Here is a 57201-nt window from a genome sequence, read left to right as displayed (position 1 = left end):
CAGCGGAAAAACTTTGGTGACGCGCGCTGGCTTCGAAGGCGCGGAGAGCGTTGAGATGGACCGGGATCTTCATCAAGATAAAGTTTTTCTTTTAATGAGGAACATTTTATCTGGTTTGTTATTTAGCCGCCGCACGCCCAAACTTCAGTTCATCCAATCCACGAGGTTTTCATTAAAAGGGAAAAAGTAATGAGCAATCAATTCAAGGGCAAGAAGTTGTTAGTGGTCGGCGGTACCAGCGGCATGGGTTTCGAGTCGGCACGCAGCGTGCTGAAAGAAGGCGGCAGTGTGGTTATCGTGGGCAACCGGCCGCAAAAAACGGCTGACGCCAGTGCGGAGCTGGCTGCGCTGGGGCAGGTATGGGCACTGACTGCCGACCTGGCGAGCGAAGCCGGTCTGGCGCAATTACTCACGGCCATCGATGAACAGCACGCGGATATCGACCTGCTGGTCAACGCAGCCGGGGTGTTCTTCCCAAAACCGTTCCTGGAACACGCCGAGGCCGACTATGACATGTACATGCAGCTGAACAAGGCGGCGTTCTTCATCACGCAGAAAGTGGCGGCTAATCTGGTCGCCAGCAACAAGCCGGGCGCGATCGTCAATATCGGCTCGATGTGGGCCAAGCAAGCGATCGCTGCGACGCCTTCCTCCGCGTATTCGATGGCCAAGGCGGGCTTGCATTCGCTGACACAGCACGCGGCCATGGAGTTGGCGTCCAAGCATATCCGCGTCAACGCCGTGTCGCCGGCCGTGGTGCAAACGCCGATTTACGAGGGCTTTATCCCGAAGGCGGAAGTGCACGACGCGTTGCAAGGCTTTAACAGTTTCCACCCGATCGGCCGCGTCGGCACCCCACAAGATGTGGCTGAGGTGGTGGTTTTCCTGCTGTCGGACAAAGCTGGCTGGGTCACCGGCGCCAACTGGGACGTTGATGGCGGTGTGATGGCTGGCCGCAATTAATCGCCTAAGCAAACGAGGAGCATGCAAGATGATGCAAGATTGGAATACTTACCGTGACGCGCTGATGGAGCGCGTCGGCGACTTTGCCAGGCAAACCCCGGACGTGTTGCGCGGCCTGTCCATTATCGACGGTGCAGCGGCCAAGACCGGCCATCTGGATGCCAAGATGCATGAACTGATCGCGCTGGCGGTGGCGGTGACAACACGGTGCGACGGTTGCATCTCGGTGCACACCAGCAAGGCCGCGCAGGCCGGCGCCACCTTGGGCGAGATTTCCGAAGCACTCAGTGTCGCCGTGGCCTTGAACGCGGGGCGGCACTGGTGTACTCGTCGCGCGTGGTGGACGCCTTCCAGCAACTGCCTGCGCAGTAACTTTGTCTGCGCGAACTGACGGCCTGGCTAGGTCATCAATTCGTGCTGATCTAGCTCTTGAAACGCTCGACTGCCTTGAAAGCGGCGAGGGTGTTGGCGCGCGCCGCGTTAACGCGTGTGAAGAGGTCCACTGCGAGAAGTCCGTACTTTTCAATCTTGGCGCATTGCGCCAGTTCGTGCGCCATTGCGTGCTCTTCGGCCGCAGCCACGGCGTAGGCGCGAAACGCCTCGATGCCGTCGGGAGTGTAGGTATGCATGTTGGCCTCATGGTTTTGCACATCGCCTGGCATAAACCAAAGTGGCTACCGCATCAGCATGGGTGTACACGTGGTATATGAGGGCGATTAATTATTTTGCAAGACGGGTTACATTTTTTCGGCTGGCTTGACTAGACATCCCCTTGCGCTTATATTAATGACTTATAAGTAAGTTACGCTCACAACACCCATGCAAGCCCCTCAAGACACCAAGCCACGCTGGGAGCGCCGCAAGGATGCGCGGCCGCAGGAGTTGCTGGCGGCTGCGCTGAACCAGTTTGTCGAACGCGGTTATGCCGCCACCCGGCTGGAAGATGTCGCCCGCCATGCTGGCGTGTCCAAGGGCACGCTGTACCTGTATTTCGCCAACAAGGAAGAATTGTTCAAGGCGGTGGTGCGCGACAACATCGTGGTCACCATCGGCGCCGCCGAGCAGGACGCGGCCGCCTTCGACGGCCCCAGCGGCGAGCTGCTGGGCACCTTGCTGATGCGCTGGTGGACTGAAATCTGGGCCACGCCGCTGGGCGGCATCACTAAGCTGATGCTGGCCGAAGGCAATAACTTCCCCGAACTGGCGCAGTTTTACAACGATGAAGTGGTGGCGCGCGGCAGCCGGCTGATCACCCAGGTGCTGATGCGCGGCATCGAGCGCGGCGAGTTCCGCCCGGTCGATCCGGTGGTCATGACCCAGGTGCTGATCGCCCCGGTGCTGATGCTGATGATGTGGACCCACTCGTATATGCCCACCTGCGACATGCCGCCGATCACGCCGCAAGCCTTCATGGACACCTTCATCGCCACCACGGTGGCCGGCCTGCGGGCGCCCGCACCGTGACCGCGCCGCGCTCTTTTTCCGTCCAAGTTGCCGTTTTCGCAGGTTCATCCCCCGGAAAATGCAGACTGTCGCAATTTCCCGCGATCCCGCCGTCTAATCGTTAATATGTGCCTCCATGCCAGTTCAACGATAAAATGACGGATTATTTAATCCCGACATGAGTCAACAGATGAATATCGAACAAGCCCGCTTCAACATGATCGAACAGCAAATCCGTCCGTGGGACGTCCTGGACCCGGAAGTCCTGGAGCTGCTGCACGTAGTCAAACGCGAGAATTTCGTGCCGGTCGCGCACAAGGCGTTGGCGTTTGCCGACATCGAAATCCCGCTGCCGGGTGGCGAAGCGATGCTGGCGCCGAAGATCGAAGCCCGCCTGCTGCAGGACCTGGGCCTGAAGAAGCATGAGTCGGTACTGGAAATCGGCACCGGCTGTGGCTACCTGACCGCGCTGCTGGCGCATAAGGCACGCCATGTGACGTCGGTGGAGATTGCGCCGGAACTGAAGGCGCTGGCCGACAAGAACCTGGCCGACAACGGCGTCACCAACGCCACCGTCGAACTGGGCAATGGCGCCCAGGGCTGGACCAGCGGCGCGCCGTTCGACGTGATCGTGGTCGGTGGTTCGCTGCCGGTGCTGCCGGAAGCGTTGTTGCAACAATTGAAAGTCGGTGGCCGTCTGGCCGTCATCATCGGCCAGGCGCCGGCGATGAAGGCGCAGCTGATCACCCGTACCGGCGAAGCTGGCTACGACACCCGCACCCTGTTCGAGACCAACGTCAAGGCGTTGGAACTGGCAGTGGCGCCGTCGACGTTCCAGTTCTAAGGCGGCGACCATGCAGCAGATTACTGCGCTGGAGCTGGCCGACTGGCTGGCAGACGAAGCACGGCCCAGCCCGATGTTGCTGGACGTGCGCGAGAACTGGGAATTTGAAACCTGCCGCATTGACGGCTCGGTGCAGATTCCCATGAATACCATACCGGCGCGCATTGACGACCTGGATGAGGATGCGGCGATTGTCTGCATCTGTCACCACGGTGCGCGCAGTATGCAGGTGGCCGCCTTCCTGGAGCGTAACGGCTTCGGCAAGATGGTCAACCTGACCGGCGGCATCCACGCCTGGGCGCTGCAAGTCGATAGCACGATGGCCAAGTACTAACGTGGCCGGCGCTGTCGATGGCAGCGCCGCCAGCAGGGCGCCGAGGTAGCAGTGTTTTTGATTTGTTCAACTTTTTGATGACTCCAACGGAGATTGCAATGCAGAGACCCCTTATCGCCGTGCTGATCGCCAGCGCTTTCCTGACGCTCAACGCACAGGCGGCCGACCTGATCCAGGTGTACCAGCAGGCACTGGCCAATGATGCTACCTACGCCAGCGCCCGCTCTTCGCTGGTCGCCGGGGAAGAACGCATTATCCAGGGGCGCTCCGGCCTGCTGCCGAACATCTCGGCCAGCGGCAGCAATCTGCGCAACAACAGCTACAACTCGGGCCCGGACACGGTGTTCGGCATCGTTACCGACTCGCGTACCAAATACCATTCGAACGCCTACACCATTTCGCTGGCGCAGCCGCTGTACGACTGGAACGCCTGGCAGACCTACCAGCAAAGCAAGCTGGTGCAGGCGAACTCGGAAGCCACGTTCTCGCAAGCCCAGCAGGACCTGATCCTGCGCGTGGCGCAGGCGTATTTCGACGTGCTGACGGCGCAGGACAACCTGACCTCGACCCAGGCGCAGAAAGTCGCCACCACCGAGCAGCTGGCCTCGGCCAAGCGCAACTTCGAGGTCGGCACCCAGACCATCACCGATACCCATGAAGCCCAGGCCGCCTACGATCTGGTGGTGGCGCAGGAATTCGCCGCCATCAACGATCTGGACAACAAGCGCACCGCGCTGGCGGTGGTGATCGGCAAGAGTGCCGGCGAGCTGGCGCCGCTGCGCACCGGCGTGACCATCGAGCCGCCATCGCCGGCCGCCGTCGATCCATGGGTCAGCTCGGCTGAGAGCCAGAACTTTTCGGTGGTTGCCGCCGGCCTGAACCTGGAAATCGCCAAGCGCGAAATCTCGCGCAGCCGTGCCGGCCACATGCCGACGGTGAACCTGGTGGCCAACAAGACCCACCAGTACAACACCGGCGTCGGCCAGCCCGGCAATACCGGCAACAACACGGCGGTCGGCGTCAGCTGGAACATCCCGTTGTTCAGCGGTTTTGCCGTGACCAGCAAGGTGCGTGAAAACATCGCGCTGGAAGACAAGGCCCGCAACGACCTGGAAGCGACCAAGCGCCAGGCGGCGCAAATCGCACGCCAGTCCTTCCTCGGCATGACCAGCGGCCTGGCCCAGGTCAAGGCGCTGGAAGCGGCGGAAGTGTCGAGCAAATCGTCGCTCGATTCGAACAAGCTGGGCTATCAGGTCGGCGTGCGGATCAACATCGACGTGCTGAATGCGCAGAAGCTGCTGTACTCGACCCAGAAGGATTTGTCGAAGGCGCGCTATGACACCATCATGAACGGCCTGCGCCTGAAGTCGGCGGCCGGTTCGCTGCGGGAAGAGGACCTGCAGCCGATCAACGCGCTGCTGCAACACTAATCTGAATGCCGGCCTCAGCGCCGGCATTTTTTTAGCCTGCATTATTAGTAAAAACTGCATAGTAATAGCAATTTCAATGGATTTATTCTATTTGTTCAGAGGCGGATACTAGACACATCCCAACCAACGAAGGAGCAAGACCATGAAACATGTTGCTATCATCACCGGCTCATCCCGTGGCATCGGCGCCGCCGTGGCGCAACGCCTGGCCAAGGACGGCTTTGCCGTGGTCGTCAACTACGCCGGGAATGTGGTGGAGGCCGATAAGGTGGTGGCCGCCATCACGGCCGGCGGCGGCACCGCCATCGCGCTGCAAGCCGACGTGGCCGACTCCGCCGCCGTTCGCGGCCTGTTCGACCAGACTATCGCCCAGCTGGGCCGGGTGGACGTGCTGGTCAACAACGCCGGCATCATGCCGTCGCAGATGCCGCACCTGGCCGCCACCGACGACGACACCTTCGACCGCCTGGTGGCCGTCAACCTCAAAGGCAGCTTCAACACCATGCGCGAGGCCGCCACCCGCCTGGAACACGGCGGCCGCATCATCAACTTTTCGTCCAGCCTGGTCGGCACGCTGTTGCCCGGCTACGCGGCGTATGTGGCCACCAAGGCCGGCATCGAAGGCATGACCACCATCCTGGCCAAGGAACTGCGCGGCAAGAACATCACGGTCAACGCCGTCGCGCCGGGGCCAACCGCGACCGCGCTGTTCCTCGACGGTAAGACGCCGGAGCTGGTCGAGCGCCTGGCCAAGATGGCGCCGCTGGAACGCCTCGGCATGCCGGAAGACATCGCCAGCAGCGTGTCCTTCCTGGCCGGGCCCGATGGCGGCTGGGTCAACGGCCAGACGCTGCGCGCCAACGGTGGCATGGTGTAGGAGAGCGGTCATGAACAAGTCGATTGTGCTCGTCACCGGTGCGGGCACCGGTATCGGCCACCTGTCGGTCAAGGCGCTGGCGCTGGCCGGCCACACGGTGTACGCCTCCATGCGCGATATCGGCGGCCGCAACGCCGCCAAGGTGCGTGAGCTGCGCGACTGGGCGTTCGCCAACGGCGCCGACGTGCGGGCGGTGGAACTGAATGTGTTGTCGCAGGCGTCGGCCGACGCGGCGGTGGAGACCATCGTCGCCGAGCGCGGCCGGCTCGATGTGGTGGTGCATAACGCCGGCCACCTGGTGATCGGCCCGACCGAGGCCTTTACGCCGGAGGAAATCAGCAAGGTGTTCGACACCAATTTCCTCGGCGCGCAGCGGGTCAACAAGGCGGTGCTGCCGGTGTTGCGCCGGCAGCAGCAGGGGCTGGTGTTGTGGGTCAGCAGCACGACCACGCGCGGCGGCTTCCCGCCGTTCCTCGGCCCGTATGCGGCGGCCAAGGCGGCCATGGATTCGATGGCGGTGACGATGGCCTATGAGCTGGCGCGCTTCAACATCGAAACGGCGATTGTGGTGCCGGGTGCGTTCACCGCCGGCACCGACCACTTCGCCAACGCCGGCCACCCGGCCGACGCCGCGACCAGCGCCGCCTACGACGCCCGCTATGAAGGATTGATGGATCAGGTTGGCGCGCGGCTGACCGCGCTGATGCCGCCGGAAGCCGATCCGGCGGCGGTGGCGGCCGACATCGCCTACATCGTCGGCCTGCCGCACGGCACCCGGCCGTTCCGCTCGATCACCGACTTTGTCGACGACGGCGCCACGGCAGTGACCGAAGTGGCCGAGCGGGTACGCGCCGAGTTCGCCGAGCGCATCGGCATTGCCGACTTGCTCAAGCCCAGCCTGGTGTAATTACAGACCGGCGCCCTGGCCGTCGAAGCTGCGTTCGATCAATTCGATTTTGTAGCCGTCCGGGTCGGTGACGAAGGCGATCACGGTGTTGCCGCCCTTGACCGGGCCCGGTTCGCGGGTGACGTTGCCGCCATTGGCCTTTACCGCAGCGGCGGTGCTGTAGATGTCATCGGCCGAAATCGCGATGTGGCCGTAGGCGGTGCCCAGGTCATAGCTGGTGGTGCCGTAGTTGTAGGTCAGTTCCAGCTCGGCGTGGTCCGGGTTGGAGCCGTAGCCGAGGAAGGCCAGCGTGTACTGGTATTCCGGGTTGTCGCTGGTGCGCAGCAGCTTCATGCCCAGAACGTTGGTGTAAAAGTCGATGGAACGCTGCAGGTCGCCGACCCGCAGCATGGTGTGCAAAATGCGCATGGTAAATCCTTGTAGATAAAAGCCGAGTACGGATTTTATCAGCGGCTGGCGGTTTGCGCCGACGATGGCGCCACCCGCCAGATGATGTTGCCGACGTCATCGGCCACCAGCAGCGCGCCTTGCTTGTCGACCGCCACGCCGACCGGACGGCCGCGCGCTTTTTCATCCTTGTCGAGGAAGCCGGTCAGGAAATCCTGCGGCGGGCCGGACGGCTTGCCGTTGCTGAACGGGATGTACACCACCTTGTAGCCGCTCAGCGGCTTGCGGTTCCACGAGCCATGCTGGCCGATGAAGACACCGCCGCGATACGCTTGCGGGAAGGCCGTGCCTTCATAGAACGTCAAGCCCAGCGAGGCGGTATGGCCGCCCAGCGCGTAGTCCGGCACGATGGCCTTGGCCACCAGTTCCGGCTTTTGCGGCGACACCCGGGTATCCACATGCTGGCCGAAGTAGCTGTAAGGCCAACCGTAGAAGCCGCCTTCCTTCACCGAGGTCATGTAGTCGGGCACGAGGTCGTTGCCCAGTTCGTCGCGTTCGTTGACGGTGGTCCACAAGGTCTTGGTCTGCGGTTCCCAGCCCATGCCGTTGGCGTTGCGCAGGCCGGTGGCGAACAGCTTCGATTTGCTGGTGGCGATCTCCAGCTGCCAGATGGCGGCGCGGCCGGTCTCCGCATCAATGCCGTTTTCGGCCACGTTGCTGTTGGAGCCGACCGTGACGTACAGGAATTTGCCGTCCGGGCTGGCGATCAGGTTCTTGGTCCAGTGGTGGTTGATGGTGCCAGCCGGCAGGTCCATCACCTTGGTGCCGGCCGTGGTAATGCTGGTCGCGCCTTCCTGGTACGGGAAGCGCAGCACGGCGTCGGTATCGGCCACATACAGATCCTTGCCCACCAGCGCCATGCCGAACGGCGAATTCAGCCCCTTGATGAAGACGGTGCGGGTCTGCGCCACGCCCTTGGCGTCCAGTCCGCGCAGCAGCGTGATGCGGTTGGCCGATTCGGTGACGGCGCCGGCTTTCTTCTGCACCTGTTTCATCACCATGCCTTTGACGCCCTTGGCGTCGTCCGGCTTGGGCGGCGCGTTGGTCTCGGCCACCAGCACGTCGCCATTCGGCAGCACGTAGACCCAACGCGGGTGCTCAAGTCCGCGCGCGTAGGCCGTCACGTTGAAGCCGGCCGGCGCGGTCGGCTGTTCCTGCGCCGCCCACGACGACGCCGTGGCGATATTGACGGTAGGGACCAGCTTGCGGGCCGGCTCCGGCAACTGCGGGTTGGGACCGAAACCGACTGGATAGCTTTGGGCCAAGGCCCACAATGGTGCAAGCAGCAGGGGCAGGGCGGCGAGAACTGGACGCATGGGCGGTCACTCCTTGGTTAATCTTGTTTGGTATTGGCTTGCGGCTGGGCTTTGGCGTCCGGGCGCGGTTTTTGCAAGCCTGGCTGGTTGTGCAGGTCGGTGTCGACCATGCCGCTGTCGATGTCCTTGGCGGCCTGTTCGATGATGGTGTGCTGCTTGTTGCCTTGGCCCTCCGGTGATTCGTCGCGCTCGTGCGGCATGCGCTTGACGCCGTCGTTTTGTGTTTTGGCGTCGGTATTGACGTGTTGATCTTTCATGGCGACCTCCAGGACATTGTTGTAAGCCATCTTAACTAGTTGGTTTTGCATCAGTCGCCACCTTGAATTTCGACAACTACTGCGGGAAGTCGTTTATCATTTAGACCATATTTCTTGATCGGATACTTGGATGAGCACTGCTGTCACGCCGGAAAACTGTGCCAACTGCGAAACCCCGCTGAGCGGCCACTACTGTTCCAATTGCGGCCAGGAAGCGGTGCTGCACCACGCCAGCACGCGCGAGTTCCTGCATGAGTTCGTGGGGCACTACGTCGCGCTGGAAGGCAAGCTGTGGGGATCGCTGGCGCGGCTGCTGTTCCGGCCGGGCATGCTGACCAACGAATACATCCGTGGCCGCCGGGTGCGCTTCGTGCAGCCGCTGCGCCTGTATCTGTCGTTCAGCCTGCTCTTCTTCGCGCTGCTGAAGTTCGGCGGTCATGGCCTTGACAACGGCGAGGACGAGCATGACGAGGCGACCACCGCGCAAACCGCCATGGTCGAGCAGACCGTCAAGCAGGTGGGCAAGCTGGATAAGCTGACGCCGCGCGATCCGGCCGAGGCCGACGGCGCGGCAGCCGCCGAGGCCGCCATTGCCGAGATGGAGAAGGACCAGGGCGCCGAGTCCCGTGCGCGTGACAAGGCCGCCAGGATAGCGGCGCGCATTGCGGCCAGAGAGGCAGCCAAAGAGGCCGCCAAACCGGCGCCGGCCAGCCCGGCCAGCGTCAGCGAGCCGGGCGAACACGCCTCCTCGGCGCAGTCGAAGGCCAACGACGAGGTCGACCAATGGCTGGACGAAAAAGGCTGGCAGACGCTGCGCCACAAGTGGCAAGGGCTCCAGGGGATGTCGCGCGAGCAGCAGAAGGCCGCGTTGCAGGCCGGCTTTTACCACTATGCGCCGTATGCGATCTTCTGCCTGATGCCGGTGTTCGCGCTGTTCCTGAAAATCCTCTACATGGGTTCCGGCCGCCGCTTTGGCGAGCACGTGCTGTTCGCGTTGCACACCAACGCGTTTGCCTTCCTGATTTTCAGCCTGATGCTGGTGATCCGGGTCGGCGTGGTCGACTTTGCGCTGTGGTGCTGGCTGCTCGGCTACCTGCCGTGGGCGATGCGGCGCGTGTATCACAGCAGCCGCGCCGGCACGCTGCTGCGCTGGTCGGTGCTGATGTTCTGCTACTCGATCGCGGTCGGTCTGGCACTGGGCGCGGCGGGGGCGTTGGGAGCGTTGACGGCCCACTAAGTGTGATGCTTGCATTAAATACTGTTTAAATGTACAGTGGCGACGCTAGCGGTGATAGCCGAAGCAGGCGATATGGGTTACCCTCCTGCGTGTTCCTGCCCTAGCCTAAAGCCGAGATTTTTATGACCGCCACGCACGCCGTTTTTCACACTATCGCACTGGCCGTGCGCCCGAATACCGACGGCATCGCCGAGTCGGTATCCAGCGTGGTCGATTTCCTGCGCCAGGGCGGCTACCAGGTGGTGTTTGAAGAGCAGACCGCCGCCCACCTCGGTGCGCAATTTAACGACGTGCCGGTCATGGACGCGGCCGGCATCGGCGCCGGCTGCGACGCCGCCATCGTCGTGGGCGGCGACGGCACCATGCTGGGCATCGCGCGCCAGCTGGCGCCGTTCAATGTGCCGCTGATCGGCATCAATCAGGGCCGGCTCGGCTTCATGACCGATATTCCGCTCGACGGCATGCTGGACGTACTGGCGCGCATTCTCAGCGGCAGTTACCAGGCCGAGCGCCGCACGCTGCTGGAAGGCCACGTGCTGCGCGCCGGCGAGTCGATCCATGTCGGCATGGCGGTCAACGACGTGGTGGTGATGCGCGGCACCGGCGCCGGCATGGCCGAGCTGCGCGTCGACGTCGACGGCCAGTTCATGTACAACCAGCGCTCCGATGGCCTGATCATTTCCACCCCGACCGGTTCCACCGCCTACGCCTTGTCGGCCGGCGGCCCGCTGCTGCATCCGTCGCTGGGCGGCATCGTGCTGGTGCCGATTGCGCCGCATGCGCTGTCCAACCGGCCGATCGTGCTGCCGGAGTCGAGCCAGATCGTGGTGGAAATCGTGCGCGGCCGCGACATCAGCGTCAACTTCGACATGCAAACCTTCGCCAGCCTGCAAGCGCAGGACCAGATCGTGATCCGGCGCTCGCCGCATGCGATCACCTTCCTGCATCCGGAAGGCTGGAGCTACTACAACACCTTGCGCGAAAAGCTGCACTGGAATGAGTATCCGTCCGGTGAGGGAAAACTCGCTTAACTACACTAACGCCACACTAACGGTCTCCATGCTGCGTACCCTGTCCATCCGTGATTTCGTGATCGTTGAGTCGATCGAACTGGAATTCTCCGCCGGCTTTACGGTGTTCACCGGCGAGACCGGGGCCGGCAAATCGATCCTGATCGATGCATTGACGCTGGCGCTGGGCGGCCGCGGCGACGCCAGCGTGGTGCGCGAAGGCGCGGCCAAGGCCGACATCACGGCCGATTTCGCCGCCAGCGCGCAGGCGCGCGACTGGCTGGCGGCCAATGAATTTGCGGTGGAAGAGGGCGGCGCGCTGCTGCGCCGCGTGATCGACAACGCCGGCCGCAGCAAGGCTTACATCAACGGCATCGCGGCCACGGCGGCCCAGCTGCGCGAGCTGGGCGACATGCTGGTCGATATCCACGGCCAGCACGCGCACCAGTCGCTGATGAAGACCGAGGCGCAGCGCGTGCTGCTGGACGGCCAGGCCGGCGCCGACAGCGAAGCGCGCGCGGTGGCGGTGGCGTATCGGGCCTGGCGCGCGCTGGCCAAGCAGCTGGAGGAGTTCGAGACCAATGCCGCCAATGTGCTGTATGAGCGCGAGCGGCTGGAGTGGCAGGTCAACGAGCTGGAAAAGCTGGCGGTTAAGCCGGGCGAGTGGCTGGAGGTCAGCAATGAGCAGAGCCGCCTGTCGCACGCCGCCAGTTTGCTGGAAGGCGCGCAGGAGGCGCTGGAAGTGATCTCGGAAGCCGAGGAGCATCCGATTCTGTCGCAGCTGTCGTCGCTGAACCAGAAGCTGGGCAAGCTGGCCGATATCGACAGCGGCTTGCAGCCGATTGTCGACCTGATCGAGCCGGCGCGCATCCAGTTGCAGGAAGCGGTGTATGCGCTCAACGATTACCTGGACCGCGTGGATCTCGATCCGTCGCGCCTGCGCACGGTGGAAGCGCGCATGGATGCGATCCATTCGGCGGCGCGCAAGTTCCGCGTGCCGGAAGAGCAGCTGCCGGAGGAGCACACCAAGCTGGCCGGACGGCTGTTGCAGCTGGCCGACGCCAGCGATCTGGAAGGCTTGCGCAAGCAGGAGGAAAAGCTGAAGGCTACTTATATGGCCGAAGCGCACAAGCTGTCGGTCACGCGCGCCAAAGCTGCTGCGGCGCTGGGCGAGTCGGTCACGCGGGCAATGCAGGAATTGAATATGACCGGCGGCCGTTTCGAAGTGGCGCTGCATGCGGCCGAGCCTGCGGTATATGGGCTGGAGCAGGTGGAATTCCTGGTGGCCGGCCATGCCGGCGTGGCGGCGCGCTCGCTGGCCAAGGTGGCGTCGGGCGGTGAGCTGGCGCGGATTTCGCTGGCGATTTCGGTGATCACGTCCAACGCCACTACGGTGCCGACCTTGATCTTCGACGAGGTGGACAGCGGCATCGGCGGCGGCGTGGCGGAAGTGGTGGGGCGCTTGCTGCGTCGCCTGGGCCAGGAGCGCCAGGTGCTGTGCGTGACGCACTTGCCGCAGGTGGCCAGCCAGGCCGGCCAGCATTTCCAGGTGGCCAAGGGCACGCTGGACAACGGCAAGACCGCTTCGCGCATCGATGTGCTGGACGCCAAATCGCGGGTGGAGGAAATCGCCCGCATGCTGGGCGGACTGGAAATCACCGCCACCACCCGCAAGCACGCCCGCGAGCTGCTGGCCTCTTGATATAGCTCAGTCCAGCGCCGGCTAAACGCGCTAAGATTGATCATTGCCCTTTACAAGGAGGCAGTGATGGATCTGGAACTCAGAGTGGACCGGCTGGAAGCTTTCGCTGAGGACGCGAAAGTACGACTGGTTCGCATCGAAACGCGCCTTGACGCGATGGAAGCGCACATGGCCACCAAGGCCGACCTCGCGGGACTCGAAACCCGGCTGATCAAGTGGTTTATTGTCACCGCGTTCGCGATTACCACCGTCATGAGCGGTGTTGCCGTCGCGGTTGCCAAGCTTATCCATTAAAGGAGGCGATGGTGGAGATCGAAGAACGAGTGGGCCGGCTGGAACTGTTTGCCGAAGAGGTCAAGCAGCGGCTCTCGCGGATCGAGGCGCGGCTGGATGTGATTGACGCGCAGTTGACGCACATGGCCACCAAGGCCGACCTCGCAGCGCTGGAAACCCGGCTGATCAAGTGGTTTATTGTCACCGCGTTCGCGATTACCACGGTCATGAGTGGCGTTGCCGTCGCGGTTGCCAAGCTTATACATTAAGATACGGGCTGACGGTACTCAACCTTAAGCCTTTCATGACCTTCCAAACAGAACCTCCCCACAAGCATGGCACCACCGGCCGTAGCGCCATCGTCCTGGTCAACCTGGGCACGCCGGATGAGCCGACCCGCTCCGCCGTGCGCCGCTACCTGAAAGAATTCCTGTCCGACCCGCGCGTGGTCGAGATTCCCAAGGCGGTCTGGTGGTTCATCCTCAACCTGATCATCCTGCCGTTCCGCTCCGGCCAGTCGGCCAAGAAGTACGCCACCATCTGGACCCGCGAAGGTTCGCCGCTGCGCACCAACACCGCCGCCCAGGCGCTCGGCCTGCGCGCCGCCCTCGGCGAGCGCGGCCACGAAGACCTGACGGTCGCCATGGCGATGCGCTACGGCTCGCCGTCGCTACCGGAAGTGCTGACCAAGCTGAAAGCCGACGGCGCCGATCGCATCCTGGTGCTGCCCGCCTATCCGCAATACTCCGGCACCACCACCGGTTCGATCTACGACGCCGTGTTCCAGCATTACGGCAGCGTGCGCAACATCCCGGAGCTGCGCTTCATCCGCAACTACCACGACCACGACGGCTATATCCGCGCCTTGCAGCAGTCGGTGCTGAACCACTGGGACCAGCACGGCCAGCCGGACAAGTTGGTGATGAGCTTTCACGGCGTGCCGAAGCGCACGTTGATGTTGGGCGATCCGTATCACTGCGAATGCCTGAAGACCGCGCGCCTGCTGGCCGCCGCCCTCAAGCTGACGCCGGACCAGTACGTCGTCACCTTCCAGTCGCGCTTCGGCAAGGCCGAGTGGCTGCAGCCGTACACCGCGCCGACCGTGGCGCAGCTGGCGCGCGACGGCGTCAAGCGGCTGGACGTGATCTGCCCCGGCTTCATCAGCGACTGCCTGGAAACGCTGGAGGAAATCTCGATGGAAGTGCGGCACGACTTCGAATCGAACGGCGGCCGTGAATTCCACTACATTCCGTGCCTGAACGACTCGCCGGCGTGGATCGCCGCGCTGGCCGAAATCGCCGAGCAGCACATCATCGGCTGGCCGACCAAACTGGCGCCGGCCGAGCGCGAGCTGCTGAAAAAAGATGCGGAAGTCGCGCGTGCCGCCGCCCTGCAGCTTGGCGCAGCAGACTGAAAAGCAACATTTCTCCCGCCACCCCACCGTCACCCGACAATCAGCACTTGCGGGTGACGAGTGCCAGCCTGTTAAAATAGCCGCCTGATGCAAACTTAACGTTGTCGAAATGGCAGGTTCAAATAACCCTTGAAAACGTAGGTTATCGCCCCATTTGATGCCACAGCGGTAATACAAGTCATGTCAAACAAATACGATCGTAGGAGTCTCTAGATGCAAGATCAGGAAAATCAAGCCGTACCCCCTAATCCAGAGGCGGCAGCAGCCGCTGCGTCGGCCCCGCCATCGACTCCAGAGGGCGGCCTGCCGTCGCTGGAACAGCAACTGGCCGACACCGAAGCCAAGCTGGCTGAAATGCATGACGCCTTCATGCGCGCCAAAGCCGACGGCGAGAACATCCGCCGCCGCGCTCAGGAAGACGTGTCCAAGGCGCATAAATTTGCCGTCGAAAGCTTTGCCGAGGCCTTGGTACCGGTCAAGGACAGCCTGGAAATGGCACTGAAAGTCGAAGCGCCAACGCTGGAATCGTTGAAAGAAGGCGTTGAAATGACGCTCAAACAACTGTCGGCCGCCTTCGAACGCAACCGCCTGATCGCCATCGAACCGGCGCAGGGTGAAAAGCTGGACCCGAACAAGCACCAGGCCGTCGCCGTGGTGCCTGCCGACCAGGAAGCCAATACCGTTGTTGCTGTGTTGCAAAAAGGCTATATGATCGCCGACCGCCTGCTGCGTCCGGCCATTGTCACCGCCGCGCAAGCAAAATAATTTGCAAGCTCTTGAAACGATAGAGCTTTTCCACATATAAGAACCATCTGAACTCTAGCAAATAAGGAATAAAATCATGGGTCGAATTATCGGTATCGATTTGGGAACTACCAACTCCTGCGTTTCCGTAATGGAAAATGGTCAGCCTAAGGTCATCGAAAACGCGGAAGGCGCGCGTACCACGCCATCTATCATTGCTTACCAAGAAGATGGCGAGATCCTGGTGGGTGCGCCGGCAAAACGCCAGGCCGTCACCAATCCAAAAAACACGCTGTTCGCGGTCAAACGCCTGATCGGTCGTAAATTCGACGAGAAGGAAGTGCAGAAAGACATCGGTCTGATGCCTTACGCCATCACCAAAGCCGACAACGGCGATGCCTGGATCAGCGTGCGCGACAAAAAACTGGCACCGCCACAAATTTCGGCGGAAGTGCTGCGCAAGATGAAGAAAACCGCAGAAGACTACCTGGGTGAAGAAGTTACCGAGGCCGTCATCACCGTGCCTGCGTACTTCAACGACTCGCAGCGTCAGGCCACCAAAGACGCCGGCCGTATCGCTGGCCTGGACGTCAAACGCATCATCAACGAACCAACCGCTGCGGCGCTGGCTTTCGGCCTGGACAAGACCGAAAAGGGCGACCGCAAGATCGCCGTGTATGACTTGGGCGGCGGTACTTTCGACGTGTCGATCATTGAAATCGCCGACGTCGATGGCGAGAAACAGTTTGAAGTGCTGTCGACCAACGGCGACACCTTCCTGGGCGGCGAAGACTTCGACCAGCGCATCATCGATTACATCATCGAAGAGTTCAAGAAGATCAACGGCCTGGACCTGAAAAAAGATCCGATCGCTCTGCAGCGCATCAAGGCTTCGGCCGAGCGCGCGAAGATCGAACTGTCGTCGTCGCAGCAGACCGAAATCAACGAGCCGTACATCGCCATGGCGAACGGCGCGCCGGTCCACCTGACCCTGAAAATGACCCGCGCCAAGCTGGAATCGCTGGTGGAAGAGCTGATCATCGCCACCATCGAGCCATGCAAAACCGCGATCAAGGATGCCGGCGTTAAAGTCACCGACATCGACGACATCATCCTGGTCGGCGGTATGACCCGTATGCCGAAGGTGCAGGAAAAGGTCAAAGAGTTCTTCGGCAAGGAGCCACGCAAGGACGTGAACCCGGACGAAGCCGTGGCAGTTGGCGCCGCCATTCAAGGTTCGGTGCTGTCGGGCGAACGCAAAGACTTGCTGCTGCTGGACGTAACGCCGCTGTCGCTGGGTATCGAAACCCTGGGCGGCGTGATGACCAAGATGATTCACAAGAACACCACGATTCCGACCAAGTTCTCGCAAGTGTTCTCGACCGCCGACGACAACCAGCCTGCGGTGACCATCAAGGTTTATCAAGGTGAGCGCGAAATCGCGGCCGGTAACAAAGGCCTGGGCGAATTCAATCTGGAAGGCATCCCGCCAGCATCGCGCGGCACGCCACAGATCGAAGTGACCTTCGACATCGACGCCAACGGCATTCTGCACGTCGGCGCCAAGGACAAGGCCACCGGCAAAGAGAACAAGATCACGATCAAGGCCAACTCCGGTCTGACCGAAGCGGAAATCCAGAAAATGGTGAAAGACGCTGAAGTCAACGCCGAAGAAGACAAGAAAGTGAAGGAACTGGCCGAGTCGCGCAACCAGGCCGACGCACTGGTCCACTCGACCCGCAAATCGCTGACCGAATACGGCGACAAGCTGGAAGCCGGCGAAAAAGAGAAGATCGAAGCGGCGATCACCGACCTGGAAGCCTCGATCAAATCGGGCGACAAGGCCGAGATCGACGCCAAGGTGGCCTCGCTGTCGACCGCGTCGCAGAAGCTGGGCGAGAAGATGTACGCCGACATGCAAGCGCAGCAAGCCGCTGGCGGTGAAGGCGCAGCGCCAGGCGCAGGCGCCAGTGCTGAACAGGCCAAACCACAGGACGACGTGGTGGACGCCGACTTCAAGGAAGTCAAAGACAGCAAGTAATCGTCATTCCCGCGCAGGCGGGGTGACTACGCCGAGTCGTGTGGCACCGCCGCCGGCTCGGCTTTTTCGCATAAATCAGTACAGAATAGAAGCAGGATCCCGACACTATGGCAAAGCGTGATTTCTACGAAATACTCGGTGTGGCTAAAAGCGCTACCGAAGACGAGATCAAGAAGGCCTACCGCAAGCTGGCTATGAAATACCACCCGGACCGCAATCCGGATAGCAAAGACGCGGAAGAGAAATTCAAGGAAGTCAAAGAAGCGTACGAGATGCTGACCAATCCGGAGAAGCGCGAGGCGTATGACCGCTATGGTCACGCCGGCGTCGATCCGAATGCGGGCGGCGGTGGCTTCGGCGGCGGCGCCGGCGGTTTCGGCGACGCCTTTGGCGACATCTTCGGCGACATCTTCGGTGGTGGCGGCCGCGGCCGCAGCCAGGGTCCGCAGGTGTACCGCGGCGCCGATCTGCGCTACAACCTGGAAATTACGCTGGAACAGGCAGCGCACGGCTTCGACACCACCATCCGCGTGCCGTCGTGGGACAAGTGCGACACCTGTAACGGTTCCGGCGCCAAGCCAGGCACCTCGCCGGTGACCTGCTCGACTTGCGCCGGCCATGGCCAGGTGCGCATGCAGCAGGGCTTCTTCAGCATCCAGCAGACCTGCCCGAAATGCCACGGCACCGGCAAGATCATTCCTGAACCGTGCGCCGCCTGCGCGGGCCAGGGCCGCATCAAGCGTAACAAGACGCTGGAAGTGAAGATCCCGGTCGGCATCGACAACGGCATGCGCATCCGCTCGTCCGGCAACGGCGAACCGGGCACCAACGGCGGGCCATCGGGCGACTTGTACGTGGAAATCCACATCAAGCCGCACCAGGTGTTCCAGCGCGAAGGCGATGACCTGCATTGCGAAATGCCGATCTCGTTCGCCAAGGCGGCCCTGGGCGGCGAAATCGAAGTGCCGACCTTGTCTGGTAAAGTATCGTTTACGATCCCGGAAGGCACCCAGTCGGGGAAAACCTTCCGCCTGAAAGGCAAGGGCATCAAGGGCGTGCGTTCCGGCTTCGCGGGCGATCTGTTCTGCCACGTGGCGGTGGAAACGCCGGTCAAGCTGACCGACAAGCAGAAAGACCTGCTGCGTGACTTTGAAAAGTCGACCACCGAGGGCGGCAACAAGCACAGCCCGCAGACGAAAACCTGGCGTGACAAGGTCAAGGACTTCTTTGAGTAACTTGATGGTCACACCGGCTTGGTAATATCGGACCGCCGCGCTGCCTATTCTGGGCAGACCGGCGGTCTTCTTATGTACGAGAGGAAATCATGGAAAGTCTGAAAAACAGTACGTCCCCATTGCGCGGCCTGCTTGAGAACAACCGCCGCTGGGCGGAATCGGAAGTCGCGCGCGACCCCGAATTCTTCAGCCGGCTGGCCAACCAGGCCGCCCCGGAGTACCTGTGGATCGGTTGTTCCGACAGCCGCGTGCCGGCGAACGAACTGCTGGGCCTGTTGCCGGGCGATGTCTTCGTCCACCGCAATATCGCCAACGTGGTGGTGCACTCCGACCTGAACGCGCTGTCGGTGCTGCAATTCGCGATTGATGTGCTGAAGGTCAAGCACGTGATCATCGTCGGCCACTACGGCTGCAAGGGCGTGCATGCGGCCATGATGGGCACCCGCGTCGGCCTGGTCGACAACTGGCTGCGCCACGTGCACGACGTGCACCAGAAGCATGAGCGCTACATGGGCACCGTGCTCAACGAGCAAAAGCGCTCGGAGCGACTGGTGGAGCTGAACGTGGTGGAGCAGGTGTCCAACGTCTGCGCCACCACCATCGTGCAGGACGCCTGGGACCGCGGCCAGGAGCTGACGGTGCATGGCTGGGTGTACGGCATCAACGACGGCAAGCTGCAAGACATGGGCATCGCCGTCAGCGCCCGCGACCAGCTGGCGCCGGCCGTGCAGCAGCGGCTGGCCAAGTACGAAACGGCCTAACCCCTCCTGGCGGCGCCGGCCAGCCGCCGCGCGGCCTGGGCCGGTGGCGTGTCACCGAGCGGCGCCAGCGCGGCGGCGCGGGCCAGCGCGCGCACCAGCGTTGCTTCGCCGAAGCGCAGGCCGCGTCCACGCAATTGTGGTAGCGAGCGCACCGGCTCAGGCGTGATCTGCACCGCCGCGCGCACCAGCAGCCGCTGCAACCAGCGCAGCGGCGCCGGCAGGATCTGCGCCTGCGCCATGATCCGCACGAAGTCGGCCAGCACGTCCGAGCCTTCCAGTCCCGGCGCGGTGGTGGCCAGCAGCGTTTCCCATTCCGTCCACGAGCGCGGCGCATTGACGGCGCCGTACAGTCGGGCGGACGATGCGCCTTCCGCGAAGGCGGCGTCTGTTTCTTCCAGTGTCAGTCTGTGCGCATAGTGATGATAGGCCGCGCTAAAGCCGAAGGTGGCGGTGGCGTGGACCCAGTCCAGCAGGCGCGGGTCGTTGGCGTGATACGCCGTGCCGTCGGGCGTCGTGCCCTGGACATGGCCGTGCATGCGGACGACATGCGCAATCAGTTTCTCGGCCGCCGAGCGTGGGCCATAGACCGTCATCATGGCGGCAAAACCGGTGCGCTTGAGGCGGTTTTGCGGATCGCGCTGGAAGCTGCTGTGATCCCAGACGCCGGAGCGTACCGACGGCTCGGCCAGTTCCAGCAGCACCGCCGTCACGCCGCCCACGAACAGCGCCACCGGATTGGCGAATATCCGCCAGGACACGCCGTCCGCCGGCGCCAGTGCCGGCTCGCCGGCCGGCTGGCTGAAGTCGAACGCCATGCCGGCGGGCGGTTTCATCAAATCCTGGATGGCGCTCAGCATAGACAGCACTCCTCAAGCGGTGAGGTAATAACGATATCGGATAAGCTTCGTTTTCTAAATATGAAGCCCGGCATAGACTGTATCGCACATTATTGCCGGAGTATGTGCGATGGCTGCCGTTCTGCAGGACGCTTTTCAGGTTGAGTTGTTTGATGCGCCGCTGGGCGCCGAAGTCCTTGGTCTGGACCTGAACCGTCCATTGCCGCCGCGCGAGTTCCAGCGCATCCACAAGGCGCATCTCGATCATCATCTGCTGGTGTTCCGCGACCAGCGCATCACGCCGCAGCAGCAAGTCGACTTCAGCCGCCGTTTCGGGCCGCTGCAAATCCATGTGCTGCGCAATTTCCAGCTGCCTTCGAACCCGGAAGTGCTGATCATTTCCAACATCATCGAGGACGGCCAGCCGATCGGCCTGGGCGACGCCGGCCACTTCTGGCATTCCGACCTGTCGTATAAAGCGACGCCGAGCCTGGGCTCGATGCTGCACGCACAGGAGCTGCCGGCCGAAGGCGGCGATACGCTGTTCGCCAATATGCACCTGGCCTATGACACGCTGCCGGCCGCCTTGCGCAACGCCGTGCACGGCGCGCGCGCTGAGCACAGCTATCTGACCCAGTACGAGGAACTGCGCCGCCGCAGTCCCTTCCGCCCGGCGCTGACGCAGGCGCAGATCGATGAGGTCAAGCCGGTGCTCCATCCGGTGGTGCGCACGCATCCGGAGACCGGCCGCAAGGCGTTGTTCGTCAGCGAGCATTTCACCACCCGCATCGTCGGCGTGCCGGAAGACGAAAGCCGCGCGCTGCTCGACGAGCTGTTCGCTCACAGCGTCAGGCCGGAGCATGTGTACCGCCACCGCTGGGCGCCGCATGACATGGTGTTCTGGGATAACCGCTCGCTGATGCATCTGGCGGCCGGCACGCCCGCGCATCTGCGCCGCAAGCTGTATCGCACCACCATTGAAGGCGATGTGCCTTTCTAATCCACGAGGATCACCATGTTCAAACTGACCGCCGCCACTTTGGCGCTAAGCTTCGCCTTCGCTGCACCCGCGTACGCCGAAGGCCGCATCCGCATCGCCGAGCAGTTCGGCGTGGTCTACCTGCTGCTGAACGTGGCGCAGGACCAGCAGTTGATCGAGAAGCAGGGCAAGAAGCTCGGCGTCGATATCACGGTGGAGCGCCTGCAGCTGTCCGGCGGTTCGGCGGTGAACGATGCGCTGCTGTCGGGCGCCATCGATATCGCCGGCGCCGGCGTCGGTCCGCTGCTGACCATCTGGGACCGCACCAATGGTCGCCAGAACGTGAAGGGCGTGGCGTCGCTGGGCAGCTTCCCTTATTACCTGGTGAGCACCAATCCCAAAGTGAAGAGCATCACCGACCTGACCGAGAAGGACCGCATTGCGCTGCCGGCGGTGACGGTGTCGGTGCAGTCGCGCATTCTGCAATACGCAGCGGCCAAGCAGTGGGGCGACAAGGAGTTTGCGCGGCTGGATAAATTTACGCAGACCTTGCCGCATCCGGATGCCGCCGCCGCCGTGATCGCGGGCGGCACGGAGATCAACGGTCACTTCGGCAATCCGCCGTTCCAGGAGCAGGAGCTGGCCGGCAATCCGAATGCGCACATCGTGCTCAATTCCTACGATGTGCTGGGCGGGCCGAGTTCCGCTACCGTGTTGTACGCCACCGAAAAATTCCGCAACGAGAATCCCAAGACCTACCGCGCCTTCACCGCCGCGCTGGCGGAAGCGGCGCAGTATGTGGCCAAGAATCCGGAAGGCGCGGCCGATACCTATCTGCGCATCAGCAAGAGCAAGGTGGATCGCGAACTGATTTTAAAGATCATCAAGAACCCGCAGGTCAACTTCAGCGTCGCGCCGCAGAACACATACGGCCTGGCGCAGTTCCTGTATCGCGTGGGCGCGATCAAGAAGCAGCCAGCCAGCTGGCGCGATTACTTCTTTGAAGATCCTGTGATTGTGCACGGATCATGAGCCTGCAAATCGTCAGCCCGACCGGAGGAATCGCGCCGCTGCTGCGCGCCGAAGGCGTGAGCCTGGAATATGGCGGCACACGCGCCACGCACGATGTCAGTTTCGACGTGTATCGCGGCGACCGCTTTGTGCTGCTGGGGCCTTCCGGCTGCGGCAAGTCGTCGTTGCTGAAGGCGGCGGCCGGATTCATTGCGCCGGCGGCCGGCAGCATTGCCATCAACGGCGCGCCGGTGCGCGGACCGGGGCCGGACCGCATTGTGGTGTTCCAAGAGTTTGACCAGCTGCCGCCGTGGAAGACGGTGAAGGAGAACGTGATGTTCCCGCTGCTGATGACCAAGCGCGTGAGCCGTCACGAAGCGGCCGAGCGGGCCATGCACTGGATCGGCAAGGTGGGCTTGAGTGGTTTTGAAGATGCGCATCCGCACACGCTGTCCGGCGGCATGAAGCAGCGCGTGGCGATTGCGCGCGCGCTGGCGATGCAGCCGGAGGTGCTGCTGATGGACGAACCGTTCGCCGCGCTGGATGCGCTCACGCGGCGGAAGATGCAGCAGGAGCTGGGACGCTTGTGGGAAGAGCTGCGCTTTACGCTGTTGTTCGTCACGCATTCGATCGAGGAGGCGCTGGTGGTGGGGAATCGCATCCTGCTGCTGTCGCCGCATCCGGGGCAGGTGAGGGCGGAGTTGAATAGTCACCAGTTCGATCTGGCCAGCGCCGGCAGCCCGGAGTTTCAGGCGGCCACGCAGCGCATCCACGGGCTGCTGTTCGGCGAGGCTGATGCACTGCGCGCCGTCGCACCCGCGCACGCGGGTGCCCATGCTGAGCAAGCCGTCAAGCGTTCTATGGATTCCCGCGTGCGCGGGAAGGACGGTCTATGAGCCTCGTTCTCGATCCACCCATCCGCCAGGAGCGCGAGTACACGGTCGCCGCACCAACGCTGCGCGCCGCCGACCCGCTGCCGCCACTGGCGCAACGCGCCTGGCAGCAATCTTGGCTGCGCAAGACACTCATCCTGATCCTGCTGGCCATCCTATGGGAGGCCGCCGCCCGCTGGACCGACAACGACCTGCTGCTGCCAACCTTCCTGCAAACCGCGCGCGCCTTTGTTGACGGCATCGTCAATGGCGAACTGCTGGACCGCATTCGCATCTCGCTGGCGGTGCTGGTGCAAGGCTACTTGGCCGGCATCGTGGCCGCCTTCGTGCTGACCGCGTTGGCCGCCTCCACCCGCATCGGTCGCGACCTGCTGGAAACGCTGACCGCTATGTTCAACCCGCTGCCGGCGATTGCCCTGCTGCCGCTGGCGCTGTTGTGGTTTGGCCTGGGTAAGGCCAGCCTGCTGTTCGTCATCGTCCACGCAGTATTGTGGCCGCTGGCGCTGGGCGCCTACGCCGGCTTTCAGGCGGTGCCGGAGACGCTGCGCATGGCCGGCCGCAACTACGGCCTGAACGGCCTGCGGCTGGTGCTGCACATCCTGGTGCCGGCGGCGCTGCCGTCCATACTGTCCGGCCTGAAAATCGGCTGGGCCTTCGCCTGGCGCACGCTGATCGCCGCCGAACTGGTCTTCGGCACCACCGGCGGGCAAGGTGGACTTGGCTGGTACATCTTTCAGAACCGCAGTGAGCTCTACACCGACAAAGTGTTCGCCGGCCTGGCCGCCGTGATCCTCATTGGCCTGCTGGTGGAAAACGTGGTATTCCGTCCACTGGAAACCTTCACCGTGCGGCGCTGGGGCATGCAACGCTAAAAGCAAGGCTGGCAGAATCAGTCAGTTCTGACTTAGAATCTGCGCATGACCACCAAAACCCAGCCGGCCATGCCGAAATTGCGCATCGTTGTCGTCAACACCGTCATCCATGACGAAGACGACGAAGCGCTGCATGCGCAGGCCGAGCGCGCGCGCGTGCTGCGTATTGGACTGCTGGAGGCGGGCTACGACATCGTCGCCTCGCTGCCGCCGGATATGTACCTGCCAGAGCGCATCGGCCAGCTACAGCCGGACATGATCATCGTCGATGCCGAGTCGGACGCGCGCGATGTGCTGGAACATATCGTCATCGCCACCCGCGACGAGCGCCGCCCGATCGTCATGTTCACCGAAGACCAGGACCCGGAAAGCATGGAAGCCGCTGTGGAAGCCGGCGTCTCGGCCTACATCGTCGCCGGCTTGCAGGGGGAGCGCATCAAGCCGGTGCTGCAAGTGGCGCTGGCGCAGTTCAAGCGTGAGCAGAAGCTGCTGGACGAGCTGTCCGACACCAAGAGTAAACTGGCCGAGCGCAAGGTCATCGAAAAGGCCAAGGGCCTGCTGATGGAGCGCCAGCGCTTCACCGAGGAGCAGGCCTACCAGAAGCTGCGCTCCATGGCCATGAGCAAAAACCTCAAGCTGTCCGAAGTGGCTCAACGCATCCTGGACGTCGAAGATCTCTTGGGCTAAAAATGCCCCCCCAAAATGATGCAGCGCGCATTTGCGGTGCATTTTTTTTACCCGTCTATTCCCGTTCCCCCTCTGTAGCCCTGCTGGCACGGACATTGCATTGATGTCAGCAAGCGCAATGCTGCGCACGATGTGCCTTGCCAACGGCGGTAGGGCCCACCAGACAATGACGTCTACCAGATCATGAATTCGTTCGTGAGGGTAGGCGTTTTTTTTGGCCCAATAGTTATAGACGACTACCAGAAGGGATAGCCATGAAGCATACTGAGCTCGCAGCAAACGACGTCGAGGTCGACGTCACACGCAGGAAAATTATTCATGGTGCAGGTCTGGTAGCGGGAGGAAGCATGTTGGGATTGGCAACAGGGGGCGTATGGGCCGCAGGGTCGGACAAGCCGGAGAAAGAAGAAGTCAAGATCGGCTTCATTCCGCTGACCGACTGCGCCTCCGTGGTGATGGCGTCGGTGCTGGGCTTCGATAAAAAATACGGCGTCAAATTCGTGCTGAGCAAAGAGGCCTCATGGGCCGGCGTGCGCGACAAGCTGTCGAACGGCGATCTGGATGCAGCCCATGTGCTGTATGGTCTTCTTTACGGCGTGCAGATGGGCATAGGCGGTCAGAAGAAGGACATGGCGGTGCTGATGGGCCTCAATAACAACGGCCAGGCGATCACGCTGTCGAAGAAAATCGCCGACAAGGGCGGCGTCGATGGGCCATCGCTGGCAAAGCTCATGCAGACCGATAAGCGCGAGTACACCTTCGCGCAGACCTTCCCGACCGGCACCCACGCCATGTGGCTGTACTACTGGCTGGCCGCCAACGGCATCAATCCTATGAAGGACGCCAAGGTGATCACCGTGCCGCCGCCGCAGATGGTAGCCAATATGCGGGTCGGGAATATGGACGGCTTCTGCGTGGGCGAACCGTGGGGCCATCGCGCCATCATGGACGGCGTGGGCATCACCGCCACCACCACGCAGGATATCTGGAAGGACCACCCGGAGAAGGTGCTGGGCTCCACGCTGGAATTCGCCAAGAAGTATCCCAACACCTGCCGCGCCATGATGGCGGCGATTCTGGATGCGAGCAAATGGATCGATGCGTCGCTGGCCAACAAAAACAAGATGGCCGAGACCATCGCCGATAAATCCTACGTCAACACCAGCAAGGATGCGATCGACCAGCGCATCATGGGCCGTTACCAGAATGGCCTGGGCAAGACCTGGGACGATCCGAATCACATGAAGTTCTATAACGATGGCGCGGTCAACTTCCCGTACCTGTCGGACGGCATGTGGTTCATGACGCAGCACCGCCGCTGGGGCTGCTGAAGGACGATCCGGATTATCTCGCCGTGGCGACCTCGGTCAACCAGATCGACTTGTACAAAGATGCGGCTACCATGACCAAAACGCCTGTACCTAAGAGCCCTCTGCGTACCTCGAAACTGATGGACGGTTCCGTGTGGGACGGTAAGAACCCGAAAGCGTTCGCCGCCTCGTTCAAGATCAAAGCCTGATAACGGGAGCCTCCCATGAACGCTATGCTAGAACCGGACAGCCCGGCGCCCGCCGTTGCCGCTGTCGCTGCCGCCGATGCCGCCGATGCCGCCCCCGCAGCGCCGGCCCGCCGTCCACGCCGCCCGCTGGCCGCCAACGGCACGGCGCGCGCGCGCCGGCAAGTCTCCGCCATCGTCATGAAAATCGTCGCGCCGCTGGTGGGGGCGGCCCTGCTGGTCGCGGTGTGGCAGCTGATCACCGTGAACAATTCGACCTTCCCGACGCCGGCCGCCACGCTGGCGGAAGCGGTCAAGCTGTTCTCCGATCCTTTCTACCGCACTAGCCCGAATGACCAGGGCATCGGCTGGAACCTGCTGGCGTCCCTGCAGCGGGTGGGCGTGGGCTTCGGCCTGGCGGCGCTGGTCGGCATTCCGCTTGGCTTTTTGATCGGCCGCGTGCAGTTCGTCGGCAGTATGTTCGGGCCGATCATCAGTTTGCTCAAACCGGTGTCGCCGCTGGCGTGGCTGCCGATTGGCCTGCTGGTGTTCAAGTCCGCCAACCCGGCGGCGATCTGGTCGATCTTCATCTGCTCGATCTGGCCGATGATCATCAACACCGCCGTCGGCGTGCAGCGCGTGCCGCAGGATTACATGAACGTGGCGCGGGTGCTCAACCTGTCGGAGTGGAAGGTGCTGACCAAGATCCTGCTGCCATCGGCGCTGCCGTACATCCTGACCGGCGTACGTCTGTCGATCGGCACCGCATGGCTGGTGATCGTCGCGGCCGAAATGCTGACCGGCGGCGTGGGCATCGGCTTCTGGCTGTGGGATGAGTGGAACAACCTGAACGTCCCGCACATCATCATCGCCATCGTCTCGATTGGCCTGGTGGGACTGTTGCTGGAGCAGGCGCTGATGGCGCTGGCCCGCGCCTTCACCTACGAACAAGTATCCAACTAAGGAGCGCGATCATGGACGAATCACGATTCATCGACATCGAAGGCGTGGAGATGGTTTTCCATACCAGGAAGGGCGTGTTCCATGCGCTGCGCGAAATCGACCTCAAAGTGGCGAAGGGCGAATTCATTACACTGATCGGTCACTCGGGCTGCGGCAAATCGACGCTACTCAACCTGATCGCGGGCCTGCTGCAACCGAGCGATGGCGTGCTGCTGTGCGCCAACCGCGAAATCGCCGGTCCGTCGCCGGAGCGTTCGGTGGTGTTCCAGAACCACTCGCTGTTGCCATGGTTGACGTGCTACGAGAATGTGTATCTCGGCGTGGAGCGCGTGTTCGGCAAGGCGGAATCGAAAGCCCAGCTGCGCGAGCGCACCATGGCTGCGCTGGCGCTGGTGGGGCTGACGCATGCCGAGACCAAGCGGCCGCATGAAATTTCAGGCGGCATGAAGCAGCGCGTCGGCATCGCCCGCGCGCTGGCGATGGAGCCGAAAGTGCTGCTGATGGACGAACCGTTCGGCGCGCTGGATGCACTAACGCGCGCGCACTTGCAGGACGAGCTGCTGAAGATCGTCGCCGCCACCAAGTCCACCGTGGTGATGGTGACGCACGACGTGGATGAAGCGGTGCTGCTGTCCGACCGCATCGTCATGATGACCAACGGTCCGGCCGCCACCATCGGCGAAATCGTCAACGTGCAGCTGGATCGCCCGCGCGACCGTGTAGCCTTGGCGGCGGATGCGAAATACATGGAATACCGCACAGCGGTGTTGGAATTCCTGTATCGCAAACAGGCGCATCCTGCGAAGGAAGCAGCGTAATCAACGCGGCGCTGGCCGCTGCCGCTTGAACCAGTCGGCCAGGCTGGCGACATAGTCTTGCAGGTGTGGCTTGTCGGGCGCTTGCAGCGCGTGGCTGGCGTTGGGGTATTCGATGAAGGTGAAGTCCTTGTGCGGATGTTTGGTAAATTCATCGCGCAAGGCGCGGCCGGATTCGATCGCTTCACTTTCGTCCTTCTCGCCCATCGCCGCGATGATCGGAATGTCCAGCTGGCGGTAGGTGACCAGGGGATCGTAAAACAAGTGCGAGCTCCAGTAACGGTAGCTGTGGCCAAAGAATTCCTTGTCGACGCTCTCCGGATCGGCTTTGATTTCGGCGTAAGTCTGCAGAAGGTAAGCGCGCGAAAATGGCTTGGCATAGGGCTCGATGCCATGATCGGCAAAGATCAGGAAGCTCTCGCTTTGCGGCAGGCCGCCACTGCCTCCCGTGGCGAGCCAGCCGATTTTCGGACTGCGCAAGGCCACCAGCGGCGCTACTGTGCCGCCTTCTGAAAAGCCTAGCACTGCCAGGCTGCGCGCGGTCATTGCCTTCAGCGCTGGCAGGCTGTCGATGAAAGCCAGGTTATCGCTGACGCGGCGTTCCAGATAATCCCCCGATTTGTAGGCGGTGGAGCAGGTCTCGCTGTTATCGCCTTTATTGATGCCGGTCTTCTCCAGGAAGTAGACATCCACCGGCGCCGGATAGCGCTCGAAGAAGAACGGCACGCGGCTGCCGAAGTCCTTGCATCCCGAACCGCTGATCAGCAATATCGGCGTGGCCTTGCCGGCGGCCTCTGTATCGTGCAGATGATAATACCGGCGGGGCTGGCCATCGATGGTGATCGGCGCTTCATCCAGAACGCGCGCGGCAAAAGCTGAGGTGCAGGTGGCAGACAGCGCGGCGCTGGCTGCCAGGATGAGGGCGCGCATCATGGCAACAACGCCACGCGCCACTCCTGCGGCGTATGGGTGTAGTTTTGACTTTGCCAGAACTGCGCAATGCCGATGTCGAAGCCGGAAGTGAGTGTCACGGTAACAGCTTTCATTCGCTTGGCATTTGCGTAGTTTTCCAGCGCCAGTTTGGCGATGCGCCGCGCCAGCGCTTCGCGGTCCGGCGTTGAGGTGTCGACGACGGCATTGACGTTGAGGAGATTGAAGCCGCCGCCGTCACCCAGGTTAGCGCTGACCATGACCGTGGCGCCAGTCACGCCGGCGATTTCCATCACCACGTGCCGGACACGCAGCATGCCGCCGAATGCATTGTCTCTTGCTCCCGGCCGCGCCATCCACACGCCCGCCACGCAAAAGCCCACCAGCGACGCCGCGACAACTGCAGCGTGGCCACGCCAGGCACGCGCCGTCGGCAGCGCCAGCGGCCCGCGTGTCGCCCGGATGACGAATGCGCCCACGGCCAGGTCGTGCAGCGATTGCCGCGTCCTGCGATTGAAGAGCAGAAGATAGAACACGCAGAAGGTCACACCGAATAGCAGCATCGATAAGCCGGAAGCGACCCATTCATTGAGCGAGGTGAAGGCAGCAGGCAAGTTACTCAGGAAATAGGCCATGCAGAAAATGGCGGCGCGCAGCAGCGCCCACCCCAGTTCCAATGCCGAGCCGTCGGGCCGGATAACCCGCAGTCCCAAGATCGTCATGCCCAGCGACTGGCCGCCGCCGATACGGCTTTGCGGCACGCCGAAGTAGAAGGTGGCGATGACGAACCCCACCACGCGGCCCCACGGTCCGAGCGCCATCAACTGGTCGCGCAGGCAGGCGCCGACGATCACGCCGATCATGGCGAGTATCAGCGAATCGATCAGGAAGGCGCCGATGCGGCGCCACACGCCGGCGACAGTGGCCGGCAACGCCGGTCCTTCTTCAGCGGCGGAAATTTCGCGCGTCGCGGCGGCCAGTGCGGCGAGGCGGGCTTGGATTTCTACGACGCGCTCCGGGTAGCGGACGGCGTCGATATGCTTGCAGATCTGGCGGAGTTCTGATTCCGAGTATTTGCTGTAGTCCGGCTGATCCATCCAACATCCATTTAAGTATTTGGCAACTAAGTATAGCGCGCAATCGTCGTTGGTGGATACCAAACCGTCGTTCGTCTCATGTATGCTGTCAGGCCGCCTTGCGGGGCGTAGGCTTCGCATGTGATCAACAAAAAACTACGTTCGCCATGAAACCGAAACTGTTTAACGCTGCCTGCTGGTTGTTCGGCGTTCCGTTGCCGGACCGTGATCCGTCCAACGCTGCGCGGCCCGTCGCACGCCTCGCCGTGATGCTGCTGCTCGGCGCCGTCATCGGCTACCTGATCATCATCTGCGCCGACGCCGCTCAGGACTTCGTCAACGGCTTCAGTGCTGGCATCCATGCCGACGAACCAGTGCCGCCGGAAGTACAGTGGAATATCCCGCTAGGCGTATTGATTGGACTGTCGCTGATGGCATTGCTGCTGGCGCAAAGCCGCATCATGAAGTCGGCCATCCTGCTGACCGGCGACCGCCTGAACCTGGAGCGCGAACGCGCCAACCGTCAGCAATTGGAAGCGGAACTGCGCCTGATGAAGGCGCAAATCGAGCCGCACTTCCTGTTCAATACCTTGGGCGCCGTCCAGCAGCTGGCGGAGGACAAGGCACCGCAGGCCGCCGGCCTGACCGCGCAGCTGATCACCTTCCTGCGCGCGACCATGACCAGTCTGCGCGCCGACACCATCAGCATCGCCGACGACAGCGCGATCTGCGAGGCCTATCTGCGCATCATGCAGGTGCGGTTGGGCCAGCGCCTGCAATTCTCCATCCACTATCCGTCCGAACTGGCGGACTTCCCACTGCCGACCGCACTGCTGCTAACGCTGGTGGAAAACGCCGTCAAGCACGGGATAGAGCGCCAGCCGGCCGGTGGACGCATCGACATTACCGCCGAAAAGCAGGAGCACCACGTGGTGGTGAAGGTGGCCGACACCGGCGCCGGCTTCGGCGAGACGGTCGGGCAGGGCGTCGGCCTGCAACATATCCATGACCGGCTGGCGCTGACCTATGGCGATAATGCGCGCCTGACGATCGAAGAGAATACGCCAGGCGGCGTGGTCGCCCGACTCTATCTGCCCCATGAACGATAAACCATCCATCCTGATTGCCGAAGACGAGCCGCTGATGCGTGAACGGCTGCTGGCGCAACTGGCGCAGGCCTGGCCGCAGGCAAGCGTCGTCGCGGTGGCGGAAAACGGTAACGACGCCTGGGACGCATGGCTTGAGCACGAGCCGGATGTGGTCTTCCTCGACATCCAGATGCCGGGGCTCACCGGGCTGGAAGTGGCGCGCCGCATCGCCGAGCGCTCCCACATCGTGTTTGTAACGGCCTACGACCAGCACGCGCTGGAAGCCTTCCAGCGCGGCGCGGTGGACTATCTGCTCAAGCCTGTGGAGTTGGCGGTGCTGGAGCGCACGGTGGACCGCCTGCGGCGCCGCGTGCAGCCACCTGCCGCGCTGGCGCCGGTACTGAACGAAATCGCCCAGCCCGCGCCGCAACGCCTCAAATGGCTGAAGGCCAGCGTCGGCAGGCAGATTCGCCTGATTAATGTCAGCGACGTGCTGTTCCTGCAATCGGACACCAAATACACCCGCGTGGTGCTGGCCGACGGCGAAGCCCTGATCCGCGTGCCCCTGAAAGACTTGCTGGAAGGGCTGGACCCGGAGCTGTTCTGGCAAATCCACCGTGGCACCATCGTCAACGCCCACGCCATCGCGGAGGTCGAGCGGGCCGAAAACGAACGCCTCAACGTTCTTGTCAAAGGCAGTAGCGAGGTGCTGACAGTCAGCCGCACGTTTGCGCATCTGTTTCGGGGATTTATGTGACAATGTTAATCTATTTACAAAATCACCGCGCCGATGAAAAATCTCGTATTGACCTTGTTTGTGGCCGCAGGCCTGGCCGCTTGCAACCGTGAAGAAAAGCCTGTCGGACAGCCCAAGCCCGCAGCGCCGGTTGCGCCGCAGCCGCCTGCCGCTGCCAAAATCAACAGCGCGGACCTGATGCAGGCAGTCTTTGGCGATGCCTACAAAGCGGCGGACAAGAAAGCCCTCGCCACCCTGGTGGTCGATGGCAGCGAGATGCCCCATGTGATGACGTCCGTCGCCAACACCCAGCTGCCCGATGGTCGCGTCGTCCTGATCGTCAACGGCGCGGTCGCTGCCGACGATGGCTCGAACATGGCGAGCCACGCCGACTCCGGCGTGTTGAATGTCTACTTGTTGCAGCGCGAAGGTGACCATTGGGTGGTGCGGCAGCGCCAGCAAAGTGTCGCGGCGCTGGGATCGGAAGGCTTTATCGGCAGCGTGAAATGGGTGACGCTGGCGCCGGGCAAGCCGGGATTCATTGTGTCCAATGGCGGCGTGTGGCAAGGTTATGCCATCACCCATGCCGACATTTTTGAACTGGGTGCCAATGTACGTAGTCTCGGCGGTTTCAACGAAGCTTCCACCAACGAAGGCGCGTGCGGGCCGGCCGTGGACGAATGCTGGAAGGTGGACGGGGATATCCGCTTCGCCGCCGAAATGCAGCAGAGCGGATATAACGACATCGTGGTCAACTTCGCCGACAAGCGTTATACGGTGACGGAAGAGAAAAACGGCGATTTCGTTGAACACATCAAGAGCAATACCAAGGCCAGCGCCCGTTACCACTTCAATGGCAAGGAATATGACTTGGTCAGCGGCGCCAACCCTGTGCCCGACATCTGAACCACGCACCGTGAATGCGCACCGATACCGTGCGCAGTGCACCGCAACATAGCGCTGCTCCATGGCGGCGCGCATTCCCTGAACGCGCTTCCCCTCTGTAGATGCGGCCTCCAACCGCTGGCACGACTCTTGCGACTGTAAGCGCAAGGGATCAACGGCGATCTCCCCGAAGTACACGAATACATAGCTGGTCCAAAGACGGACTGGCAGGACAACGGCGTCCGCCCAACCCGGTCTTTGAGGCCCGGTTGCGCGGACGCCTTTTTGTTTTCTGAACGGGATAAAACATGGCCAGCAAAGCTACCAGCATCAAGCTCTTTTCGTTTTCAACGCCTCAGATGCGGGCGTTCCACTTGACCTGGATGGCGTTCTTCGTCTGCTTCTTCGCCTGGTTTGCCTGCGCGCCGCTGATGCCGGTGATTAAAGGGGAATTCGGCCTGACGCCAGGGCAGATCGCCAATATCAATATCGCCGCCGTTGCCGTCACCATCCTCGTGCGGCTGATCGTCGGCCCGCTGTGCGATCACTTCGGCCCGCGCAAAGCCTATACCGGCTTGCTGCTGCTGGGTTCCATCCCGGTGATCGGCGTCGCCTTCGCACAGAGTTACGAGAGCTTTCTGTTCTTCCGCCTCGCCATCGGCGCGGCCGGCGCCAGCTTCGTCATCACGCAGTACCATACCTCGGTGATGTTCGCGCCGAAGGTGGTGGGCACCGCCAATGCGGCTGCCGCAGGCTGGGGCAATGCCGGCGGCGGCGTCGCGCAAGCCGCCATGCCGCTGCTGATGACCGCCATGGTCATGCTGGGCGTGAGCGAAGGCTTTGGCTGGCGCGCCGCGCTGATGGTACCGGGCGTGCTGATGATCGTGATGGCCTTTGTTTACTACCGCTATACGCAGGATTGCCCGCAAGGGAACTTCAGCGAACTGCGCTCCGCCGGCATCACCATTGAAGGCGGGAAGAAAGGCGGCTGGGATTCGTTCAAGCTGGCGGCCGCCAACTACCGCGTGTGGCTGCTGTTCATCACCTACGGTGCCTGCTTCGGTATCGAGATCTTCATCCACAACATCGCCGCTATTTACTACGTCGACCACTTCCAACTGACGCTGGCGCAAGCCGGCATGGCGGCCGGCAGCTTTGGCTTGCTGGCGCTGTTCGCCCGCGCTTTGGGCGGTTGGGTGTCGGACAAATTCGCCGCCGGCGGCAACCTGAATCACCGCGTCACGCTGCTGTTCGTGCTGATGCTGGGCGAAGGCGCCGGCCTGCTGATGTTCGCTCACGCCGGCAACGCTATGCTGGCAGTGGCGGCGATGCTGTTCTTCGGCTTGTTCACCCACATGGCCTGCGGCGCGACTTACGCCGTGGTGCCGTTCATCGACAAGCGCGCGCTCGGCGGCGTGGCCGGCATCATCGGCGCCGGCGGCAATGTCGGCGCGGTCGCCGCCGGCTTCCTGATGAAAGGCACCGGTGACGTGCAGCGGACCCTGAGCATCCTGGGCGTGCTGGTTGCCATTTCCGCCCTGTGTGCACTGGCGGCGCGCTTCAGCAGCGCCACCGTACAAGAAACCGCCGTCGCTACCGCCTAAAGGAATCGCATCATGAAAATTATCGTTATCGGCCATGGCATGGTTGGCCACAAATTCCTGGAAAGCCTGGCCACCAGCGGCGCCGCCAATCTGCAGGTGACGGTACTGTGCGAAGAGCCGCGCGCCGCCTATGACCGCGTGCACCTGTCGGAATTCTTCTCCGGTAAATCGGCGGACGACCTGTCGCTGGTGAAGCCCGGCTTCTTTGAGCGCGACGATATGGTGCTGCGCCTGAACACCCGCGCCACGGCCATCGACACCGAAGGCAAAACCGTCACCACCGCCCAGGGCGAGGTGCTGTCGTACGACAAACTGGTGATCGCCACCGGCTCGTTCCCGTTCGTGCCGCCGCTGCCGGGCAAGGAGCGCAAGGACTGCTTCGTCTACCGTACCATCGAAGACCTGGAAGCAATGCTGGAATGCGGCCAGCGCGCCAGGACCGGCGTGGTGATCGGCGGCGGCCTGCTGGGGCTCGAATGCGCGAAAGCCCTGCGCGATATGAAGCTGGAGACCCACGTGGTGGAATTCTCGCCGCGCCTGATGGCGGTGCAGGTGGACGATCACGGCGGCCGTGTGCTGCGCCGTAAAATCGAAGAGCTGGGTGTGACGGTCCACACGGGCAAGAACACCACCGCCATTGTCGATGGCGTCGACGGTACGCACCGTATGGAGTTCGCCGATGGCGGCCATCTGGACGTGGACATGATTGTGTTCTCGGCCGGTATTCGCCCACGCGACATGCTGGCCAAGGAAGCCGGCCTGGCGATCGGTCCGCGCGGCGGCATCGAGATCAATAACAACTGTGTCACCTCCGATCCGGACGTCTACGCGATTGGCGAGTGCGCGCTGTGGGGTGGCTTGATCTTCGGCCTGGTGGCGCCGGGCTACGAAATGGCGCGCGTCGCCGCCAAGCATATGCTGGGCGAAGCGGCGGAATTCGCCGGCGCCGACATGAGCACCAAGTTGAAGCTGATGGGCGTGGATGTGGCCTCGATCGGCGATCCGCATGGCAAGGAAGAGGGCTGCCACTCCTATCAGTTCATCGATGAGCGCAAACAGATCTACAAGAAGATCGTCGTGTCCAGCTGCGGCAAGTATCTGCTGGGCGGCGTGATGGTGGGCGACGCTGCGGAATACGGCACGCTGCTGCAAATGATGCTCAACAAGATCGAGCTGCCGGAATCGCCGGAGTTCCTGATCCTGCCGCAGGCCGATGGCGCGGCGCGGCCTGCGTTGGGTGTGGACGCGCTGCCGGACAGTGCGCAGATCTGTTCCTGCAATAACATCTCCAAGGGCCAGCTATGCGCCGCAGTGGCCGATGGCGCCACCACCATCGGCGCGCTGAAATCCTGCACCACTGCCGGCACCGCGTGCGGCGGCTGCGTGCCGCTGGTCACGCAGGTGATGAAGGCCGAGATGAAGAAGCAGGGCATGGAAGTGAACAACCATGTGTGCGAACACTTTGCCTACTCGCGCCAGGAGCTGTTCCACCTGATTAAAGTAGGCCAGGTCAAGACCTTCAACGACCTGCTGCACAAGCATGGCAAGGGCCTGGGCTGCGATGTTTGCAAACCACTGGCCGCCAGCATCCTGGCCACCATCAACAACGAGTTTGTGCTGAAGAAGGAACACGCTAGCCTGCAGGACACCAACGACTACTTCCTCGGCAATATCCAGAAGGACGGCACCTACTCTGTGGTGCCGCGCATGCCAGCTGGCGAAGTGACCGCCGATGGCCTGATCGCAGTCGGCATGGTGGCCAAGAAGTATGGCCTGTACACCAAGATCACCGGCGGCGCGCGGGTCGACCTGTTTGGCGCGCGCGTCGAGCAGCTGCCGCTGATCTGGGAAGAACTGATCGCTGCCGGCTTCGAGTCCGGCCACGCCTACGGCAAGTCGCTGCGCACGGTGAAGTCCTGCGTCGGTTCGACCTGGTGCCGTTACGGCGTTGACGATTCCATCGGCCTGGCGATTGAACTGGAAAACCGCTACAAGGGTCTGCGCACGCCGCACAAGATCAAGTTCGGCGTGTCCGGCTGCACCCGCGAATGCGCCGAAGCGCAGGGCAAGGACGTCGGCATCATCGCCACTGAAAAAGGCTGGAACCTTTACGTGGCAGGCAACGGCGGCATGAAGCCGCGCCACGCCGAACTGCTGGCGACGGAACTGGATAAAGAAACGCTGATCAAATACATCGACCGCTTCCTGATGTTCTACAGCCGCACCGGCGACCGCCTGCAACGCACCAGCACCTGGCGCGAGAATCTGGAGGGCGGCCTGGATTACCTGAAGCAGGTGGTGGTGCAGGACAAGCTGGGCATCGGCGCCGAACTGGAAGCTGACATGCAGCATGTGGTTAACACCTACGCCTGCGAGTGGAAAGAGGCCGTGGAAAATCCCGAGACCCGCAAACGCTTCCGCCACTTTGTCAACAGCGACAAGGGCGACGAGAACGTGTTGTTCATGCAGGAGCGCGGCCAGATTCGTCCGGCTACCATCGAAGAGCGCAAGCGCGTGATTCCTATCGCAGCCGCCGTTTGAGGAGAAGATAATGCATCGTGATATTCAAACCGATAACTGGATCGCCGTCTGCAACCTGGACGACATCGTCCCGAATACCGGCGTGTGCGCGCTGCTGAATGACGCGCAGGTAGCCGTGTTCCATGTGGATGATGGCGGGCCGCGCGTATTCGCCATCGATAACTACGATCCGAATTCGGAAGCGTCGGTGCTGTCGCGTGGCCTGGTCGGTTCGCTGGGCGAGCGCATCGTGGTCGCGTCGCCAATCTACAAGCAGCACTTCGACCTGCAAACTGGCGAGTGCGTGGAGGCACCTGAGCATTCGGTGGGCACGTACCCTGCACGTATCGCCGACGGCAAAGTCTGGGTCGGCCTGTGAAACCCGCGCTGGTCGTCATCGGCAACGGCATGGCCGGCATGCGCACGGTCGAGGAACTATACAAGCTGGCGCCCGATATGTACGACATCACCGTGTTCGGCGCCGAGCCGCATGGTAATTACAACCGCATCCTGCTGTCGCCGGTGCTGGCGGGCGAGAAGAGCATGGAAGACATCATGCTCAACACGCGCGAGTGGTATGTACAGCATGGGATTACGCTGCATGCCGGCGATCCGGTCGAGCATATCGACCGCCGCCAGCGCATCGTGCGCGCCAAGTCCGGGCTGGAGGCACGCTACGACCGCCTGCTGATCGCCACCGGATCCAAGCCTTTCATTATTCCGGTGCCGGGACATCAGCTGAACGGCGTGCTGGCGTTCCGCGATATCCAGGACGTGGAGAACATGCTGGCCATGGCGCGCAATCATCGCAACGCGGTGGTGATCGGCGGCGGCCTGCTTGGACTGGAAGCGGCCAACGGCTTGCAACGCCAGGGCATGAACGTGACCGTGGTCCACGTGACCGACGCGCTGATGAACCAGCAGCTCGACAAGCCCGCCGCATCGCTGCTGCAAAAAGCGCTGGAAGCGAAAGGGCTCAAATTCATGATGGGTGCGCAGACCGAGGAAATCCTCGGCCCGGACCGCGTGACCGGCATCCGCTTCAAGGATGGCGCCGAGATCCCGGCGGACCTGGTGGTGATGACCGCTGGCGTGCGTCCGAATATCGAACTGGCCAAGGCCGCCGGCCTGCATTGCGAACGCGCCATCGTGGTGGACGATACGCTGCAAACCTACGACCCGCGCGTCTACGCCGTGGGCGAATGCGTGCAGCACCGCAGTGCCACTTTCGGCCTGGTGGCGCCGATCTGGGATCAGGCCCGCGTGTGCGGCGCGCATCTGGCCGGCGCCGGCGTGCGCCGCTATGTGCAGCAAACCTCGCCGACGCGGCTGAAGGTGACCGGCGTCGATCTGTATTCGGTGGGTGACTTTATCGGCGGCGAGGGCAGCGAAGACCTGGTGCTGCGCGACGCGCGCCGTGGCGTCTACAAGCGGCTGGTGATCAAGGATGGCCGCGTCACCGGCGCCGTGCTGTATGGCGACGTCAAGGACGGTCCGTGGTACTTCAATCTGATCCAGAACCGCAGCGATATCACGCCTATCCGTCAAACCCTGTTATTTGGCGAAGCCTTGTCCAACCGGGCCGCCTGAAGGAATCGCTTTGAACCTGTCCACCGACCATCTGGCTATCCGCACCACTTGCGCATACTGCGGCGTGGGCTGCGGCGTACAGGCCACACCCCGGGACGATGGCACCTTCGCTATCACCGGCGACAAGCTGCACCCGGCGAACAAGGGCCGCCTGTGCGTAAAAGGTTCCACGCTGGGTGAGACCGTCGGGCTGGAAGGCCGTCTGCTGTATCCACAGGTGCGCGAGGCCGACGGCCTGCGCCGCGTGTCGTGGGACGACGCGCTGGGCAAAGTCGCGGACGCGTGGAAGGACATCATCGCCGAGCATGGACCGGATGCGGTGGCGCTGTACGTCTCCGGCCAGCTGCTGACGGAAGACTACTACGTCGCCAATAAGCTAATGAAGGGCTACATCGGCAGCGCCAACATCGACACCAACTCGCGCCTGTGCATGTCGTCCGCCGTGGCGGGCTACAAGCGCGCCTTCGGCGAAGACCTGGTGCCGGTCTGCTACGATGACCTGGAACTGGCCGACATGGTGGTGCTGGTCGGCTCCAACACCGCGTGGTGCCATCCGATCCTGTTCCAGCGCATCCTCAAGGCCAAGGAAACGCGGCCCGAGATGAAACTGGTGGTGATCGATCCGCGCCGCACCGCCACCTGCGAGCTGGCCGACCTGCACCTGCCGGTCAAGGCGGGCACCGATGTGTGGCTCTTCAATGGCTTGCTGAGTTATTTGTCGCGTATCGGCGCCGTTAATCCACGCTTCATCGGTGAGCATACTAACGGCTTTGACGCCGCGCTGGACGTGGCCAATGCCGACTGCGCCGATCCCGCCGTGGTGGCGAAGATCTGCCGTATCGAACTGCCGCTGCTGCTGGAGTTCTACGAACTTTTTGCCGCCACCCGCAAGACCATCACCGCCTATTCGATGGGCGTCAACCAGTCGTCGGCCGGCACCGACAAGGCCAACGCCATCATCAACTGTCACCTGATCGGTGGCCGCATCGGCAAGCCGGGTATGGGTCCGTTCTCCATCACCGGCCAGCCTAACGCCATGGGTGGCCGCGAAGTGGGCGGCCTTGCCAATATGCTGGCCGCGCACATGGACCTGGAGCGTGCCGAACACCGCGACGTGGTGCAGACCTTCTGGGAGTCGCCAGCCATCGCGGACAAAGGCGGTCTGAAAGCGGTGGACCTGTTCAAGGCGATTGAAGAAGGCAAGGTCAAATCGGTGTGGGTGATCGCCACCAATCCGGTGGTCAGCATGCCGGACGCCGACCAGGTGCGCCGCGCGCTGGATAAGTGCGAACTGGTGGTCTCGTCCGACATCATGCAGGACACCGACACCACCGCTTACGCCGACGTGCTGCTGCCGGCGCTGGGCTGGGGCGAGAAGGACGGCACCGTCACCAACTCCGAGCGCCGCATCTCGCGCCAGCGCGCCTTCCTGCAAGCGCCGGGCGAGGCGCTGCCGGACTGGCAGATCCTTTCGTTGTTCGCGCAGCGCATGGGCTACACCGGTTTCGATTTTTGCGGCCAGCACGGCGTGTTCGATGAACATGCGCGTTTGAGCGGCTTTCGCAACGCCATCGGCGACGTGCCGCGCGCGTTCGATATGTCCGGCCTGGCCGGCCTCAATCAGCGCGATTACGATGACCTGGAACCGGCGCAATGGCCGGTGCTCCGCAACGCCGCCGGCGAGTTACAGACGGAAGTCCGCCTGTTCAAGGATGGCGTGTTCGCCCATGCGGACGGTAAGGCGCGTTTCGTCGCCACCGCGCCGCGCCTGCCGCGCCACGCGGTTAGCGAAGACTATCCGCTGTCGCTCAACACCGGCCGCGTGCGCGACCAGTGGCACACCATGACCCGCACGGGCAAATCCGCCACGCTGGCCGACCACATCGCCGAATCGTTTGTCGACATGCACCCGCAGGATGCGCTGCTCAGCGGCGTGAAAGAGGGCGAACTGGCGCGCGTGACGTCCGAATGGGGCGCGATGGTGGCGCGGGTACAGCATGGTGGCGGCATCCCGCGCGGCAGCGTGTTCATTCCGATCCACTGGAGCGGCCAGACCGCGTCCGATGCGCGCGTGGGCGCGGTGGTCAATCCGGTGGTCGATCCAGTGTCCGGCGAGCCTGAGTTCAAGCACACGCCGGTGCGCGTGGAGCAGTTCCGCGTCAACTGGCACGGCTTCATCCTGAGCCGCGATGAGGTGAACCTCGACAGCATCGCCCACTGGACCCGCATCCAGGGCCGCGAATTCGCGCGCTATGAGCTGGCCGGCCGCAACACCATCAAGGACCATGCCGCATGGGCGCGTGCGCTGCTGGGCGTGGAGGATCGGGATGCCGACTGGCTGGAATACGAAGACAAGACCGCCGGTGTGTACCGCGCCGTGCACGTGGTGGATGACCGCATCGCGCAGTGCATCTTCCTGTCGCCGCGCCAGGACATGCCGTCGCGCGCGTGGCTGGCCAGCCTGTTCGCCAGGGAGCAACTGAGCGAGATTGATCGCGTCGGCCTGCTGGTCGGCATGCCGGTGGAGAAGGGGGCGGATACCGGCCCCACTGTGTGCTCATGCTTCGGCGTCGGCCGCAACACCATCTGCAACGCCATCATCGAGAAAGACCTGAAGACGGTGCCGGAAGTGACGGCCTGCCTCAAAGCCGGCGGCAATTGCGGCTCCTGCGTCCCCGAGATCAAGAAGATTCTGGTGCAGACACGCGTGGAGGCAGAGGAAGCAAGGTTGTGATTATGGTAAGCTAGACCTGTCGACAGCAAAATGGAGTGCGCGCATGTCTATCCGTGAAAACTTCTCCGATGCTGATATGGACCAGTGGCTCAACGATAACCGAGTCACCGAAATTGAATGCCTGGTGCCCGACTTGACGGGTGTGGCGCGCGGGAAGATCCTGCCGCGCGCCAAATTCACGCAGGACCGCGGCATGCGGATTCCCGAGGCGGTGCTGGGCATGACCGTCACCGGCAACTACCCGACCGAGAACGCGGCTTATGACCGCGCCATCTCCAATACCGACCGCGATATGATCCTGCGCGCGGACCCCGGCAGCATCACCACCGTCCCTTGGGCCATCGACCCGACCGCGCAGGTAATCCACGATTGCTATTTCGCCGACGGCACGCTGGTCGATTTCGCGCCGCGTTCCGTGCTGCGCCGCGTGCTCAAACTGTATGCGGACAAGGGCTGGAAGCCGGTGGTGGGACCGGAGCTGGAGTTCTACCTCACCGAGAAGAACATCGATCCAGATCTGCCGCTGCGCGCGCCGGTGGGCCGCAGCGGCCGCGCCGAAACCACGCGCCAGGTCTACAGCATTGACGCCGTCAACGAATTCGATCCGCTGTTCGAGGATATCTACGACTACTGCGCGCTGATGAATCTCGACGTCGATACGCTGATCCACGAAACCGGCGCGGGCCAGATGGGCCTCAACTTCCAGCACGGCGATGCGATGGCGCTGGCCGACAACGTGTTCTATTTCAAGCGCACCTTGCGCGAAGCGGCGCTGAAACATCATATGTACGCCACCTTCATGGCCAAGCCGATGGCCGGCGAACCGGGATCGGCGATGCATGTGCACCAGAGCGTGAGCGACGCCGCCAGCGGCCGCAATATCTTCACCCTGGCGGATGGCTCGCCGTCGCCGCAGTTCCGCCATTACATCGGCGGCCTGCAGCGCTATACGCCGTCGGCGATGGCGATCCTGGCGCCGTATGTCAATTCGTATCGCCGCATCGTGCGCCACACGGCGGCGCCGATCAACGTCCAGTGGGGCATGGACAACCGCACCGTGGGTTTCCGCATTCCGCTTTCCGGCGTAGAGCAGCGGCGGGTCGAGAACCGCATCATCGGCGCCGACGCTAATCCTTACCTGGCCATGGCGGTCACGCTGGCCTGCGGCTACCTTGGTCTGGTGGACCAGCTGGAGCCCACGCCGATGTATTCCGGCAGCGCCTACGACCACTTCTACGAACTGCCGCAAGGCCTGCCGGAGGCGCTGCAGCTGTTGCAGCGCGAAGACCGGCTGCGCGAAGTGCTGGGCGAGCGCTTTATCGATGTCTACACGGCGATCAAGGAACTGGAGCACCAGGAGTTCATGACGGTGATCTCGCCGTGGGAGCGGGAACACTTGTTGCTCCACGTTTGATTCACTTGACCGCTGCTGCCTTTATAATCACCGGTTTGGCAAATATTATTTTACCTTTTTAATAACATGACCATAGAGCGAGCTGCTGAACCTTTCCTCCTGATCCGCAACCTGGTTAAGGAATTCGATGGCGTCCGTGCCGTCAATGACGTATCGGTGGCGATCAACAAGGGCGAAATCTTCGCACTGCTGGGCAGCTCGGGCTGCGGCAAGTCCACCCTGTTGCGCATGTTGGCCGGCTTTGAAACGCCGACTACCGGCAGCATTACGCTGGCGGGCCAGGACATCGTCAGCGTGCCGCCTTACCAGCGCCCGATCAACATGATGTTCCAGTCGTACGCGCTGTTTCCGCACCTGTCGGTATGGGACAACATCGCCTTCGGCCTGCGCCGCGACGGCCTGCCGAAAGACGAAATCGCCGCGCGCGTCGAAAAGATGCTGGCGCTGGTCCAGCTGACCGAGTATGCCAAGCGCAAGCCGCACCAACTTTCCGGCGGCCAGCAGCAGCGCGTGGCGCTGGCGCGTTCGCTGGCCAAGCGTCCACAGTTGCTGCTGCTGGACGAGCCGCTCGGCGCGCTGGATAAGAAGCTGCGCGAACGCACGCAGATGGAACTGGTCTCCATCATCGAGGAAGTTGGCGTGACCTGCGTGATGGTCACCCACGACCAGGACGAAGCCATGAGCATGGCCACGCGCATCGCCGTCATGAGCGCGGGCCGCATCCTGCAGGTCGGCGCGCCGGCGGATATTTACGAAACGCCGAACTGCCGCTTCGTCGCCGACTTTATCGGCAGCGTGAACCTGTTCAACGGCAGCGTGACGGAAGATGAGCCAGACCACGTGATTATCGATACGCCGCAAGGCAAGCATTACATCACCCACGGCATTACCGGCACCATGGGCATGCCGGTGTCGGTGGCCGTGCGGCCGGAGAAGATCGCCGTGCAGGCCGAAGCGCCAACGCTGGAGCAGCGCGCCACGGCGGCCGAACATGGCTACAACTGCGTCCAGGGCGTGATCACCGGGGTTTCCTACTTCGGCAACGAGACCAGCTACCACATCACGCTCGATGGCGGCATGGTGGTCAAGGTATCGCGCACCAATGCGGCGCGCCACGACGATGCGGCGCTCAAGCGTGACCAGCGCGTCTATGCGTGGTGGGACGGCGCCGACGTTGTCGTGCTGACCAGTTAAGGTGGCGGCATGAACTTCCTCAAGAACCTGTTCCGCCGGCCGGGCCGCAGCCTGGTCATCGGCGTGCCGTTTGTCTGGCTGACGTTTGCCTTCCTGATCCCGTTCCTGATCGTGCTGCGCATCAGTTTCGTGGATCTGGACAGCGGCGACGGCGGCCCGTTCGGCACCTTGATGACAATAGCCGACGGCGTACTGACGCTAAAGATCAAGATCGCCAACTACCTGTTCATCGCACAGGATGAGCTGTATGCGCTGACCTATCTGAACTCGCTCAAGTTCGCGGCCATCACGGCGGCGCTGTGCCTCTTCATCGGCTATCCGTTCGCCTACTTCATGGCGCGCGCCAAGCCGGCCGCGCGTCCGGTGTTGCTGATGCTGGTGATGATGCCGTTCTGGACCTCCTTCCTGCTGCGTATCTACGCGTGGAAGGGCATCCTGGCCAACAACGGTATCCTTAATAGCTTCCTGCTGAACCTCGGCGTGATTTCGGAGCCGCTGCACCTGATGAACACCCAGTTCTCGCTGATCATCGGCATGGTGTACGCCTACTTGCCGTTCATGATCCTGCCGCTGTACGCCAACCTGGTGAAGATGGACGTGCGCTTCCTGGAAGCGGCGGCCGACCTGGGGGCGACGCCGTGGCAAACCTTCTGGCGCATCACGGTGCCGCTGTCGAAGTCCGGCATCATCGCTGGCACCATGCTGGTGTTTATCCCTGCGGTAGGCGAGTACGTGATTCCCGAGCTGCTGGGCGGTCCGGAAACGCTGATGATCGGCCGCCAGCTGTGGGACGAGTTCTTTACCAATAACGATTGGCCGCTGGCGTCCGCCGTGACGGTGGTGGTGATCCTGTTCATTCTGGTGCCGATGGCGATCTTCAATAAATACAAGGCAGACCAGGAGGCGCGCAAATGACCCAGTTTCTGCATCGTTGGTTTGGGCGTGGCTGGCTGTCCCTGGGCTATCTGTTCCTGTATATCCCCATCGTGGTGCTGGTGGTGTTTTCGTTTAACAGCTCGCGCCAGGATATGGTGTGGAGTGGCTTTTCGCTGCAATGGTATGCGGCGCTGGCCAGCGACACGGAGATCATCAGCGGCTTCGGGCTGTCGCTGCGCATTGCGCTGCTGACGGCCTGCGGGTCGGTCGTCCTTGGCACGTTCGCGGCGTTTGTGCTCGACCGCTACCAGCGCTTCAAGGGCCGCACGCTGTTCACCGGCATGGTCAGCGCGCCGCTGGTCATGCCGGAGGTGATCATCGGCCTGTCGTTGTTGCTGATGCTGGTGTCGGTGCAGAAGATGTTCGGCTTTCCGGAGCGCGGGCTGGTGACCATCTGGCTGGGGCACACCTTGCTGGGCATGGCCTACGCGACGGTGGTGATTCAATCGCGTTTGCAGGAGATGAACAAGTCGCTGGAAGAAGCAGCGATGGATCTGGGTTGCCGTCCGTTCCAGGTGTTCTTTCTGGTGACGCTGCCGAACATCAAACAGGCATTGGGCTCGGCGTGGCTGTTGACGTTCACGCTGTCGCTGGACGATGTGGTGTTGTCTGCGTTCCTGTCCGGCCCCGGCTCGTCGACCATGCCGATCGTGATCTTCTCGCGTGCGCGCCTCGGTCTCGATCCGCGCGTTAATGCGGTGGCGGCGCTGACCATCCTGGTGGTGTCGATCGGCGTGATCGCCTCCAGCCTGTATATCGCCCGCGCCGAGCGCCTGCGCTCGAAGCAGCTGGCGGCTGCGGCCAAGGGTTAGTTCCTGTCCCCGGTCCTGTCCAAAAAAGCGCTGGCGATGAAGATCGCGGCGCCTGTCCACAGGACGGCCGGCAGTGCATTCACGCCGGCCGTTTGCATTAACACTCCTGTCACCAGAGGGCCGCCGGCACTGGTGATGCCCCAGCTGGCGTTGACCACCGCGCTGGCCGCAACCAGCGACTGACCTTCGAACCGTTCACCGCACGCCACCAGCGACAGCATGTAGATCGCGCCGGCCACCGCGCCCAGCGCCAGCAGCACCGTCCACCAAAGCCACGGCGTGCCCGCAGCAAACGGCAGCATCGGTAGCAGCACGCATACCGCGACACCGCAGCCGACGTGCACCTTGCGCCTTCCTACATGGTCCGCCAGCCAGCCAAAGGCAAATTGCAGCGCGGTGTCGCCCACCAGCACGACGGTCGCGGACAGCACCGCCAGTTCGGTGGGGATGCCGTGACGCATGGCGTACACCGGCAGCAGGCTGAGTGCCACAGTATCGAACATCGCGAAGAAGGCCGCGCCGATGGCGATCATCCACATGCGCGGCAGAATGCGCTGCCAGGCCACCGGCGCTTCGTCCTCGTGACCTCGCGCGCTGCCGCTGATGAGCAACATGCCAGGCAACGCAAGCAGGAACAGTGCACCGCACGAGGCGAACGGCAGCGCAACCTTGCCGGCCAGCGCCGCCACCAATGCAGGCCCGATTAACTGGAACAGCGTGAAGGCCGTGGTGTAGATAGCCACCACTCGCCCACGTGAATTCGCCGGCGCCAGGTTGTTCACCCAGGCTTCGCCAATGGTGAACAGCACGCCCATGCAGGCGCCGAAGACAAAGCGCAGCAGGCCCCAGGCCAGCAGGTTGTCGGTGGTCTCCATCAAGGCGGTGGATAGTGCCGCGGCGAGGATGGCGCCGATCATGCAGCCGCGCGGGCCATGCGTGGCCACCCAGCGCGAGACGAACGGCGCGGCCGCCAGGATGCCCACCGCGCTGATAGCGGTAATGGCGCCAATGACATCCGTGCCGGCGCCGCGCTGGTCCAATTTCAGCGCGGTGAGCGGAATTGTCGCGCCCAGACCCAGTCCTACCACGCCGATACTGGCGACCAAAGCGACGAAATCTCGCCATGGCATGTTCTTCATGCGCTAACTCCCGATTTGAGTTCGCAATCATATCAAAATCAGATTATCATTTAATCAAATCCAAATAGATGAAAGCTTCTATGCGCAGCCCAATCGTTCTGGTTCCAGCGTGCGTCAACCGGATTGGCGCACATCCGTATCACACCGCGCAACTCAAGTACGTGGCGGCCGTGGCCGACGGCGCGCGATGCACGCCGCTGATCGTGCCGGCGCTTGGCGCGGCCACCGACTTTGAAGCGCTGCTGGCGCTGGCCGACGGCGTGATGCTGAGCGGCTCTCCCTCCAACATCGATGCCGCCCTGTATGGCGAAGCGGTGCTCGACCCGTCACTGCCGCTGGACGCAGCGCGCGACGCCACCACACTGCCGCTGATACGTGCCGCCATCAAACGCGGTATACCGTTACTGGCGATCTGCCGCGGCTTCCAGGAAGTGAACGTGGCCCTGGGCGGATCGCTGCATCAGGCGGTGCACGCGGTGGCGGGCATGGCCGATCACCGCGAACGCAAGGACGATACGCTGGACCAGCAATACGCGCCGTCGCACCGCGTGCTGTTGGACCCTGGAGGACGCATGGCGCAGATCCTCAACGGCGCCGCCGAGATCCTGGTCAATTCGCTGCACGGCCAGGGCATCAATCAATTGGCGCCTGGGCTGGCGGTGGAAGCGCATGCCGACGACGGTCTGGTGGAAGCCTACCGCGTAGCGGACGCCAAAGGATTCACGCTCGCGGTACAGTGGCATCCAGAGTGGCGCTTTTCCGATAATCCGGACTCCGTCAAATTATTCAGAGCCTTTGGCGACGCCTGCCGCGCCTACAAGGCCACCCGATAACTATAACGAGAGAAGCAAATGGCAATTCGAGAGAACTTCAGCTATACCGATATGGACCTGTGGCTTAACGAGAAGCGGGTCACAGAAATTGAATGCCTGGTGCCCGACCTGACCGGCGTGGCGCGCGGGAAGATCCTCCCACGCGGGAAGTTCACCCAGGAGCGCGGCATGCGCATTCCTGAGGCGGTGCTGGGCATGACCGTCACCGGTAATTATCCGACCGAAGATGCGGGCTACGACCGCGCCATCTCCAGCACCGACCGCGACATGATCCTCAAGGCCGATCCCACCACTATTACCATGGTGCCTTGGGCCACTGATCCTACCGCACAGGTGATCCACGATTGCTACTTCGCCGACGGCCGACTGGTCGACTTTGCGCCGCGCTCCGTGCTGCGCCGCGTGCTCAAACTGTATGCGGACAAAGGCTGGAAGCCTGTAGTGGCGCCGGAACTGGAGTTCTACCTGACTGCCAAGAACATCGATCCGGACTTGCCGTTGAAAGCACCGGTGGGCCGCAGTGGCCGCGCCGAGACCAGCCGCCAGGTCTACAGCATCGACGCCGTCAACGAGTTCGATCCGCTGTTTGAAGATATCTACGATTACTGCGAATTGATGGGCCTTGACGTCGACACGCTGATTCACGAAATTGGCGCCGGCCAGATGGAGATCAACTTCCTCCACGGCGAGCCGCTGGGCCTTGCCGACAAGGTGTTCTTCTTCAAACGCACTTTGCGCGAGGCGGCGCTCAAGCACGATATGTACGCCACCTTCATGGCCAAGCCAATGGCCGGCGAACCCGGATCGGCAATGCATGTGCACCAGAGCGTGGTGGACGCCAACACCGGCAAGAATATCTTCAGCGCGGAAGACGGTTCTGCCTCGCCGCTGTTCAAGCATTACATCGGCGGCCTGCAACGCTATATGCCGTCGGCGATGGCGATTGTGGCGCCGTATGTGAATTCGTATCGCCGCATCGTGCGCCACACGGCCGCGCCGATCAACATCCAGTGGGGCATGGATAACCGTACCGTGGGCTTCCGTGTACCGGAATCCGGTGTGCAGGATCGCCGCGTGGAGAATCGCATCATCGGCGCCGACGCCAATCCGTACCTGGCGCTGGCGGTCACGCTGGCGTGCGGCTACCTCGGCATGGTCGACCAGCTGGAGCCGACGCCAATGACCACCGACAGCGCCTACGACCTGAAGGTCGAGCTGCCGCAAGGCTTGCCGGAAGCGCTGCAACTGCTGCGTGGCGAAGACCGGTTGCGCAGTGTGCTGGGTGAGCGCTTCATTGATGTCTACGCCGCCATCAAGGATCTGGAACATCAGGAATTCATGACGGTCATCAGCCCGTGGGAGCGCGAGCACCTGCTGCTGCACGTTTAACCGGAGGCCATATGAGCGACTACGATACCGCCGAAATCCGCAAGCTGGATGCGGCGCACTATATCCATCCGTTCACCGACCATAAGGCACTCGGCGAGAAGGGGGCGCGCGTGATGGTGCGCGGCGACGGCATCTATCTGTGGGATTCGGAAGGCCACAAGATCATCGATGGCATGTCGGGCCTGTGGTGCGTCAACGTGGGTTATGGTCGCACCAGCATTTCGAAGGCCGTCTACGAACAGATGGAAACGCTGCCTTTCTATAACAGCTTCTTCAACACCACCAATGTGCCGGCGGTGCGGCTGGCGGCCAAACTCGCGGAGATCTCGCCGCCGCAGTTCAATCACGTCTATTTCACTGGTTCCGGCTCGGAAGGCAACGACACCAATGTGCGCATGGTGCGCCGCTACTGGGACGTGCTGGGATACAAGGACCGTCATACCATCATCAGCCGTCACAACGCCTACCACGGCAGCACAATGGCCGGGGCGTCGCTGGGCGGCATGTCGGGCATGCACGAGCAGGGCGGCTTGCCGATACCGGGCATCGTGCATATTGGCCAGCCGAGCTATCTGGAATCGGGCGAGGGTATGACAGAGGACGAATTCGGCATTGAGGCGGCGTCCTGGCTGGAGAAAAAAATACTGGAAGTGGGGCCGGACAAGGTGGCGGCGTTTATCGGCGAACCGATTCAGGGCGCCGGTGGCGTGATTATTCCTCCGGCCACCTACTGGCCTGAGATTCAGCGCATCTGCGACAAGTACGGCATCCTGCTGATCGCCGATGAAGTGATCTGCGGCTTTGGGCGCCTGGGGCGCTGGTTCGCGTCGGAGCTGTTTGGCATCAGGCCGGACCTGATCACCTTCGCCAAGGGCGTAACGTCGGGCTATGTGCCGCTCGGCGGCGTGCTGGTGGGCGACCGCGTGGCCAAGGTGCTGATCGAGCAGGGCGGCGAATTCAATCACGGCTTCACCTATTCCGGTCATCCGGTGGCATGCGCGGCGGCGCTGGAAAACATCCGCATCATCGAAGATGAAAAACTGATCGAGCGCGTGGCCGATGATACCGGGCCGTATCTGAAGCAAGGCTTTGCGGCGCTGGCGGATCACCCGCTGGTGGGTTATGCGGATAGCTGCGGCTTTGTCGCGGGTTTGAATCTGGTGCGCAGCAAGGGCGCCACCGTGCATGACAACGTGGCGTTTGACGAATCACTGGCTGTCGGCATGGTTTGCCGAGGCTATATGTTCAACAACGGAATGATCATGCGCGCCGTCGGCGACCGCATGATCATCGCGCCGCCGCTGGTGATGACCAAGGCGCAGATCGATGAGATGCTGGCGCTGATCCGTCACTGCCTCGATCTGACGTATGCCGATGTGAAGCAACGCGGCTGGCTCCAAGGAGACGACAATGGGTAAATGGCATGACAAAGCCGCCGCGTTGCAGGCGGATGGCCGCGCTTTCATCGGCGGTGAACGGGTATGGGCACAATCCGGACAGCAGTTCAATAATCTGTCGCCCATCGATGGCCGCTCACTCGGTATGGTGGCGCGCTGCGATGGTGCTGACGTGGACATTGCGGTGGCGGCGGCGCGCGCGGCGTTTGAGGATCGCCGCTGGGCCGGCAAGTCACCGGCGCAGCGCAAGCGGGTGCTGATCCGCTTTGCGGACCTGATGCTGCAGCACGTCGAAGAACTGGCGCTGCTGGAGACGCTGGACATGGGTAAGCCGATCAAGTACAGCCAGTCGGTGGACGTGGGCGGCGCGGCCAATTGCATTCGCTGGTATGGCGAAGCGATTGACAAGATCTACGACGAAATCGCGCCGACGCCGGCCAGTAGCCTGGCGTTGATTACGCGTGAGCCAGTCGGCGTCGTGGCGGCCATCGTGCCGTGGAATTATCCGATGCTGATGGCATCGTGGAAGATCGCGCCTGCGCTGGCGGCGGGGAATAGCGTGGTGCTCAAGCCTTCCGAGAAATCGCCGCTGACGGCCTTGCGGCTGGCGGAACTGGCGCTGGAAGCGGGCGTACCGCCCGGGGTATTCAATGTGCTGCCGGGCTTTGGCGCGGAGGCCGGGGCCGCGCTGGCGCTGCACATGGATGTGGACTGCATCGGCTTCACCGGCTCCACCCGCGTGGGCAAGCAGATCATGCAGATGGCGGGGCAGTCCAATCTGAAAAGAGCGTGGACGGAGCTGGGCGGCAAGTCGGCCAACATCGTCTGCGCCGACTGTCCGGACCTGGATGCGGCGGTAGACGCGGCGATCGGTTCGATCTTCTTCAATCAGGGTGAGAGCTGCAATGCGCCTTCGCGTCTGTTCGTCGAAGAGTCGATCAAGGAGCGCTTCCTGGAGAAGGCGCTGGCCAAGGTGCCCGCTTACCAGCCGGGCGATCCGCTGGACGAGAACACGGTCATGGGCGCGATTGTCGATGCGACGCAGCTGAAGACGGTGATGGGCTACATCGAGGCCGGTCATGCCGGCGGCGCGAGGCTGCTCGCGGGCGGCAAGCAAGCCCGCACTGAAACGGGCGGCTACTACATCGAGCCGACGTTGTTCGATCGGGTGGACAGCAGCATGGTCATCGCGCGCGAGGAGATCTTCGGGCCGGTGCTGTCGGTGCTGAGCTTTACCGATGTGCAGGACGCGGTGCGGCAGGCCAACGCCACGCCCTACGGCCTGCATGCCGCCGTGTGGACCTCGGACCTGAGCAAGGCAATCCAGACTTCCCGCGCGCTGCGCGCCGGCACGGTGCACGTCAACCAATATGACGGCGACGACATCACCGTGCCGTTCGGCGGCTACAAGCAGTCCGGCAATGGCCGCGACAAATCGCTGCACGCTTTCGACAAATACACGGAACTCAAAACCACGTGGATACAGATAGGCTAAAGGTAGTAGCCTGAAACAATCCAGATACAAATCTGATAATGTGGTGGCGCCGCTATGTGCTCCATCTAACCGAATGCATTTTTATCGAAGCCTAAGCTGGCATTAGCGCGTGCCGGCTTGAGACCTGCACGCCCATCGAACCTGTACAACACAAAGGATCTTTATGCAGATCGGAATGATAGGGCTGGGGCGCATGGGCGCCAACATGGTATGGCGTCTGGCGGCGGCGGGGCATCACAGCGTTGCCTATGCGCGCCACGCGGAGACCGTCAACGCGGTGCTGCGCGACGGCGTGACTGGCGCATCGTCGCTGGAGGACCTGGTATCCAAGCTGGAAACGCCGCGCGTGCTGTGGCTGATGGTGCCGGCCGGTGCGGTCGACTCCACGCTGGATATCCTGAAGCCGCTGCTGTCGCCCGGCGACATCATTATCGACGGCGGCAACTCGCACTACCACGACGATATCCGTCGCAGCGCGCAGCTGAAGGAACAGCAGCTGCACTACGTCGATGTCGGCACCAGCGGCGGCACCCACGGCCTGACGCGCGGCTACTGCCTGATGATCGGCGGCGAGCCGGAAATCGTCAAGCATCTGGAACCGATTTTCTCCACGCTGGCGCCGGGGCATGATGCGGCCACGCCGACGCCCGGCCGCGACAAGCCTGGCAGCAGCGCCGAGCAGGGCTTCCTGCATTGCGGTCCGAATGGGGCCGGCCACTTCGTCAAGATGGTCCACAACGGCATTGAGTACGGCATCATGGCCGCATATGCGGAAGGGTTGAACATTCTGCGTCACGCGAATATCGGCAAGCAGGAACAGGAAGTCGATGCCGAGACCACGCCGCTGCGTCATCCGGAGCACTACCAGTACGATCTGGATCTGGGCGAGATCAGCGAGCTATGGCGGCGAGGCAGCGTCATCAGCTCCTGGCTGCTGGACCTGACGGCCGACGCGCTGCTGCAAGACCCGCATCTGGAAGCCTACGCCGGCCGGGTCTCCGATTCGGGCGAAGGCCGCTGGACCATCGCCGCCGCCATCGACGAAGGCGTGCCGGTGCCGGTGTTGAGCAATGCGCTGTTCGAGCGATTCAGTTCGCGCGGTAACGCGGAATTCGCCGGCAAGGTATTGTCGGCGATGCGCGCCGGCTTCGGCGGCCACGCCGAGAAGCCGCATAAGTCAGGAACCGCGTAATGGCTGACGATATCGTTTTTCTGATTGACTGCGACAACACGTTGATGGACAACGATCGTGTCCAGAGCGATTTGCGCGAGCACATGGAAAAGGAATTCGGCGCCGAGGCGCGCGACCGGTACTGGAGCATCTACAACGAGCTGTTCGCGCAACTAGGTTATGCCGATTACCTCGGCGCGTTGCAGAGGTATCGCATCGACGCCATGAACGATCCCAAGCTGCTGCTGATGGCCGGCTGGCTGATGAACTACCGCTTTGCCGACCGTCTTTATCCGGGCGCGCTGGACGTGATCAAGCATCTGCGTCAGTGGGGCAAGGTGGTGGTTTTGTCGGATGGCGACGTGGTGTTCCAGCCGCGCAAAGTGGAGTATTCGGGCTTGTGGGATGCGGTGGATGGCAATGTGCTGATTTACATCCACAAGGAGACCATGCTGGAGCAGATCGAGGTGGCGTATCCCGCGCGCCACTACGTAATGATCGACGATAAGGTACGTATTCTGGCGGCCATGAAAAAAGGCTGGGGCGACCGGCTTACCACCGTGTTCCCGCGCCAGGGCCATTATGCCTTCGCCGACGATGTCGCCAGTTTTACGACGCCGGATTTGACGGTCGACGGCATTGGCGATTTGTTGAACTATGACTTGTCGGCTTTCGCCGGCATTCAAAAGGAGACTGTGTCATGAACCCTGCACTGCATTTACGCCAGCTGGGCCAAGGCCTGTGGCTGGACAATATCACGCGCGGCCTGCTGACCAGCGGCACGCTGAAAAAGTATATCGACGAGTATGAGATCAGCGGCTTGACGTCGAACCCGAGCATCTTCGAGGCGGCCATTCAGGGCGCCGATTTCTACGACGAGGCGATCCGCACCAGAAGCGCGGCTGGCGCCAAGGGCGAGTCGCTGTTCCTGGAACTGGCGCTGGAGGATTTGCAGCAGGCTGCCGATCTGTTCCTGCCGATGCATCAGGCGTCGCATGGCGTGGACGGCTGGGTGTCGATGGAGGTGTCGCCGCTGCTGGTGCATGATGCCGAAGGCACGCTGCGCGAAGCGCGCACCCTGCATGAACGCTTGCAGCGGCCGAATGCCTTTATCAAGATTCCTGGCACCGCAGAAGGTGTGAAGGCGATTGAGGAGGCGATATTCGCCGGCATTCCGGTCAACGTGACGTTGCTGTTTTCGCGCGAGCAGTATCTGGCGGCGGCCGAGGCTTATCTGCGCGGTATCGAGCGGCGCATTGAAGCGGGGTTGGATCCGAAGGTGGCGTCGGTGGCCTCGCTGTTCGTCAGCCGCTGGGACGCGGGCGTCAAGGACAAGGTGCCGGAGGAGTTGAAGAACAAGCTGGGGATCGCGGTGGCGCGGCAGACCTATGCGGCGTATCGCGAGCTGCTGGCGTCGCAGCGCTGGCGCGATCTGGCGGAGACGGGCGCGTTGCCGCAACGGCTGCTGTGGGCTAGCACCGGCACCAAGGACCCGGCGGCGTCGGATATTCTGTACGTGGAGTCGCTGACGGCGCCGCAGACCATCAACACGGTGCCGGAGAAAACGCTGCTGGCGTTCGTCGATCACGGCGTCGTGAACGGCAGCATGCCGCCGGAAGGTGGCGATGCGGAGAAGGTGCTGAAGCAGTTTGCCGACGCCGGGATTGATGTCGATGCATTGGCCGCGCAGTTGCAGACCGAAGGCGCGGAGTCGTTCAACAAGTCCTGGAAGAAGTTGATGGACGTGATTGCCGAGAAGGGTAAAGGCTAGCGGCACGCCGTCATTCCCGCTTGCGCGGGAATGACGTTTCAGGCGTTGCGGGCGAGGACGGCGTGGGCCAGCAGGGACACGTTCTCCACGCTGAAGCCGTACTCGCGCAGCACGCGCTCCCCTGGCGCCGAGGCGCCGAAGCGGTCGATGCCCAGCACGTCGCCATGCGTGCCGACATAACGATGCCAGCCCTGCGTGGCGCCAGCTTCAATCGCCAGCCGCGCCGTCAGTGCCGGCGGCAGCACCTGGTCGCGGTATTCCTGCGGCTGCTGGTCGAACAATTCCCAGCTCGGCATCGAAACCACGCGTGCGCGTACATTGTCTGCATGCAGCTTGGCTTGCGCTTCCAGCGCCAGATGTACTTCCGAGCCGGTTGCGATGAGTATGATCTGGGCCTCGCCGCCTTCCGCTTCGCTCAGCACATAGGCGCCGCGCTGCACGCCGTCGGCCGGCGCAAACCTGGTGCGGTCCAGCGTCGGCAGATGCTGGCGCGTCAACGCCAGCGCCACCGGCTGGCCGGCCGATTGCACCGCGACGCGCCACGCCGCCGCTGTTTCGTTGGCGTCGGCCGGTCGGATCACCACCAACCCAGGCATGGCGCGCATGCTGGCCAGGTGCTCGATCGGCTGGTGCGTTGCACCGTCTTCACCCAGCGCGATACTGTCGTGGGTGAAGACGTACACCACCTGCAATCCCATCATGGCCGACAGGCGCATGGCCGGCCGCATGTAGTCAGCGAATACCAGGAAGGTGGCGTTGAACGGCAGCGTGCCGCCGTGTGCAGCCAGGCCGTTGCTGATCGCGGCCATGGCGTGTTCGCGCACGCCGAAGTGGATATTGCGGCCGGCGCGGCTCCAGCCACCGCCGTTGGAGCCTTGGCGGTCGCCAGCTTCCTCTGCGCCGGGCGGGCTGTCCGGCTGGAAGTCGCCGAAGTCTTTCAATGCGGTGAAAGTGGACGGGTCAAGGTCGGCCGAGCCGCCGATTAGCGCCGGCAGTTTGGCGGCGATGGCGTTGGCCACCTTGCCGGCGGCGGTACGCGTCGCCACGCCCTTGGCGTCGGCGGGGAAGACAGGGATGTCGGCATCCCAGCCTTCCGGCAGGCCGCTGGTGCCGCCTTCCATCAACTGATGCAGTTCGCGCGCCAGTTCGGGGAAGGCTTGCGCGTAGGCGTCCATGCGGTCGCGCCATTCGGCCTCGTTATGGCCGCCGCGTGCTCCGGCGGTTGCATACGCCATGCGCGCCTCGTCGGGGATAAGGAACGCCGGTTCTTCGGGCCAGCCCAAAGCGCGCTTGGTTAGCGCCACTTCGTCCGCACCCAGCGGCGAGCCGTGGGCGTCGATCTTGTCCTGCTTGTTCGGCGAGCCGAAGCCCAGATGACTGCGCACCAGAATCAGCGACGGCTTGTGCACTTCGGCGCGCGCGGTGGCCAGTGCCTGCTCAATGGCTTCGACGTTATTGGCGTCGTCCACCGTCTGCGTGTGCCAGCCGTAGGCGGCGAAGCGCGCGGCGCGGTCTTCGCTGAAGGTCATGTCGGCGCCTGCCGACAGCGTGACCTGATTGTCGTCGTACAGGTAAATCAGCTTGCCCAGCTTCAGATGACCGGCCAGCGACGCTGCTTCCGACGCGATACCTTCCATCAGATCGCCGTCGCTGACGATGCCGTAGGTGTGGTGGTCAATCACGTTATGACCGGGACGGTTGTAGCGCGCCGCCAGGCTGGCTTCGGCGATGGCCATGCCCACGCCGTTGGCGAAGCCCTGGCCCAGTGGCCCGGTGGTCACTTCGACGCCGGGCGTGACGCCGCGCTCCGGATGGCCGGGCGTGATGCTGTCCCACTGGCGGAATTGCTGCAGCTGTTCCAGCGGCAGGTCGTAACCACTCAGGTGCAGCAGGCTGTAAAGCAGCGCCGAGCCATGGCCGGCCGACAGCACGAAGCGGTCGCGGTCGAACCAGTGCGGATTGGCGGGATGGTGTTTGAGAAAGCGCGTCCACAGCACATAGGCCATGGGTGCGGCGCCGAGCGGCAGGCCGGGATGGCCGCTGTTGGCTTTTTGTACCATGTCGACACTGAGGAAACGCAGTGTGTCGATATTCAGTTGATCGCTGGAGTTCATGCGTGAGTCCTTCAAGGGAAGTCTCTCACAACAGTAGCGCCGGTGGACGCGCCGCTCTGTGCGGCACGCCACTTAGTTGGTCAGCTTCTTAGAAGCAGTGTTCCTGCGCCGGGAAGCTGACGTCCTTGACGGCGGTAACGTAGGCCGTGATGGCGGCGTCAATGCTGGTCTGGCCTTCCATGAAGTTCTTCACGAAGCGCGCTTTGCGGCCTGGGAATACGCCCAGCAGGTCGTGCATCACCAGCACCTGGCCGGAGCAGTCCGGACCCGCGCCGATGCCGATGGTCGGCACCGACAGCAGTTCGGTGATTTCCTTGCCCAGTTGCGCAGGGATGGCTTCCAGCAGCACCACCGATGCGCCGGCCGCTTGCATCTTCAGGCAGTCGGCCTTCAGCAGGTCGGCGCTCTCGGTGGTCTTGCCCTGGACTTTATAGCCGCCCAGCTGGTGCACCGATTGCGGCGTCAGGCCGAGGTGTGCACAGACTGGAATGGCGCGGTCGGTCAGGAATTTGACGGTGTCGGCCAGCCACGCGCCGCCTTCGATCTTGATCATGTGGGCGCCGGCCTGCATGACCTGCACGGCGTTG

General features: G+C 62.7%; 54 protein-coding genes and 2 pseudogenes (2 of these 56 running past the window's edge). 45 read left to right on the top strand and 11 right to left on the bottom strand.

Features of this window, described 5'->3' with window-relative positions; all coding sequences use genetic code 11:
• On the bottom strand, positions 1-73 hold the beginning of the coding sequence (gene gcvA, locus HH213_RS08200; protein ID WP_169115038.1) for a transcriptional regulator GcvA. Its footprint begins 848 nt before the window's first position; 73 of the gene's 921 nt are visible here — the first part of the coding sequence; it begins with the start codon at positions 71-73; its stop codon lies off the left edge, out of view.
• A 116-nt stretch (positions 74-189) separates the two neighbouring features.
• On the opposite strand from gcvA, the gene HH213_RS08195 reads away from it, so the two are divergent.
• On the top strand, positions 190-963 hold the full coding sequence (locus tag HH213_RS08195; protein ID WP_169111922.1) for an SDR family NAD(P)-dependent oxidoreductase: 774 nt from the start codon (positions 190-192) through the stop codon (positions 961-963).
• A 28-nt stretch (positions 964-991) separates the two neighbouring features.
• Positions 992-1335: pseudogene (locus tag HH213_RS08190) on the top strand (carboxymuconolactone decarboxylase family protein).
• A 50-nt stretch (positions 1336-1385) separates the two neighbouring features.
• Here the strand turns inward: HH213_RS08190 and HH213_RS08185 are convergent.
• Positions 1386-1592, bottom strand: a complete 207-nt coding sequence (locus HH213_RS08185; protein WP_110845427.1) for a hypothetical protein — start codon at positions 1590-1592, stop codon at positions 1386-1388.
• A 190-nt stretch (positions 1593-1782) separates the two neighbouring features.
• Here HH213_RS08185 and HH213_RS08180 point away from each other — a divergent pair, with 190 nt between their 5' ends.
• From HH213_RS08180 to HH213_RS08155, 6 genes are all read left to right on the top strand, one after another.
• A complete protein-coding gene (locus HH213_RS08180) occupies positions 1783-2427 on the top strand; it encodes a TetR/AcrR family transcriptional regulator (protein WP_110845426.1) in 645 nt (214 codons plus the stop codon).
• A 169-nt stretch (positions 2428-2596) separates the two neighbouring features.
• Positions 2597-3250 (top strand): protein-L-isoaspartate O-methyltransferase family protein, encoded by a 654-nt coding sequence (locus HH213_RS08175; RefSeq protein ID WP_110845425.1) that lies wholly within the window; start codon positions 2597-2599, stop codon positions 3248-3250.
• A 10-nt stretch (positions 3251-3260) separates the two neighbouring features.
• On the top strand, positions 3261-3584 hold the full coding sequence (locus HH213_RS08170) for a rhodanese-like domain-containing protein (protein ID WP_110845424.1): 324 nt from the start codon (positions 3261-3263) through the stop codon (positions 3582-3584).
• Positions 3585-3682: 98 nt separating this feature from the next.
• Positions 3683-5014, top strand: coding sequence for a TolC family outer membrane protein (locus HH213_RS08165; RefSeq protein ID WP_110845423.1), 1332 nt, complete (start codon positions 3683-3685; stop codon positions 5012-5014).
• A gap of 142 nt (positions 5015-5156) precedes the next feature.
• On the top strand, positions 5157-5891 hold the full coding sequence (locus HH213_RS08160) for an SDR family oxidoreductase (RefSeq protein WP_169111921.1): 735 nt from the start codon (positions 5157-5159) through the stop codon (positions 5889-5891).
• Positions 5892-5901: 10 nt separating this feature from the next.
• A complete protein-coding gene (locus HH213_RS08155) occupies positions 5902-6798 on the top strand; it encodes an SDR family oxidoreductase (RefSeq protein WP_169111920.1) in 897 nt (298 codons plus the stop codon).
• Here HH213_RS08155 and gloA read toward each other — a convergent pair whose 3' ends face one another.
• The 3 genes from gloA to HH213_RS08140 are packed head-to-tail and all read right to left on the bottom strand — an operon-like array spanning position 6799 to position 8818.
• The gene (gloA, locus tag HH213_RS08150) at positions 6799-7206 is read right to left on the bottom strand and encodes a lactoylglutathione lyase (RefSeq protein WP_110845420.1); all 408 of its coding nucleotides are present in this window, start codon (positions 7204-7206) and stop codon (positions 6799-6801) included.
• A 38-nt stretch (positions 7207-7244) separates the two neighbouring features.
• Positions 7245-8561 (bottom strand): PQQ-dependent sugar dehydrogenase, encoded by a 1317-nt coding sequence (locus HH213_RS08145; RefSeq protein ID WP_169111919.1) that lies wholly within the window; start codon positions 8559-8561, stop codon positions 7245-7247.
• A 17-nt stretch (positions 8562-8578) separates the two neighbouring features.
• Entirely contained in the window at positions 8579-8818 is a 240-nt protein-coding gene (locus tag HH213_RS08140; protein WP_169111918.1) for a hypothetical protein, read from the bottom strand.
• A 130-nt stretch (positions 8819-8948) separates the two neighbouring features.
• Between HH213_RS08140 and HH213_RS08135 the strand changes: the two genes are divergently transcribed.
• The 10 genes from HH213_RS08135 to can all read left to right on the top strand — a co-directional run bounded on the left by HH213_RS08135 (position 8949) and on the right by can (position 19235).
• The gene (locus HH213_RS08135) at positions 8949-10055 is read left to right on the top strand and encodes a DUF3667 domain-containing protein (RefSeq protein WP_169111917.1); all 1107 of its coding nucleotides are present in this window, start codon (positions 8949-8951) and stop codon (positions 10053-10055) included.
• Positions 10056-10177: 122 nt separating this feature from the next.
• A complete protein-coding gene (locus HH213_RS08130; RefSeq protein WP_169111916.1) occupies positions 10178-11086 on the top strand; it encodes an NAD kinase in 909 nt (302 codons plus the stop codon).
• Positions 11087-11114: 28 nt separating this feature from the next.
• Positions 11115-12767, top strand: coding sequence for a DNA repair protein RecN (gene recN / locus HH213_RS08125; RefSeq protein WP_169111915.1), 1653 nt, complete (start codon positions 11115-11117; stop codon positions 12765-12767).
• 66 nt (positions 12768-12833) lie between these two features.
• Entirely contained in the window at positions 12834-13061 is a 228-nt protein-coding gene (locus HH213_RS08120) for a hypothetical protein (RefSeq protein ID WP_110845690.1), read from the top strand.
• Positions 13062-13069: 8 nt separating this feature from the next.
• Positions 13070-13309 carry a hypothetical protein gene (locus HH213_RS08115; RefSeq protein ID WP_110845415.1) on the top strand — a complete coding sequence of 80 codons (240 nt, stop codon included), beginning with the start codon at positions 13070-13072 and terminating at the stop codon, positions 13307-13309.
• A gap of 35 nt (positions 13310-13344) precedes the next feature.
• The gene (hemH, locus tag HH213_RS08110) at positions 13345-14454 is read left to right on the top strand and encodes a ferrochelatase (RefSeq protein WP_110845414.1); all 1110 of its coding nucleotides are present in this window, start codon (positions 13345-13347) and stop codon (positions 14452-14454) included.
• 213 nt (positions 14455-14667) lie between these two features.
• Entirely contained in the window at positions 14668-15219 is a 552-nt protein-coding gene (gene grpE / locus HH213_RS08105; protein ID WP_110845413.1) for a nucleotide exchange factor GrpE, read from the top strand.
• Between the two features lie 76 nt (positions 15220-15295).
• Positions 15296-17239, top strand: a complete 1944-nt coding sequence (gene dnaK / locus HH213_RS08100; RefSeq protein ID WP_169111914.1) for a molecular chaperone DnaK — start codon at positions 15296-15298, stop codon at positions 17237-17239.
• Between the two features lie 107 nt (positions 17240-17346).
• Positions 17347-18474 (top strand): molecular chaperone DnaJ, encoded by a 1128-nt coding sequence (dnaJ, locus tag HH213_RS08095; protein ID WP_110845411.1) that lies wholly within the window; start codon positions 17347-17349, stop codon positions 18472-18474.
• 89 nt (positions 18475-18563) lie between these two features.
• Positions 18564-19235, top strand: a complete 672-nt coding sequence (gene can / locus HH213_RS08090; protein ID WP_169111913.1) for a carbonate dehydratase — start codon at positions 18564-18566, stop codon at positions 19233-19235.
• Here the strand turns inward: can and HH213_RS08085 are convergent.
• Positions 19232-20092 carry an oxygenase MpaB family protein gene (locus HH213_RS08085; RefSeq protein WP_169111912.1) on the bottom strand — a complete coding sequence of 287 codons (861 nt, stop codon included), beginning with the start codon at positions 20090-20092 and terminating at the stop codon, positions 19232-19234. The two genes, can and HH213_RS08085, sit on opposite strands and share 4 nt — an antisense overlap.
• A 109-nt stretch (positions 20093-20201) precedes the next feature.
• On the opposite strand from HH213_RS08085, the gene HH213_RS08080 reads away from it, so the two are divergent.
• From HH213_RS08080 to HH213_RS08045, 8 genes and pseudogenes are all read left to right on the top strand, one after another.
• Positions 20202-21071 (top strand): TauD/TfdA dioxygenase family protein, encoded by an 870-nt coding sequence (locus tag HH213_RS08080; RefSeq protein ID WP_169111911.1) that lies wholly within the window; start codon positions 20202-20204, stop codon positions 21069-21071.
• Positions 21072-21086: 15 nt separating this feature from the next.
• Positions 21087-22082: an ABC transporter substrate-binding protein gene (locus tag HH213_RS08075; protein WP_169111910.1), complete on the top strand. Its 996-nt coding sequence runs from the start codon at positions 21087-21089 to the stop codon at positions 22080-22082.
• Positions 22079-22957: an ABC transporter ATP-binding protein gene (locus HH213_RS08070; RefSeq protein WP_169111909.1), complete on the top strand. Its 879-nt coding sequence runs from the start codon at positions 22079-22081 to the stop codon at positions 22955-22957. The genes HH213_RS08075 and HH213_RS08070 overlap by 4 nt, the downstream gene beginning before the upstream one ends.
• Positions 22954-23826 (top strand): ABC transporter permease, encoded by an 873-nt coding sequence (locus tag HH213_RS08065; protein WP_169111908.1) that lies wholly within the window; start codon positions 22954-22956, stop codon positions 23824-23826. Before HH213_RS08070 ends, HH213_RS08065 begins: the two co-directional genes overlap by 4 nt.
• Positions 23827-23895: 69 nt before the next feature.
• A complete protein-coding gene (locus HH213_RS08060; RefSeq protein ID WP_110845689.1) occupies positions 23896-24513 on the top strand; it encodes an ANTAR domain-containing response regulator in 618 nt (205 codons plus the stop codon).
• A 347-nt stretch (positions 24514-24860) separates the two neighbouring features.
• Positions 24861-26032 (top strand): annotated as a pseudogene (locus HH213_RS08055) (CmpA/NrtA family ABC transporter substrate-binding protein).
• Positions 26033-26047: 15 nt separating this feature from the next.
• A complete protein-coding gene (gene ntrB / locus HH213_RS08050; RefSeq protein WP_169111907.1) occupies positions 26048-26971 on the top strand; it encodes a nitrate ABC transporter permease in 924 nt (307 codons plus the stop codon).
• An 11-nt stretch (positions 26972-26982) separates the two neighbouring features.
• A complete protein-coding gene (locus HH213_RS08045; RefSeq protein WP_161054469.1) occupies positions 26983-27789 on the top strand; it encodes an ABC transporter ATP-binding protein in 807 nt (268 codons plus the stop codon).
• On the opposite strand, the gene HH213_RS08040 is transcribed toward HH213_RS08045, so the two are convergent.
• Together HH213_RS08040 and HH213_RS08035 are read right to left on the bottom strand one after the other, a co-directional pair.
• Positions 27790-28719 (bottom strand): alpha/beta hydrolase family protein, encoded by a 930-nt coding sequence (locus HH213_RS08040; protein WP_169111906.1) that lies wholly within the window; start codon positions 28717-28719, stop codon positions 27790-27792.
• Positions 28716-29813 carry an RDD family protein gene (locus tag HH213_RS08035; protein WP_169111905.1) on the bottom strand — a complete coding sequence of 366 codons (1098 nt, stop codon included), beginning with the start codon at positions 29811-29813 and terminating at the stop codon, positions 28716-28718. The genes HH213_RS08040 and HH213_RS08035 overlap by 4 nt, the downstream gene beginning before the upstream one ends.
• Before the next feature lie 146 nt (positions 29814-29959).
• Here HH213_RS08035 and HH213_RS08030 point away from each other — a divergent pair, with 146 nt between their 5' ends.
• The 12 genes from HH213_RS08030 (at position 29960) to HH213_RS07975 (ending at position 45305) form a co-directional block, all read left to right on the top strand.
• Positions 29960-30901 carry a sensor histidine kinase gene (locus tag HH213_RS08030; protein WP_169111904.1) on the top strand — a complete coding sequence of 314 codons (942 nt, stop codon included), beginning with the start codon at positions 29960-29962 and terminating at the stop codon, positions 30899-30901.
• The gene (locus HH213_RS08025) at positions 30891-31637 is read left to right on the top strand and encodes a LytR/AlgR family response regulator transcription factor (protein ID WP_169111903.1); all 747 of its coding nucleotides are present in this window, start codon (positions 30891-30893) and stop codon (positions 31635-31637) included. Before HH213_RS08030 ends, HH213_RS08025 begins: the two co-directional genes overlap by 11 nt.
• Before the next feature lie 33 nt (positions 31638-31670).
• Positions 31671-32522: a hypothetical protein gene (locus HH213_RS08020; RefSeq protein ID WP_169111902.1), complete on the top strand. Its 852-nt coding sequence runs from the start codon at positions 31671-31673 to the stop codon at positions 32520-32522.
• A gap of 287 nt (positions 32523-32809) precedes the next feature.
• Positions 32810-34105 carry an MFS transporter gene (locus HH213_RS08015; RefSeq protein ID WP_169111901.1) on the top strand — a complete coding sequence of 432 codons (1296 nt, stop codon included), beginning with the start codon at positions 32810-32812 and terminating at the stop codon, positions 34103-34105.
• Positions 34106-34117: 12 nt separating this feature from the next.
• Positions 34118-36646, top strand: coding sequence for a nitrite reductase large subunit NirB (gene nirB, locus HH213_RS08010; RefSeq protein WP_169111900.1), 2529 nt, complete (start codon positions 34118-34120; stop codon positions 36644-36646).
• 10 nt (positions 36647-36656) lie between these two features.
• Positions 36657-37004 carry a nitrite reductase small subunit NirD gene (gene nirD / locus HH213_RS08005; RefSeq protein WP_110845394.1) on the top strand — a complete coding sequence of 116 codons (348 nt, stop codon included), beginning with the start codon at positions 36657-36659 and terminating at the stop codon, positions 37002-37004.
• Between the two features lie 29 nt (positions 37005-37033).
• A complete protein-coding gene (locus HH213_RS08000; protein WP_229263450.1) occupies positions 37034-38215 on the top strand; it encodes an NAD(P)/FAD-dependent oxidoreductase in 1182 nt (393 codons plus the stop codon).
• A 10-nt stretch (positions 38216-38225) separates the two neighbouring features.
• Complete coding sequence (locus HH213_RS07995) at positions 38226-40949, top strand: nitrate reductase (protein ID WP_169111898.1); 2724 nt, start codon at positions 38226-38228, stop codon at positions 40947-40949.
• A gap of 43 nt (positions 40950-40992) precedes the next feature.
• The gene (locus HH213_RS07990) at positions 40993-42363 is read left to right on the top strand and encodes a glutamine synthetase family protein (RefSeq protein ID WP_169111897.1); all 1371 of its coding nucleotides are present in this window, start codon (positions 40993-40995) and stop codon (positions 42361-42363) included.
• Positions 42364-42429: 66 nt separating this feature from the next.
• Positions 42430-43557 (top strand): ABC transporter ATP-binding protein, encoded by a 1128-nt coding sequence (locus HH213_RS07985; protein WP_110845390.1) that lies wholly within the window; start codon positions 42430-42432, stop codon positions 43555-43557.
• A 9-nt stretch (positions 43558-43566) separates the two neighbouring features.
• Positions 43567-44472, top strand: coding sequence for an ABC transporter permease subunit (locus HH213_RS07980; protein ID WP_110845389.1), 906 nt, complete (start codon positions 43567-43569; stop codon positions 44470-44472).
• On the top strand, positions 44469-45305 hold the full coding sequence (locus HH213_RS07975; protein WP_110845388.1) for an ABC transporter permease: 837 nt from the start codon (positions 44469-44471) through the stop codon (positions 45303-45305). Before HH213_RS07980 ends, HH213_RS07975 begins: the two co-directional genes overlap by 4 nt.
• Here the strand turns inward: HH213_RS07975 and HH213_RS07970 are convergent.
• On the bottom strand, positions 45302-46444 hold the full coding sequence (locus HH213_RS07970) for an MFS transporter (protein WP_169111896.1): 1143 nt from the start codon (positions 46442-46444) through the stop codon (positions 45302-45304). The two genes, HH213_RS07975 and HH213_RS07970, sit on opposite strands and share 4 nt — an antisense overlap.
• An 80-nt stretch (positions 46445-46524) precedes the next feature.
• Here HH213_RS07970 and HH213_RS07965 point away from each other — a divergent pair, with 80 nt between their 5' ends.
• The 7 genes from HH213_RS07965 (at position 46525) to tal (ending at position 54500) form a co-directional block, all read left to right on the top strand.
• Positions 46525-47277, top strand: a complete 753-nt coding sequence (locus HH213_RS07965) for a gamma-glutamyl-gamma-aminobutyrate hydrolase family protein (protein ID WP_169111895.1) — start codon at positions 46525-46527, stop codon at positions 47275-47277.
• An 18-nt stretch (positions 47278-47295) separates the two neighbouring features.
• Entirely contained in the window at positions 47296-48666 is a 1371-nt protein-coding gene (locus tag HH213_RS07960; RefSeq protein WP_110845385.1) for a glutamine synthetase family protein, read from the top strand.
• Positions 48667-48677: 11 nt separating this feature from the next.
• Positions 48678-50084 (top strand): aspartate aminotransferase family protein, encoded by a 1407-nt coding sequence (locus HH213_RS07955; RefSeq protein WP_169111894.1) that lies wholly within the window; start codon positions 48678-48680, stop codon positions 50082-50084.
• Positions 50077-51558 (top strand): aldehyde dehydrogenase, encoded by a 1482-nt coding sequence (locus HH213_RS07950; protein ID WP_169111893.1) that lies wholly within the window; start codon positions 50077-50079, stop codon positions 51556-51558. The genes HH213_RS07955 and HH213_RS07950 overlap by 8 nt, the downstream gene beginning before the upstream one ends.
• Before the next feature lie 163 nt (positions 51559-51721).
• Complete coding sequence (gene gnd / locus HH213_RS07945) at positions 51722-52750, top strand: phosphogluconate dehydrogenase (NAD(+)-dependent, decarboxylating) (RefSeq protein WP_110845382.1); 1029 nt, start codon at positions 51722-51724, stop codon at positions 52748-52750.
• Positions 52750-53433: an HAD family hydrolase gene (locus HH213_RS07940; protein WP_169111892.1), complete on the top strand. Its 684-nt coding sequence runs from the start codon at positions 52750-52752 to the stop codon at positions 53431-53433. Before gnd ends, HH213_RS07940 begins: the two co-directional genes overlap by 1 nt.
• Positions 53430-54500, top strand: coding sequence for a transaldolase (gene tal / locus HH213_RS07935; RefSeq protein ID WP_110845380.1), 1071 nt, complete (start codon positions 53430-53432; stop codon positions 54498-54500). Before HH213_RS07940 ends, tal begins: the two co-directional genes overlap by 4 nt.
• A 38-nt stretch (positions 54501-54538) precedes the next feature.
• Here tal and tkt read toward each other — a convergent pair whose 3' ends face one another.
• Both tkt and panB read right to left on the bottom strand, forming a co-directional pair.
• Positions 54539-56614 (bottom strand): transketolase, encoded by a 2076-nt coding sequence (tkt, locus tag HH213_RS07930; protein WP_169111891.1) that lies wholly within the window; start codon positions 56612-56614, stop codon positions 54539-54541.
• An 88-nt stretch (positions 56615-56702) separates the two neighbouring features.
• Positions 56703-57201, bottom strand: partial view of a 3-methyl-2-oxobutanoate hydroxymethyltransferase gene (gene panB / locus HH213_RS07925; RefSeq protein WP_174864399.1) — the 3' portion only. It continues 380 nt past the right edge of the window; only the last 499 of its 879 coding nucleotides appear in the window; its start codon lies beyond the right edge, outside the window; the stop codon is at positions 56703-56705.

Source organism: Duganella dendranthematis, assembly GCF_012849375.1.
Taxonomy (GTDB): Bacteria; Pseudomonadota; Gammaproteobacteria; order Burkholderiales; family Burkholderiaceae_D; genus Rugamonas; species Rugamonas dendranthematis.
The sequence above is the reverse complement of the archived record's forward strand: the minus strand, read 5'-3'. Positions and strand labels throughout refer to the sequence as shown.

Coding starts and splice junctions, on each gene's coding strand:
- HH213_RS08025 (WP_169111903.1), top strand. CDS start 30,891: ATGAACGATAAACCATCCATCCTGATTGCCGAAGACGAGCCGCTGATG.
- HH213_RS08130 (WP_169111916.1), top strand. CDS start 10,178: ATGACCGCCACGCACGCCGTTTTTCACACTATCGCACTGGCCGTGCGC.
- HH213_RS08085 (WP_169111912.1), bottom strand. CDS start 20,092: ATGCTGAGCGCCATCCAGGATTTGATGAAACCGCCCGCCGGCATGGCG.
- HH213_RS08045 (WP_161054469.1), top strand. CDS start 26,983: ATGGACGAATCACGATTCATCGACATCGAAGGCGTGGAGATGGTTTTC.
- HH213_RS08035 (WP_169111905.1), bottom strand. CDS start 29,813: ATGGATCAGCCGGACTACAGCAAATACTCGGAATCAGAACTCCGCCAG.
- HH213_RS07940 (WP_169111892.1), top strand. CDS start 52,750: ATGGCTGACGATATCGTTTTTCTGATTGACTGCGACAACACGTTGATG.
- HH213_RS08015 (WP_169111901.1), top strand. CDS start 32,810: ATGGCCAGCAAAGCTACCAGCATCAAGCTCTTTTCGTTTTCAACGCCT.
- HH213_RS08000 (WP_229263450.1), top strand. CDS start 37,034: ATGGCCGGCATGCGCACGGTCGAGGAACTATACAAGCTGGCGCCCGAT.
- can (WP_169111913.1), top strand. CDS start 18,564: ATGGAAAGTCTGAAAAACAGTACGTCCCCATTGCGCGGCCTGCTTGAG.
- nirB (WP_169111900.1), top strand. CDS start 34,118: ATGAAAATTATCGTTATCGGCCATGGCATGGTTGGCCACAAATTCCTG.
- grpE (WP_110845413.1), top strand. CDS start 14,668: ATGCAAGATCAGGAAAATCAAGCCGTACCCCCTAATCCAGAGGCGGCA.
- HH213_RS08135 (WP_169111917.1), top strand. CDS start 8,949: ATGAGCACTGCTGTCACGCCGGAAAACTGTGCCAACTGCGAAACCCCG.
- HH213_RS08155 (WP_169111920.1), top strand. CDS start 5,902: ATGAACAAGTCGATTGTGCTCGTCACCGGTGCGGGCACCGGTATCGGC.
- HH213_RS08120 (WP_110845690.1), top strand. CDS start 12,834: ATGGATCTGGAACTCAGAGTGGACCGGCTGGAAGCTTTCGCTGAGGAC.
- HH213_RS07965 (WP_169111895.1), top strand. CDS start 46,525: ATGCGCAGCCCAATCGTTCTGGTTCCAGCGTGCGTCAACCGGATTGGC.
- HH213_RS08080 (WP_169111911.1), top strand. CDS start 20,202: ATGGCTGCCGTTCTGCAGGACGCTTTTCAGGTTGAGTTGTTTGATGCG.
- HH213_RS07980 (WP_110845389.1), top strand. CDS start 43,567: ATGAACTTCCTCAAGAACCTGTTCCGCCGGCCGGGCCGCAGCCTGGTC.
- recN (WP_169111915.1), top strand. CDS start 11,115: ATGCTGCGTACCCTGTCCATCCGTGATTTCGTGATCGTTGAGTCGATC.
- ntrB (WP_169111907.1), top strand. CDS start 26,048: ATGAACGCTATGCTAGAACCGGACAGCCCGGCGCCCGCCGTTGCCGCT.
- nirD (WP_110845394.1), top strand. CDS start 36,657: ATGCATCGTGATATTCAAACCGATAACTGGATCGCCGTCTGCAACCTG.
- HH213_RS08040 (WP_169111906.1), bottom strand. CDS start 28,719: ATGATGCGCGCCCTCATCCTGGCAGCCAGCGCCGCGCTGTCTGCCACC.
- HH213_RS08060 (WP_110845689.1), top strand. CDS start 23,896: ATGCCGAAATTGCGCATCGTTGTCGTCAACACCGTCATCCATGACGAA.
- HH213_RS08175 (WP_110845425.1), top strand. CDS start 2,597: ATGAATATCGAACAAGCCCGCTTCAACATGATCGAACAGCAAATCCGT.
- HH213_RS07975 (WP_110845388.1), top strand. CDS start 44,469: ATGACCCAGTTTCTGCATCGTTGGTTTGGGCGTGGCTGGCTGTCCCTG.
- HH213_RS07960 (WP_110845385.1), top strand. CDS start 47,296: ATGGCAATTCGAGAGAACTTCAGCTATACCGATATGGACCTGTGGCTT.
- tkt (WP_169111891.1), bottom strand. CDS start 56,614: ATGAACTCCAGCGATCAACTGAATATCGACACACTGCGTTTCCTCAGT.
- HH213_RS08180 (WP_110845426.1), top strand. CDS start 1,783: ATGCAAGCCCCTCAAGACACCAAGCCACGCTGGGAGCGCCGCAAGGAT.
- HH213_RS08160 (WP_169111921.1), top strand. CDS start 5,157: ATGAAACATGTTGCTATCATCACCGGCTCATCCCGTGGCATCGGCGCC.
- HH213_RS08115 (WP_110845415.1), top strand. CDS start 13,070: ATGGTGGAGATCGAAGAACGAGTGGGCCGGCTGGAACTGTTTGCCGAA.
- HH213_RS08195 (WP_169111922.1), top strand. CDS start 190: ATGAGCAATCAATTCAAGGGCAAGAAGTTGTTAGTGGTCGGCGGTACC.
- gloA (WP_110845420.1), bottom strand. CDS start 7,206: ATGCGCATTTTGCACACCATGCTGCGGGTCGGCGACCTGCAGCGTTCC.
- HH213_RS08070 (WP_169111909.1), top strand. CDS start 22,079: ATGAGCCTGCAAATCGTCAGCCCGACCGGAGGAATCGCGCCGCTGCTG.
- HH213_RS08020 (WP_169111902.1), top strand. CDS start 31,671: ATGAAAAATCTCGTATTGACCTTGTTTGTGGCCGCAGGCCTGGCCGCT.
- HH213_RS07985 (WP_110845390.1), top strand. CDS start 42,430: ATGACCATAGAGCGAGCTGCTGAACCTTTCCTCCTGATCCGCAACCTG.
- HH213_RS07955 (WP_169111894.1), top strand. CDS start 48,678: ATGAGCGACTACGATACCGCCGAAATCCGCAAGCTGGATGCGGCGCAC.
- tal (WP_110845380.1), top strand. CDS start 53,430: ATGAACCCTGCACTGCATTTACGCCAGCTGGGCCAAGGCCTGTGGCTG.
- gnd (WP_110845382.1), top strand. CDS start 51,722: ATGCAGATCGGAATGATAGGGCTGGGGCGCATGGGCGCCAACATGGTA.
- HH213_RS08170 (WP_110845424.1), top strand. CDS start 3,261: ATGCAGCAGATTACTGCGCTGGAGCTGGCCGACTGGCTGGCAGACGAA.
- HH213_RS07950 (WP_169111893.1), top strand. CDS start 50,077: ATGGGTAAATGGCATGACAAAGCCGCCGCGTTGCAGGCGGATGGCCGC.
- HH213_RS08065 (WP_169111908.1), top strand. CDS start 22,954: ATGAGCCTCGTTCTCGATCCACCCATCCGCCAGGAGCGCGAGTACACG.
- HH213_RS08185 (WP_110845427.1), bottom strand. CDS start 1,592: ATGCATACCTACACTCCCGACGGCATCGAGGCGTTTCGCGCCTACGCC.
- HH213_RS08030 (WP_169111904.1), top strand. CDS start 29,960: ATGAAACCGAAACTGTTTAACGCTGCCTGCTGGTTGTTCGGCGTTCCG.
- HH213_RS08145 (WP_169111919.1), bottom strand. CDS start 8,561: ATGCGTCCAGTTCTCGCCGCCCTGCCCCTGCTGCTTGCACCATTGTGG.
- dnaK (WP_169111914.1), top strand. CDS start 15,296: ATGGGTCGAATTATCGGTATCGATTTGGGAACTACCAACTCCTGCGTT.
- dnaJ (WP_110845411.1), top strand. CDS start 17,347: ATGGCAAAGCGTGATTTCTACGAAATACTCGGTGTGGCTAAAAGCGCT.
- HH213_RS08075 (WP_169111910.1), top strand. CDS start 21,087: ATGTTCAAACTGACCGCCGCCACTTTGGCGCTAAGCTTCGCCTTCGCT.
- HH213_RS07970 (WP_169111896.1), bottom strand. CDS start 46,444: ATGAAGAACATGCCATGGCGAGATTTCGTCGCTTTGGTCGCCAGTATC.
- HH213_RS08165 (WP_110845423.1), top strand. CDS start 3,683: ATGCAGAGACCCCTTATCGCCGTGCTGATCGCCAGCGCTTTCCTGACG.
- hemH (WP_110845414.1), top strand. CDS start 13,345: ATGACCTTCCAAACAGAACCTCCCCACAAGCATGGCACCACCGGCCGT.
- HH213_RS07990 (WP_169111897.1), top strand. CDS start 40,993: ATGTCTATCCGTGAAAACTTCTCCGATGCTGATATGGACCAGTGGCTC.
- HH213_RS08140 (WP_169111918.1), bottom strand. CDS start 8,818: ATGAAAGATCAACACGTCAATACCGACGCCAAAACACAAAACGACGGC.